The organism is Streptomyces sp. NPDC058373, from assembly GCF_042723275.1.
GTDB lineage: Bacteria > Actinomycetota > Actinomycetes > Streptomycetales > Streptomycetaceae > Streptomyces.
This window is the reverse complement of the sequence record NZ_JBHXJE010000054.1, coordinates 1-41,113: the sequence shown is the minus strand read 5'-3', so window position 1 is coordinate 41,113 and position 41,113 is coordinate 1. Positions and strand designations below refer to the sequence as shown.

General features: G+C 74.5%; 41 protein-coding genes and 1 pseudogene. 26 read left to right on the top strand and 16 right to left on the bottom strand.

What is annotated here, in order from left to right; all coding sequences use genetic code 11:
• Positions 1 to 186 precede the first annotated feature (186 nt).
• On the bottom strand, positions 187 to 309 hold the full coding sequence (locus ACFWMZ_RS24695) for a hypothetical protein (RefSeq protein WP_383177353.1): 123 nt from the start codon (positions 307 to 309) through the stop codon (positions 187 to 189).
• Between ACFWMZ_RS24695 and ACFWMZ_RS24690 the strand changes: the two genes are divergently transcribed.
• The gene (locus ACFWMZ_RS24690) at positions 296 to 445 is read left to right on the top strand and encodes a hypothetical protein (RefSeq protein WP_383177350.1); all 150 of its coding nucleotides are present in this window, start codon (positions 296 to 298) and stop codon (positions 443 to 445) included. The two genes, ACFWMZ_RS24695 and ACFWMZ_RS24690, sit on opposite strands and share 14 nt — an antisense overlap.
• Positions 446 to 568: 123 nt before the next feature.
• Here the strand turns inward: ACFWMZ_RS24690 and ybaK are convergent, their stop codons facing one another.
• From ybaK to ACFWMZ_RS24670, 4 genes are all read right to left on the bottom strand, one after another.
• Positions 569 to 1,075, bottom strand: coding sequence for a Cys-tRNA(Pro) deacylase (ybaK, locus tag ACFWMZ_RS24685; RefSeq protein WP_383177347.1), 507 nt, complete (start codon positions 1,073 to 1,075; stop codon positions 569 to 571).
• A 20-nt stretch (positions 1,076 to 1,095) separates the two neighbouring features.
• Positions 1,096 to 1,851, bottom strand: coding sequence for an LON peptidase substrate-binding domain-containing protein (locus ACFWMZ_RS24680; protein ID WP_383204130.1), 756 nt, complete (start codon positions 1,849 to 1,851; stop codon positions 1,096 to 1,098).
• Positions 1,852 to 1,862: 11 nt separating this feature from the next.
• Entirely contained in the window at positions 1,863 to 2,900 is a 1,038-nt protein-coding gene (locus tag ACFWMZ_RS24675; RefSeq protein WP_383204127.1) for a hypothetical protein, read from the bottom strand.
• Positions 2,901 to 3,098: 198 nt separating this feature from the next.
• Complete coding sequence (locus tag ACFWMZ_RS24670) at positions 3,099 to 4,670, bottom strand: oxidoreductase (RefSeq protein ID WP_383177338.1); 1,572 nt, start codon at positions 4,668 to 4,670, stop codon at positions 3,099 to 3,101.
• Between the two features lie 229 nt (positions 4,671 to 4,899).
• Between ACFWMZ_RS24670 and hisD the strand changes: the two genes are divergently transcribed.
• The 9 genes and pseudogenes from hisD to ACFWMZ_RS24625 all read left to right on the top strand — a co-directional run.
• Positions 4,900 to 6,222 (top strand): histidinol dehydrogenase, encoded by a 1,323-nt coding sequence (gene hisD / locus ACFWMZ_RS24665; RefSeq protein ID WP_383204124.1) that lies wholly within the window; start codon positions 4,900 to 4,902, stop codon positions 6,220 to 6,222.
• A complete protein-coding gene (locus ACFWMZ_RS24660) occupies positions 6,219 to 7,406 on the top strand; it encodes a histidinol-phosphate transaminase (RefSeq protein ID WP_383204121.1) in 1,188 nt (395 codons plus the stop codon). The genes hisD and ACFWMZ_RS24660 overlap by 4 nt, the downstream gene beginning before the upstream one ends.
• The gene (gene hisB, locus ACFWMZ_RS24655) at positions 7,403 to 7,996 is read left to right on the top strand and encodes an imidazoleglycerol-phosphate dehydratase HisB (RefSeq protein WP_383177329.1); all 594 of its coding nucleotides are present in this window, start codon (positions 7,403 to 7,405) and stop codon (positions 7,994 to 7,996) included. Before ACFWMZ_RS24660 ends, hisB begins: the two co-directional genes overlap by 4 nt.
• Positions 7,997 to 7,998: 2 nt before the next feature.
• Positions 7,999 to 8,163, top strand: a complete 165-nt coding sequence (locus ACFWMZ_RS24650; RefSeq protein ID WP_008414072.1) for a hypothetical protein — start codon at positions 7,999 to 8,001, stop codon at positions 8,161 to 8,163.
• Positions 8,164 to 8,167: 4 nt separating this feature from the next.
• Positions 8,168 to 8,806 (top strand): imidazole glycerol phosphate synthase subunit HisH, encoded by a 639-nt coding sequence (gene hisH, locus ACFWMZ_RS24645; RefSeq protein ID WP_383177326.1) that lies wholly within the window; start codon positions 8,168 to 8,170, stop codon positions 8,804 to 8,806.
• Positions 8,807 to 8,808: 2 nt separating this feature from the next.
• A complete protein-coding gene (gene priA, locus ACFWMZ_RS24640; RefSeq protein ID WP_023419902.1) occupies positions 8,809 to 9,534 on the top strand; it encodes a bifunctional 1-(5-phosphoribosyl)-5-((5-phosphoribosylamino)methylideneamino)imidazole-4-carboxamide isomerase/phosphoribosylanthranilate isomerase PriA in 726 nt (241 codons plus the stop codon).
• On the top strand, positions 9,531 to 9,779 hold the full coding sequence (locus tag ACFWMZ_RS24635; RefSeq protein WP_383177323.1) for a hypothetical protein: 249 nt from the start codon (positions 9,531 to 9,533) through the stop codon (positions 9,777 to 9,779). The genes priA and ACFWMZ_RS24635 overlap by 4 nt, the downstream gene beginning before the upstream one ends.
• Entirely contained in the window at positions 9,776 to 10,531 is a 756-nt protein-coding gene (hisF, locus tag ACFWMZ_RS24630) for an imidazole glycerol phosphate synthase subunit HisF (RefSeq protein WP_383177320.1), read from the top strand. Before ACFWMZ_RS24635 ends, hisF begins: the two co-directional genes overlap by 4 nt.
• 73 nt (positions 10,532 to 10,604) lie before the next feature.
• Positions 10,605 to 10,661: pseudogene (locus ACFWMZ_RS24625) on the top strand (hypothetical protein); the annotation flags it as partial.
• Positions 10,662 to 10,816: 155 nt separating this feature from the next.
• Here ACFWMZ_RS24625 and ACFWMZ_RS24620 read toward each other — a convergent pair.
• Both ACFWMZ_RS24620 and ACFWMZ_RS24615 read right to left on the bottom strand, forming a co-directional pair.
• A complete protein-coding gene (locus tag ACFWMZ_RS24620; protein ID WP_383177317.1) occupies positions 10,817 to 11,749 on the bottom strand; it encodes a ketopantoate reductase family protein in 933 nt (310 codons plus the stop codon).
• A gap of 141 nt (positions 11,750 to 11,890) precedes the next feature.
• A complete protein-coding gene (locus ACFWMZ_RS24615) occupies positions 11,891 to 12,526 on the bottom strand; it encodes a TIGR03085 family metal-binding protein (RefSeq protein ID WP_383177314.1) in 636 nt (211 codons plus the stop codon).
• Between the two features lie 82 nt (positions 12,527 to 12,608).
• On the opposite strand from ACFWMZ_RS24615, the gene hisI reads away from it, so the two are divergent.
• Positions 12,609 to 12,971, top strand: a complete 363-nt coding sequence (gene hisI, locus ACFWMZ_RS24610) for a phosphoribosyl-AMP cyclohydrolase (protein ID WP_383177311.1) — start codon at positions 12,609 to 12,611, stop codon at positions 12,969 to 12,971.
• A gap of 12 nt (positions 12,972 to 12,983) precedes the next feature.
• Here the strand turns inward: hisI and ACFWMZ_RS24605 are convergent, their stop codons facing one another.
• Positions 12,984 to 13,544, bottom strand: coding sequence for a hypothetical protein (locus ACFWMZ_RS24605; RefSeq protein WP_383177308.1), 561 nt, complete (start codon positions 13,542 to 13,544; stop codon positions 12,984 to 12,986).
• Between the two features lie 91 nt (positions 13,545 to 13,635).
• On the opposite strand from ACFWMZ_RS24605, the gene ACFWMZ_RS24600 reads away from it, so the two are divergent.
• From ACFWMZ_RS24600 to lgt, 10 genes are all read left to right on the top strand, one after another.
• Positions 13,636 to 15,126: an anthranilate synthase component I gene (locus tag ACFWMZ_RS24600; RefSeq protein WP_383177305.1), complete on the top strand. Its 1,491-nt coding sequence runs from the start codon at positions 13,636 to 13,638 to the stop codon at positions 15,124 to 15,126.
• A gap of 69 nt (positions 15,127 to 15,195) precedes the next feature.
• Complete coding sequence (locus ACFWMZ_RS24595) at positions 15,196 to 15,849, top strand: TIGR02234 family membrane protein (RefSeq protein ID WP_383177302.1); 654 nt, start codon at positions 15,196 to 15,198, stop codon at positions 15,847 to 15,849.
• A gap of 128 nt (positions 15,850 to 15,977) precedes the next feature.
• Positions 15,978 to 16,214: an HGxxPAAW family protein gene (locus ACFWMZ_RS24590; protein ID WP_383177300.1), complete on the top strand. Its 237-nt coding sequence runs from the start codon at positions 15,978 to 15,980 to the stop codon at positions 16,212 to 16,214.
• Between the two features lie 130 nt (positions 16,215 to 16,344).
• Entirely contained in the window at positions 16,345 to 16,800 is a 456-nt protein-coding gene (locus tag ACFWMZ_RS24585) for a DUF2752 domain-containing protein (protein ID WP_383204118.1), read from the top strand.
• Between the two features lie 226 nt (positions 16,801 to 17,026).
• Complete coding sequence (gene trpC / locus ACFWMZ_RS24580) at positions 17,027 to 17,836, top strand: indole-3-glycerol phosphate synthase TrpC (protein WP_383177294.1); 810 nt, start codon at positions 17,027 to 17,029, stop codon at positions 17,834 to 17,836.
• Between the two features lie 64 nt (positions 17,837 to 17,900).
• Positions 17,901 to 18,020 (top strand): tryptophan biosynthesis modulator TrpM, encoded by a 120-nt coding sequence (gene trpM / locus ACFWMZ_RS24575; protein WP_383177453.1) that lies wholly within the window; start codon positions 17,901 to 17,903, stop codon positions 18,018 to 18,020.
• A gap of 114 nt (positions 18,021 to 18,134) precedes the next feature.
• Positions 18,135 to 19,397, top strand: a complete 1,263-nt coding sequence (trpB, locus tag ACFWMZ_RS24570) for a tryptophan synthase subunit beta (RefSeq protein WP_383204115.1) — start codon at positions 18,135 to 18,137, stop codon at positions 19,395 to 19,397.
• Complete coding sequence (gene trpA, locus ACFWMZ_RS24565; protein ID WP_383177288.1) at positions 19,394 to 20,209, top strand: tryptophan synthase subunit alpha; 816 nt, start codon at positions 19,394 to 19,396, stop codon at positions 20,207 to 20,209. The genes trpB and trpA overlap by 4 nt, the downstream gene beginning before the upstream one ends.
• A 125-nt stretch (positions 20,210 to 20,334) precedes the next feature.
• A complete protein-coding gene (locus ACFWMZ_RS24560) occupies positions 20,335 to 21,111 on the top strand; it encodes a DsbA family protein (RefSeq protein ID WP_383204112.1) in 777 nt (258 codons plus the stop codon).
• Positions 21,112 to 21,231: 120 nt separating this feature from the next.
• Entirely contained in the window at positions 21,232 to 22,182 is a 951-nt protein-coding gene (lgt, locus tag ACFWMZ_RS24555; protein ID WP_383177283.1) for a prolipoprotein diacylglyceryl transferase, read from the top strand.
• 96 nt (positions 22,183 to 22,278) lie between these two features.
• Here the strand turns inward: lgt and ACFWMZ_RS24550 are convergent, their stop codons facing one another.
• From ACFWMZ_RS24550 to ACFWMZ_RS24520, 7 genes are read right to left on the bottom strand one after another with little or no spacing between them, the layout of a single operon-like run.
• A complete protein-coding gene (locus ACFWMZ_RS24550; RefSeq protein ID WP_383177280.1) occupies positions 22,279 to 23,148 on the bottom strand; it encodes an HpcH/HpaI aldolase/citrate lyase family protein in 870 nt (289 codons plus the stop codon).
• Positions 23,145 to 24,380: a CaiB/BaiF CoA transferase family protein gene (locus tag ACFWMZ_RS24545; RefSeq protein WP_383177277.1), complete on the bottom strand. Its 1,236-nt coding sequence runs from the start codon at positions 24,378 to 24,380 to the stop codon at positions 23,145 to 23,147. The genes ACFWMZ_RS24550 and ACFWMZ_RS24545 overlap by 4 nt, the downstream gene beginning before the upstream one ends.
• Positions 24,377 to 25,279: a PfkB family carbohydrate kinase gene (locus ACFWMZ_RS24540; RefSeq protein ID WP_383177273.1), complete on the bottom strand. Its 903-nt coding sequence runs from the start codon at positions 25,277 to 25,279 to the stop codon at positions 24,377 to 24,379. The genes ACFWMZ_RS24545 and ACFWMZ_RS24540 overlap by 4 nt, the downstream gene beginning before the upstream one ends.
• Entirely contained in the window at positions 25,276 to 26,652 is a 1,377-nt protein-coding gene (locus ACFWMZ_RS24535; protein WP_383177270.1) for an ADP-ribosylglycohydrolase family protein, read from the bottom strand. Before ACFWMZ_RS24535 ends, ACFWMZ_RS24540 begins: the two co-directional genes overlap by 4 nt.
• The gene (locus ACFWMZ_RS24530; RefSeq protein WP_383177267.1) at positions 26,649 to 27,821 is read right to left on the bottom strand and encodes an ADP-ribosylglycohydrolase family protein; all 1,173 of its coding nucleotides are present in this window, start codon (positions 27,819 to 27,821) and stop codon (positions 26,649 to 26,651) included. Before ACFWMZ_RS24530 ends, ACFWMZ_RS24535 begins: the two co-directional genes overlap by 4 nt.
• A 7-nt stretch (positions 27,822 to 27,828) precedes the next feature.
• Positions 27,829 to 29,022 (bottom strand): ADP-ribosylglycohydrolase family protein, encoded by a 1,194-nt coding sequence (locus ACFWMZ_RS24525; protein WP_383177265.1) that lies wholly within the window; start codon positions 29,020 to 29,022, stop codon positions 27,829 to 27,831.
• Entirely contained in the window at positions 29,019 to 30,191 is a 1,173-nt protein-coding gene (locus tag ACFWMZ_RS24520) for an ADP-ribosylglycohydrolase family protein (protein ID WP_383177262.1), read from the bottom strand. The genes ACFWMZ_RS24525 and ACFWMZ_RS24520 overlap by 4 nt, the downstream gene beginning before the upstream one ends.
• A 310-nt stretch (positions 30,192 to 30,501) precedes the next feature.
• On the opposite strand from ACFWMZ_RS24520, the gene ACFWMZ_RS24515 reads away from it, so the two are divergent.
• From ACFWMZ_RS24515 to ACFWMZ_RS24505, 3 genes are all read left to right on the top strand, one after another.
• Positions 30,502 to 31,233, top strand: coding sequence for a VIT1/CCC1 transporter family protein (locus tag ACFWMZ_RS24515; protein WP_383177259.1), 732 nt, complete (start codon positions 30,502 to 30,504; stop codon positions 31,231 to 31,233).
• Positions 31,234 to 31,524: 291 nt separating this feature from the next.
• The gene (gene gltB, locus ACFWMZ_RS24510) at positions 31,525 to 36,135 is read left to right on the top strand and encodes a glutamate synthase large subunit (protein WP_383177256.1); all 4,611 of its coding nucleotides are present in this window, start codon (positions 31,525 to 31,527) and stop codon (positions 36,133 to 36,135) included.
• Positions 36,128 to 37,588: a glutamate synthase subunit beta gene (locus ACFWMZ_RS24505; protein ID WP_383177254.1), complete on the top strand. Its 1,461-nt coding sequence runs from the start codon at positions 36,128 to 36,130 to the stop codon at positions 37,586 to 37,588. Before gltB ends, ACFWMZ_RS24505 begins: the two co-directional genes overlap by 8 nt.
• A 179-nt stretch (positions 37,589 to 37,767) precedes the next feature.
• Here the strand turns inward: ACFWMZ_RS24505 and ACFWMZ_RS24500 are convergent, their stop codons facing one another.
• Positions 37,768 to 38,697 carry a chitosanase gene (locus ACFWMZ_RS24500; RefSeq protein ID WP_383177251.1) on the bottom strand — a complete coding sequence of 310 codons (930 nt, stop codon included), beginning with the start codon at positions 38,695 to 38,697 and terminating at the stop codon, positions 37,768 to 37,770.
• A gap of 351 nt (positions 38,698 to 39,048) precedes the next feature.
• On the opposite strand from ACFWMZ_RS24500, the gene ACFWMZ_RS24495 reads away from it, so the two are divergent.
• Both ACFWMZ_RS24495 and ACFWMZ_RS24490 read left to right on the top strand, forming a co-directional pair.
• Positions 39,049 to 39,252 (top strand): cold-shock protein, encoded by a 204-nt coding sequence (locus tag ACFWMZ_RS24495; protein ID WP_003947520.1) that lies wholly within the window; start codon positions 39,049 to 39,051, stop codon positions 39,250 to 39,252.
• A gap of 94 nt (positions 39,253 to 39,346) precedes the next feature.
• Positions 39,347 to 41,113 (top strand): DEAD/DEAH box helicase (locus ACFWMZ_RS24490; protein ID WP_383204109.1); only part of this gene is annotated, 1,767 nt, incomplete at its 3' end.

Genomic DNA, 41,113 nt, shown 5'->3' with positions numbered 1-41,113 from the left:
CCTCCACACCTACAACCACCACCGCTGCCACACCGCACTCGACGGGCACCCACCCATCAGCCGCGTCAACAACGCTGCGGGTCAATACACCTAGGGCGGGCGGCCTCCCCTACGTGTGGAGAGGCGTGTGGGAGGGGACTGAGCGCGAGAGCGGACCCCACGGCAGCCAGTTGCGCGAGGCCCCCTTCAACGGCGAGGCACGGTCCCGGCGTCCTCCGTCCGCGGTGCTCTCTCGCGGGCTCCGCGCCAGGTGCTCCTCTCGTGCACGACGTGTCCGAGAGTGTGACCCAACTCGGTGAGCGCGTACACGACCCGTGGCGGCACCTCCGGGTACACCGTCCGGGGCCAGGGCAACGACCACCATCCGCCCCGCACCGCGTGGAATCGTCAGAAGAAGCCGCGCTTCAACGCCCAGCGGCGCAAGAGCCCCGACTCGGCAAAGTGATCGGCCCCATGGGGGCGGGAGCCTCCGGCGGCACCGGTCCTGACACCCCGCCTCCGCGGCGGCGTGCCTGGGCCGGCGATGAGCCGGCACCCGCAGCTGTTCACGCCCGGGGAAGGCGCTGCCTCAGGAAGAAGCCCCCCTGGCGATCGCCGCCGTGACCGCCCCCGTCAGCCCCACCAGCACCTCGGGCGCCAACTCGACCTCCAGCCCCCGCCTCCCCGCCGACACGCAGATCGTCGGGTGGTCGACCGCCGACGCGTCCAGGACCGTGGGCAGCCGCTTCCGCTGGCCCAGCGGGGAGATGCCCCCGCGGACGTACCCGGTGGTGCGTTCGGCGGCGGCCGGGTCGGCCATGGCGGCCTTCTTGCCTCCGGCGGCGGTGGCCAGGGCCTTCAGGTCGAGGGTGCCGGAGACGGGGACCACGGCGACGGTGAGGTGGCCGTCGACCTCGGCGACCAGGGTCTTGAAGACGCGGTCGGGCGAGACGCCCATGGCCTCGGCGGCCTCCTCGCCGTACGAGGGGTGCGCGGGGTCGTGCTCGTAGGCGTGGGTGGTGAACGGGGCGCCGGCGGCGGCCAGGGCGACGGTGGCGGGGGTGCCGCCGGCCTGCTTCTTCTGCTTCTTGGCCATGGGTGCCGGGCTCCGGGCGGTCAGTTGAGGCTGGTGGGCGAGCGGGTCAGCTCCGCGGCCGGCAGCGAGGGGAGGTGCCGTATCACCGCGGTCTCGCGGCGCAGCAGCGCCAGTTCGTCGCGGAGGCGGGAGGCGGTGTCGGGGGCCTGGAGCAGGCGCTGGCGGGTGGGGACGTCGAGGACGGTGGCGGCGGCGACCAGGTAGGAGACGACGGAGGGCTCGTCGGGCAGGTCGGCGTTGGCGGTCAGGGTGAGTTCGCGGGCCCCGGCCAGGCGCTTCTGGTACGAGCGGAAGGCGCGCAGGACGCCTTCGGCCAGCGCCCCCGCCTCGTCCCCCGGGTCCTCGGGCAGCGGTTCGGCCTCGGCGGTGAGGTAGGGGCCCGAGGTGTCGATGGAGTGGAGGCGGACGCGGGTCGTGCCGGTGGCGAGGACCTCGTAGCCGCTGTCCTCGCGTTCGCGGATGGTGGCGGCGTCGGCGATGCAGCCGACGGCGTGGAGGGAGCGCGCCGGGTCGTCGCCGAAGCCCGTCATGGGCCCGGCCTCGGAGCCTCCGGCGTCGTCGGGCATGCCCGGCTCGCTCGGCGCCACCTCGTGGCCGTCGCGGATGGCGACGACGATGAACTGGCAGGGCTCGTCGGCCTCGGGATCCTCCGGGAGGGAGTCCAGGAGGTCGCGCATCATGGCGCGGTAGCGCGCCTCGAAGACATTGAGGGGCAGCACGAGCCCCGGGAAGAGGACCGTGTTCAACGGGAAGAGCGGCAGCCGGACGGTGGTCACGACCGGCAAGCCTAATGGTCCCCGGGCTTCCCGCGCCTCCGCGTCCCCCGCAGCGGCAGTGTCGCGGCCACTTCGATGCGTACCCCGTCGCGTGCCTGGAGGAACTGGCCGAGCGGATCGTCGCTGATCCGGTCCCAGGGGAAGGAGGTGGCGCGGGTGCCGATGAGTCTCGCCTGCTCCAGTGCGTCGGCCCAGCGTTCGAGGCGGATCAGCACGTAGAAGAGGACGTTGCGGATCTCGGCGGGCCAGGGGTCGCCCGCCGGGTACTCGGCGGAGAGGGCGATCGCGGTGTCCGCCGCCGTGTCCAGCCGCTCCCGCAGAACCGGGCCGCCCCGCCCGGGCGCGTCGGGCCCCTGGTGGAGGGCGCCGAAGGCGGCCCGGACCGGCAGGGCCCGCACCAGGGAGCCGGGCAGCGCGTCCTCGGCGGCGCGCTCGGCGAAGGCGAACGACTCGCGGTGCGAGCCGAACCAGGCGGCCGACAGGTACTGGAGCGCCGCCACGTGGCAGCCGTAGTGGTACGAGGAGCGGCGCACCGCCTGCTCCCAGCGCGCCTCGAACTCGGTGTGCGGGGCGCCGGTGCCCCGGGCGTGGTCGAGGGCGATCCGCCAGGGGACCGGGTCGGCGGGCTCGGCGCGGGCGGCGGCGGCGATGAGCGGGGTGACGTCGTGGAGGAGTTCGGCGCGGGCGGGTGACTCCCAGCCGCGGCGGACGGCGAGTTCGGCGCGGACCAGCGCCACGTCCGGGTCGTGGGGCGCCGCGTACTGCCAGGCGTCGAACCACTCGGGCCGGTTGCGGGCGAAGGCGGCGAGCCGCTGGACCTGCCGGTCGCGGGTCTCCCAGGCGGCGGCCTCGCGACTGGCGGCGAGGGCGGCGGCGACCGGGCGGTGGTCCCCGAGTCCGGCGGCGGCCAGCGCGGGGGCGAGCCGGTCGTCGGGCAGGTCGAGGTAGACCTCCTCGTCGGGAGGCAGCCCGGTGGCGAGGCGGGGCGTGTGGGTCACCATCCGGGCCGTCCGGATCAGGGCTTGGAGCAGGGCCATCGTGCCGACCATTGAAAACCGCAGGTGAAGCCTGGACCAGAGGGGCCGGGTGACGCTTTCGTATCGGTCGATCGGTTGCCTGGAAAAAGGTCAAGAGAAGGCAAAGAAGGGGGGCGCGGGGAGAGTTGAGGCGGGCCGGGGGCGCCCGGCGGTACGGGCGCGCCCCATGGCCCGGACCGGTCGGCGCCGTCCCGCCCGCAGTGGCCGCCGTCAGCCCCGCCGCAGCAACCGCGTCGCCCCCGCCGCCACCGTCGTCGCCAGGATCCACCCGAGCAGGATCAGCAGGGCGCTCACCCACTGCCAGAGGCCGTCCAGGTGCCAGTAGCCGGTCTGGCCCAGGTCGATGACGGGCAGCAGCAGGTCGAGGGTGAAGAGCGAGGAGCTCCACGGCGGATGCTCGTCGGCCTTGATCGGCGCCGGGTCGACCCGGGCGAAGGCCAGCGCGCTGACCGCCCAGAGCACCGCCATCCACAGCGCCGCCCGCCCCGGCCGGTATCCGTACGCCACCGTCCAGTCCTGGGCGTACCCCCAGACCGTCCCGGCCAGCCCCAGCGTCTCGCGGCGCCGCCGCTGCTTGGCGAGGAGCACCTCGCGCGCGTCCGCGTCCTCCCCGCCGGAGCGCAGCACCGCCGCCAGGAGCTCGTACGGCTCCGGGTTGTACTCCGGGGTTGCCGCCTCCACCCAGGTCAGCCGCTCGGCGAGGGTGAAGCGGCCGCGCGGGACCAGGTTGTCGTAGGTGAAGCCGCCCATCGCCAGGCCGCCCGGGCCCGGCCAGCTCAGGGTCTGGTCCATCAGGTTGCCGACGCGGGCGCCCGAGAGCACCACCCGGCCCTGCGCCGGACGCTCGCAGAGGAACCGCAGCTCCGGCGTCTGCACCCGGCGCATCGACAGCTCCTGGTACTCCTCCATCACGAACCGCGCCTGGTCCAGGTCGATGGCGTCGCCGACCCGGCCGTCGTCCAGCCGCACCCCGCCCCGGCACTCGAAGCGCTGCACCCGCGTGCCGCGCGCCGGGGTGGTGCCACTGGTCAGCGCCGGGTTCCCCACGCCCGCCGGGGTCAGGTAGAGGGTGCGGCCCACGGTGAGCTGCGGGGCGTTGAGCGCGCGGCGGCCGTACGGGTTGGCGAGGCGACTGCCGCGCAGGCTCAGCGACACCCCGATCTGCGCGCCGCGCAGACTCACCTCGCCGTGCGCCTCCATCATCTCGGCCTGGAAGTCCTGGCCGACGGAGAGGCCGTCGCCCAGCAGCGAGGTGCCGCGCCGGTCGCGGTGGACCACCGCCTGGTTGAGCAGCAGGTCGGTACCGATCTGCGCGTCGGTCAGCCGCACCCCCCGGTGCACCCGGCAGCGCGGCAGGTGCAGATCGCCCTCGGTGCTGACGCGGGCCGCCTCCAGGCGGGGGAGCGAGCAGTCCACCAGCCGCAGCGTGGTGAACCGCGCCTCCGGCAGCAGCACCTCCTTCTCGAACCGGCAGCCGATCAGCTCCACGTACGGCTCGACGGTGCCGCCCGCCAGGTCCAGCACGTCGGTGATCTGCACCCCGGCCAGCTTCAGCGAGGAGACCCGGCCGGGCAGCGGGTCGGGGCCGTGCAGCAGCAGCAGGCTGACGACGCGGGCGCGGACGCTGCGCTCCTCGCCCCACGGCAGCCCGCCGTGCGGATCGTCCAGCGCGGCCTCACCGGCCCGCAGGTCGTAGGTGCTGCCGTTGCGGAACGCCTGCCACATGCCGTACTCGGCGGCCGTCAGGCCCTGTGGCGGCTCACCGTCCAGTTCGGTGGACACGCGTCTGCCTCCCCGTGCCGTGCCGCGGACTCCTCGACGGGGGCGGGCCCGCCCCCGAGCGCGGCGCCGACGGGGACGGGGCCCGTGTGCCCAACGGGGCGGGCCCCACCCCGGTGATGCCCGCTGAGTGACGAATTGAACGCTCATCGTCACGGAATGTGTCCGACGCCCCGTATCAAACGCTGATACGGGGCGCCGGTGACGTCAGGCGGTCTGAGAGAATTGCCGTGTGATCTCTCGAATCGACCTGCGCGGCGACGCCCTCCCCGAGGGCCCGGCCCTGCGCGATCTGCTGCCCCGTGCCGACTTCGACGTGACGGCCGCCCTGGAAAAGGTGCGGCCGATCTGCGAGGACGTGCACCATCGCGGCGACGCGGCGCTGATCGAGTACGCCCAGCGGTTCGACCAGGTCGCCCTGGAGCAGGTCCGGGTCCCCGCCGAAGCCCTCGCCGAGGCGCTCGCCGGGCTCACCGACGAGGTCCGCGCCGCCCTGGAGGAGTCGATCCGGCGCGCCCGCGCCGTCCACCGCGAGCAGCGACGCGCCCCGCACACCACCCAGGTCGCCCCCGGCGGCACCGTCACCGAGAAGTGGGTCCCCGTCGACCGCGTGGGCCTGTACGCCCCCGGCGGCCGCTCGGTCTACCCGTCCTCCGTGATCATGAACGCCGTCCCGGCCCAGGAGGCCGGTGTCCCCTCCATCGCGCTCGCCTCACCCGCGCAGGCCGACTTCGGCGGCCTGCCGCACCCCACGATCCTCGCCGCCTGCGCCCTGCTCGGCATCGACGAGGTCTACGCCGCGGGCGGCGCCACCGCCGTCGCGATGTTCGCGTACGGCACCGAGTCCTGCCCCCCGGCCCGCATGGTCACCGGCCCGGGCAACATCTGGGTGGCCGCCGCCAAGCGCTACTTCACCGGCCTCATCGGCATCGACACCGAGGCCGGGCCGACCGAGATCGCCGTCCTCGCCGACGACACCGCCGATCCGGCGCACGTCGCCGCCGACCTCATCAGCCAGGCCGAGCACGACCCGCTGGCCGCCGCCGTCCTCGTCACCGACTCCGACGCCCTCGCGGACGCCGTGGAGAAGGAACTGGCCCACCAGGTCCCCGCGACGCGGCACGTCGAGGACCGCATCGCGCCCGCCCTCGCCGGCCGCCAGTCCGCGCTGGTCCTCGTCGCCGACCTGGAGGACGGCCTGAAGGTCGTCGACGCCTACGGCGCGGAGCACCTGGAGATCCAGACCGCGGACGCCGCCGCCGTAGCCGACCGCGTCCGCAACGCCGGCGCGATCTTCGTCGGCCCGTGGGCTCCGGTCTCCCTCGGCGACTACTGCGCGGGCTCCAACCACGTCCTGCCCACCGGCGGCTGCGCCTGCCACTCCTCGGGCCTGTCCGTGCAGTCCTTCCTGCGCGGCATCCACATCGTGGACTACAGCCGCGACGCGCTCGCCGACGTCGCCCACCACGTCGTCACCCTCGCCGAGGCCGAGGACCTGCCCGCGCACGGCGCGGCGGTGAAGGCCCGGTTCGACTGGAAGGTCCCCCAGCAGTGAGCTCCGCCCTCTCCCTGGACCAGCTCCCCGTCCGCGAGGAGCTGCGCGGCAAGTCGCCCTACGGCGCCCCCCAGCTCGACGTGCCGGTCCGGCTCAACACCAACGAGAACCCGTACCCCCTGCCCGAGCCGCTGGTCCGCCGGATCGCCGAGCGGGTCGCCGAGGCCGCCCGCGACCTCAACCGCTACCCGGACCGCGACGCCGTCGAGCTCCGCACGGAGCTGGCGCGCTACCTCACCCGCACCGGCGGCCACCCGGTCGCCTTCGAGCAGGTCTGGGCCGCCAACGGCTCCAACGAGGTGCTCCAGCAGCTCCTCCAGGCCTTCGGCGGCCCCGGCCGCACGGCGCTCGGCTTCGAGCCCTCGTACTCGATGCACAGCCTCATCGCGCGCGGCACCAACACCGGCTGGGTCTCAGGGCCCCGCCGCGAGGACTTCACCGTCGACGTCGAGGCGGCGCGGCAGGCCATCGCCACCCACCGCCCCGACGTGGTCTTCATCACCTCGCCCAACAACCCGACCGGCACCGCCGTCGACCGCGAGACGGTCCTCGCCCTCCACGAGGCGGCCCAGGCCGTCAAGCCGACCATGGTGGTGGTGGACGAGGCGTACGTGGAGTTCAGCCGCGGCGAGTCACTGCTGCCGCTGCTGGCGGGCCGCCCCCACCTGGTGATCTCCCGCACCATGTCGAAGGCGTTCGGCGCCGCCGGGCTCCGCCTCGGCTACTTCGCCGCCGACCCCGCCGTGGTCGACGCCGTCCAGCTGGTCCGCCTGCCGTACCACCTCTCGGCCGTCACCCAGGCCACCGCCCTGGCCGCGCTGGAGCACACCGACACGCTGCTCGGCTACGTCGACCGCCTGAAGGCGGAACGCGACCGCGTCGTCACCGCACTGCGCGCCCTCGGCCTGGAGGTCACCGACTCCGACGCCAACTTCGTCCAGTTCGGCCGCTTCGAGGACCCCGGCGGCCAGCACGCCGTCTGGCAGCGCCTCCTCGACCACGGGGTCCTGGTCCGCGACAACGGCGTCCCGGGATGGCTACGCGTCAGCACAGGAACCCCCGAAGAGAACACCGCTTTCCTCGAAGCGGTACGCGAGGCAGCAGGGCCGTACCTCGACATGCCTCGCGGTCTGAGCGCCGCCCCCGGCGAAGACCGCCCAAATGAGAAGGAGCAGTTGTCATGAGCCGCGTCGGGCGCGTCGAGCGCACCACCAAGGAGACCTCGGTCCTGGTCGAGATCGACCTCGACGGCACCGGGCAGGTCGACGTCGCCACCGGCGTCGGCTTCTACGACCACATGCTCGACCAGCTCGGCCGCCACGGCCTCTTCGACCTGCGGGTCAAGACCGACGGCGACCTGCACATCGACACCCACCACACCATCGAGGACACTGCCCTGGCCCTGGGCGCCGCCTTCAAGCAGGCGCTCGGCGACAAGGTCGGCATCTACCGCTTCGGCAACTGCACCGTGCCGCTGGACGAGTCCCTCGCCCAGGTCACCGTCGACCTCTCGGGCCGCCCCTACCTGGTGCACACCGAGCCGGAGACCATGGCGCCGATGATCGGCACCTACGACACCACGATGACCCGGCACATCCTGGAGTCGTTCGTGGCGCAGGCGCAGATCGCCCTGCACGTCCACGTCCCCTACGGCCGCAACGCCCACCACATCGTGGAGTGCCAGTTCAAGGCGCTGGCCCGAGCCCTGCGCTACGCCAGCGAGCGCGACCCCCGCGCCGCCGGAATCCTCCCCTCGACGAAGGGTGCCCTGTAACCGTGAACGGTGTCTCCACGGCGCTGATCGTCCTCGGACTGTTCTTCCTCGGCGGCGTCTACTCCTTCTACAAGCAGAAGCTGCCCACCGGCATCCTCGTGGTGCTCGGGATCGGCGCGGCCATGTCCCTCACGGCGGGCGTGCTCCGCCTGGACGTCTGGGGGTGACGTCATGACCACCAAGAACGTCGTCGTCTTCGACTACGGCTTCGGTAACATCCGCTCCGCCGAGCGGGCCCTCGCCCGGGCCGGCGCCGAGGTCGAGATCACGCGCGACTACGACCGCGCCATGAACGCCGACGGCCTCCTGGTCCCCGGTGTCGGCGCGTTCGCCGCCTGCATGACCGGGCTCCAGGAGGCGCGCGGCGACTGGATCGTCGGCCGCCGCCTCTCCGGCGGCCGTCCCGTCATGGGCATCTGCGTCGGCATGCAGATCCTCTTCGCCCGCGGCATCGAGCACGGCATCGAGACCGAGGGCCTGGACGAGTGGCCCGGCACGGTCGGCCCGCTCAAGGCCGAGGTCGTCCCCCACATGGGGTGGAACACCGTGCAGGCCTCGGCCGGTTCGCGCCTCTTCCAGGGTGTCGATCCCGAGGAGCGGTTCTACTTCGTCCACTCCTACGCGGTCCACGACTGGAGCCTGGAAGTCACCAACCCGGTGATCCGCGCCCCCCACGTGAGCTGGTCCACCTACGGCGAGCCCTTCGTCGCCGCCGTGGAGAACGGCGCCCTGTGGGCCACCCAGTTCCACCCCGAGAAGTCCGGCGACGCCGGAGCCCAGCTCCTCACCAACTGGATCGAGACCCTCTGATCATGGCCAAGCAGCTCGAACTCCTCCCCGCCGTCGACGTCCGCGACGGACAGGCCGTCCGCCTGGTCCACGGCGAGTCCGGTACGGAGACCTCCTACGGTTCGCCGCTGGAGGCCGCCCTCGCCTGGCAGCGCTCCGGCGCCGAGTGGCTGCACCTCGTCGACCTCGACGCCGCCTTCGGCACCGGCGACAACCGGCAGCTCATCGCCGAGGTCGCCGGCGCCATGGACATCAAGGTGGAACTCTCCGGCGGCATCCGCGACGACGACACCCTCGCCGCCGCCCTCGCCACCGGCTGCACCCGCGTCAACCTCGGCACGGCCGCCCTGGAGACCCCCGAATGGGTCGCCAAGGTCATCGCCGAGCACGGCGACCGCATCGCCGTCGGCCTCGACGTGCGCGGCACCACCCTGCGCGGCCGCGGCTGGACCCGCGACGGCGGCGACCTCTACGAGACCCTCGCCCGCCTCGACTCCGAGGGGTGCGCGCGCTACGTCGTCACCGACATCGCCAAGGACGGCACCCTCCAGGGCCCCAACCTGGAGCTGCTGAAGAACGTCTGCGCCGCCACCGACCGGCCCGTCGTCGCCTCCGGCGGGGTCTCCTCCCTGGACGACCTGCGCGCGCTCGCCTCCCTGGTGGACGAGGGCGTCGAGGGCGCCATCGTCGGCAAGGCCCTCTACGCCAAGGCGTTCACCCTCGAAGAGGCCCTGAAGGCCGTGGCATGACCACCGCGGAAGGCGGTCGGGAGCGGATACGCCGGGTCATCTCCTCCGGCGGTCCGTACGAGCAGACCCGTACCGCCTTCCGCACGGCGCCCGACGCCCGGGACACCGAGGCGGCCGGGCGTGCCCGCCACGAACTGTTCGACGCGGCCCGACCCGCCGCGTCCGTGATCACCGTCTCCGGCTTCACCGACCCCCGGCTGGTCGTGGAGGTCGAGGCCGAGGCGTACCGAGGAGCTGCCCGATGACCCTCGCGGTCCGAGTCATCCCCTGCCTGGACGTGGACAGCGGCCGCGTCGTCAAGGGCGTCAACTTCCAGAACCTGCGCGACGCGGGCGACCCCGTCGAGATGGCCAAGGTCTACGACGCCGAAGGCGCCGACGAGCTGACCTTCCTCGACATCACCGCCTCCTCCGGCAACCGGGAGACCACCTACGACGTGGTCCGCCGCACCGCCGAGCAGGTCTTCATCCCGCTCACCGTCGGCGGCGGCGTCCGCACCGCCGACGACGTGGACAGGCTGCTGCGTGCCGGAGCCGACAAGGTCGGCGTCAACACCGCCGCCATCGCCCGCCCCGACCTGATCCGCGAGATCGCCGAGCGCTTCGGCCGTCAGGTCCTCGTCCTCTCCGTCGACGCCCGCCGGGCCCCCGACGGCGGCTTCGAGGTCACCACCCACGGCGGCCGCCGCGGCACCGGCATCGATGCCGTGGAATGGGCCCACCAGGCCGCCGAACTCGGCGCAGGCGAGATCCTGCTCAACTCCATGGACGCCGACGGCACCAAGGACGGCTACGACCTGGAGATGATCACCCAGGTCCGCCGCCACGTCACCGTCCCCGTCATCGCCTCCGGCGGCGCCGGCCGCGTCACCGACTTCGCCCCCGCCGTCGAAGCCGGAGCCGACGCCGTCCTCGCCGCCTCGGTCTTCCACTTCGGGGAACTCCGCATCGGGGACGTGAAGGGAGCCCTGCGGGCGGCAGGCCGCCCCGTAAGGTAGTCCGCCCCTGACCGGGGGGGACTCGACGCGTACTCCGCCCCGTCACCAGCGGCGGGGGCACGGGCGCCGCCTGGTGGAGGCGTACCTCGCCGTGCTGCGGGGCCGCGGGGTGGCCGGGGTCCGCCTGGGCGTGGTCACCGCCAACACCCCGGCCCGCGCCTTCTACGACCGTCTCGGCTTCCACGAGATCCCGGTGGCCGACCCCGGGGCCGCTCACCTACTTGGGGCTGCGGCTCTCCTGAGCCCGGCCCGCTCCCGGCCGGGGGCGGGCCGGGCCCGAGCGGGTCAGGAACCGCCGTGGGTCCGCGCCACCGTGGTCACCAGGGAGGTCAGCGCCGGGACCTGCGTGCCCGCGCGGTCCGCCTGGCGGAGCAGGGCGCGGCCGATGGCCTCGATCTCCACCGGGCGGCCCGCGGCGGCGTCGCGCTGCATGGAGGAGCGCATGCCCTCCGGGGCGTTGTCGAACTTGGCCAGCAGGGCCGACGCCTCGGTCGGCGCCCCGACGGTCGCCGCGACCCGCGCCACTTCCGCGACGACGGCGGTCAGTTCCTCGCGGTGCTCGGTGCGCACGGTGCCCACCGGGGCGGCGTGGCGGGTGGTCAGCAGGGCGAAGGGGGCGAGGAAGGCCAGCTTGTCCCAGAGCAGGGCCGTCTCGTCCTCGTGGACCAGGCCGCGCATGCCCGCGTCCTCCAGGAGCGCGCCGAGCGCGGCGAGACGGGCGGCCGGGGCGGTGGCGCCGGCCAGCTCGATCCGGCAGAACGGGGTGGTGTGCTCGATGACGCCGGGCGCGGTCCGTGTCGACTCCGCCCAGATGACGGCGGGCACGACCTGCCCGGCCGGGTAGGTCTCCCGCAACAGGGCGACGTGCTCGAAGCCGTTGAGCAGCGGCAGCACCAGGCCCGTGCCGAGCGCCGCGGCCGGTACCCGCTGGAGGGCCTCGGCGAGCCCCGTCTCCTTGGTGGCGATCACGCACAGGTCGACCGGCTCGGTCAGCTCCGTGACCGCCTCGACCTCCACCGTGCCGTCACCGAACTGGCCGCTGCGCAGCGCGAGGCCCTGCTCGTTCAGGGTCTTGGCGGTCTGCTCGCCCGCCACGCAGATCACCCGGTGCCCGCGGCGGGCCAGCAGCGAGGCCACCAGGCCGCCGATGCCGCCGGGGCCGAGGACCGCCACGGTCCAGGGCGCGGGGTTCTGTCCCGTCGTCGCTCGTGTGTCCATGGGAGCAGGGTGCCAGAGGCCCCGGACCGCACGGCACCGGGCGGGCGACAAGGGGGCGGCCCGCCGGGTGGCTTGCGGGTAGGGCCACCCGTACGGCCCGGCTCCTGCTTCCGCGCCCCCGCCGCGGCGGGGGCGGACGGATCAGAAGCCGAGTTCCTTGGTGGCGGTGGCCTTGGCCACCGCTTCTTCCTCGCCGTCCAGGGCGACCTCGGCGTGGGGCTGACGGCCCATCGCGAAGAGGGTCAGCTCGCCGGGCTCCCCGGTGACCGTGACCACCGGCGTCCCCCGGTGCGCGACCGCCGTCCGCCCGTCCGGGCGGCGCAGCACCAGGCCGACCGGCGCCTTGCGGCCCAGGCCCCGGGCCATCTTCTCCAGCCGGGACCACAGGACGTCGGAGAAGACCGGGTCCAGCTCGCGGCCGGTCCACTCCGGCTGCGCCCGGCGGACGTCCTCGGCGTGCACGTAGAACTCGACGGTGTTGGCCGCCTCGTCGATCTGCTTCAGGCCGAAGGGGGAGAAGCGCGGCGGGCCGGTGCGGATGAGCTGGACCAGTTCGTCGTACGGCTTGGCGGTGAACTCGGCCTGCACTCGCTCCAGGCGGGCGGCCAGCGGCTTGACGAGCATGCCGCCCGCCGCGTCGGGGCGGCGCTCGCGGAGCACCACGTGAGCGGCGAGATCCCTGGTCAGCCACCCTTCGCAGAGCGTCGGGGCCTCAGGGCCCGCGGACTCCAACAGATCGGCCAGGAGCAGGCGTTCACGCTTCGCATGAGTCGACATGGGCCCAGCCTACGGCCGCCCCCACGCCCTGACCACGGCCGCCGCGCCCGCACACCCCTACGGGCCCGGCACAATGGGAGCCATGAGCAGCAGCACGCCCGGCCCCTCGGCCGGACTCGACCCGTCCGTCGCCTCCCGCCTCAAGCGGACCGCCGACGGCCTGGTCCCCGCGATCGCCCAGCAGCACGACACCGGGGAGGTGCTGATGATGGGGTGGATGGACGACGAGGCCCTGCACCGCACCCTCACCACCGGCCGCTGCACCTACTGGTCCCGCAGCCGGGGCGAGTACTGGGTCAAGGGCGACACCTCGGGCCACGTCCAGCACGTCAAGTCCGTCGCGCTGGACTGCGACGGGGACACCCTGCTGGTCAAGGTCGACCAGGTCGGCGCCGCCTGCCACACCGGGGCCCGGACCTGCTTCGACGAGGACGTCCTGCTCTGAGGCGCCGCCGGGTCAGCGCGAGAGGTAGCGGAGGGTGATCGTCTCGCCGTCGCGGAAGACGATGTCGTCGGCGTCACCCGCCCACGGCCGTCCGTCGACCCAGGCCAGCGGCGCCCCGAAGCGGGTGTCCTCGCGGGGGGTGCCCCACTCGGTGAGGAGCTGGCCGAGGGTGAAGTCGCGCCACTCGGCCGACTCCACGTGGATGGTGCCGGTCTCGTCGTGGGTGTGCAGCGGGCTGTAGCGCGGGCTGGGGCCGGAGCGGTCGATGCCGATGTCGGCGGGGACGGTCACCTGCTCGCCGTCGGCGAACACCTCCAGCGTGGTGTGGATGTGCATGGCGAGCTGCTCGGTGTCGAGCATCGTCAGACCGGCCTTCTCGACCTGCGCCGCCGTGTTCCCGGCCGCCGGCCACTCCACCCCGCCGGCGACGGCGGCGGCGGGACCGGCCGCCAGCAGCAGCGCCAGCGAGGCCGCGCAGAGCGTGCGGCGCAGCACTGGCAGCGCCCGGCGGGCGCGGAACGGAGCCGGGGCGGAGGAGGCACGGAAGGGAGCGGGGGAGTGCTGAGCAGTCATGGCTCATGTTCTAGCGGCCCGCGGCCTCCGCGAGCGTCCACGACACGGAACTCTCCGTGACCGCGTACCGCTTGCCTCTATCCTTCCGCGCATGGATCTCGACACGTTCCGCAAGCTGGCCCAGGACCGCCGGGTCATCCCCGTCAGCCGCAAGCTCCTGGTGGACGGCGACACCCCCGTCGGCCTCTACCGCAAGCTCGCCGCCGAACGCCCCGGCACCTTCCTCCTGGAGTCCGCCGAGAACGGCCGCAGCTGGTCCCGGTACTCCTTCGTCGGCGTCCGTAGCGCCGCCACCCTCACCGAGCGCGACGGCCGGGCCCACTGGCTCGGCACCCCGCCCACCGGCGTCCCCACCGACGGCGACCCGCTGGCCGCGCTCCGCGCCGCCGTCGAGACCCTGCACACCCCCTCCGACCTCGCCGCGGACCTGCCGCCCTTCACCGGCGGCATGGTCGGCTATCTCGGCTACGACGTCGTACGCCGCCTGGAGAAGGTCGGTGACGGCGGCCGCGACGACCTGCGGGTGCCGGAGCTGACCATGCTCCTCACCTCCGACCTCGCCGTCCTCGACCACTGGGACGGCTCGGTCCTGCTGATCGCCAACGCCATCAACCACAACGACCTCGACACCGGCGTGGACGAGGCGTACGCCGACGCCGTCGCCCGGCTCGACGCGATGGAGGCCGACCTCGCCCGCCCCGTCGCCGCCCCGCCGCTGGCGCTGCCCGCCTCCGAACTCCCCGACTTCACCGGCGAGTGGGGCGGCGGGGCGTACCGGGCGGCCGTCGAGGACATCAAGGAGCGCATCCGCGCCGGTGAGGCCTTCCAGGTCGTCCCCTCGCAGCGGTTCGAGACGCCCTGCACCGCCTCCGCCCTCGACGTGTACCGGGTGCTGCGCGCCACCAACCCCTCGCCGTACATGTACCTCTTCCGCCTCGACGGCTTCGACATCGTCGGCTCCAGCCCGGAGGCGCTGGTCAAGGTCGAGGACGGCCGCGCCATGGTCCACCCCATCGCCGGGACCCGGCCGCGCGGCGCCACCCCCCAGGCCGACCAGGCGCTCGCCGAGGAACTCCTCGCCGACCCCAAGGAGCGCGCCGAGCACCTGATGCTGGTCGACCTCGGCCGCAACGACCTCGGCCGGGTCTGCTCGCCCGGCAGCGTCGAGGTGGTCGACTTCATGTCCGTCGAGAAGTACTCCCACGTCATGCACATCGTCTCGACCGTCACCGGGGAGGTCGCGCCCGGCCGCACCGCCTTCGACGTGCTCACCGCCTGCTTCCCGGCGGGCACCCTCTCCGGCGCGCCCAAGCCCCGCGCGCTCCAGATCATCGACGAGCTGGAGCCGACCCGGCGCGGCCTGTACGGCGGCTGCGTGGGCTACCTCGACTTCGCCGGCAACTCCGACACCGCCATCGCCATCCGCACCGCCCTGCTCCGCGACGGCACCGCCCACGTGCAGGCCGGAGCCGGCGTCGTCGCCGACTCCGACCCGGTCGCCGAGGACACCGAGTGCCGCAACAAGGCGGCCGCCGTCCTGCGCGCGGTGCACACCGCCAACCGCCTCGGGACGACCGCCTGAGCACCCCCGGGCCGCACCCGCACGCCCCCGCCCGGTGGAGCGGCGGCCCGCGTGAGGGATAGTGGAGGGGTGACTTCAGCCGTACCCCAGCCCCGAACCGAAGCCGCACCGCCCGGCGAGCCCGCCGGGCGCCGCGGTGCCCGGCGCAGCCTCGCCCTGGCGCTGCTGCTCGGCGCCGTCGGCGCTGCGGTCTCCCTGCTCGCCACCCGCCAGACCTGGGCGCGCGGGAGCGTCGCGGTGGCCGGCGGCGACTTCCCGCTCACCGCCACCGGCAGCGACGTCACCGGCGTACCCGCCGCCCTGGCCGTCGTCGGTCTCGCCGCGCTCGTCGCCGTCTTCGCGGTCCGCCGCTCCGGCCGCTACCTGGTCTCCGGCCTCCTCGCCCTCAGCGGCGCCGGCACCGTCGCCGCCGCCCTCCTCGGCGTCGGCGACGGCGGCGCCCTGGACGAGAAGGCCGCCGAGACCAGCGGCGACGCCGCCGCCACCGTCACCGGCCTCACCCACACCGGATGGCCCTACGCGACCGTGCTCGGCGGCGCCCTGCTGCTCGCCGCCGGGCTGCTCGCCCTCTGGTTCGGCCGCCGCTGGCCCGCCATGTCCGGCCGGTACGAACGCGACGGCACCCCCCGCCCCCGCAAGGCGGCCCCCGCCGTCGACCCCGACCGGCCCGAGGACCTGTGGAAGGCCCTGGACCGCGGCGAGGACCCGACCCGGGAGAGTTGACCGGGCCGCGCCGGACCCCGAGCGCGCCCCATCCCCCGCCGTACGGAACAATGAGCGCGGACACCGCGCCGTCACGACGCGGCGCCGGGACCACCCCGTAACCCTTTACAGCAACCGAGGAGCAAGACATGTCGGGCAGCAGCCACGGCCACACTCTGGCCGCATGGACCGGCGTCATCATCTCCTTCATCGGCTTCTGCGTGGCCGGTGTCTTCATGGTGATGGCCAACACCGTCGGCTTCTGGGTCGGAATGGTCATCACCGTGGCCGGTGCCGCCGTCGGCGGCATCATGCACCTGCTCGGTCTCGGCCAGAAGCGGATGAGCAAGGCCGCCGTCGAGCAGAAGACCGCCAACGCCGCCTGACCGGCTTGCCGCACCCGACGCGGGGCCCCGCCGGTACGTCCGGCCGGGGCCCCGCGTGCGTTCCGGGCATTCGGCCCACCCGGGCGCGGCACGGTGGGCGCCCGGGCGCGCCCCGGGCCACAATGCCCGCGTGAGCGCTCCCGCCGACCCGACAGTCCCACCGCCCACCGCCGACGCCCCGAAGCCCCCCGGCCCCGCCCGCAGGCTCGCCGTGCCCGCCGGCGTGCTGGCCGCCGTCGTCGCGGGCTTCGCCTACGTGGGCACCGTCGACCCCAACGAGCCCGGCCACTACCCGGCCTGCCCGCTGCTGACGTACGCCGGGATCTGGTGCCCCGGCTGCGGCGGGCTGCGCAGCGCGCACGCCGTCTGGCACGGGGAGCTGGCCACGGCGCTGACGGCCAACGCCCTCGCCGTCGCCGGGTACGCGCTGTTCGCCGTCTGCTGGCTCGTGTGGGCGGTGCGGGCGGCCCGCGGACGCCCCTTCCGGCTCGCGCTGGGGCCGGTCCACGCCTGGGCCGTGGGGGCGGCCCTCGTCTGCTTCGGCGTGGCCCGAAACATGCCCCAAGGGGCTTGGCTGCACCCCTGACCCACTTTGGCGCACCACCGCTGAGCTGCGGCGGAACCCGCCGGCCCGGGCGCACGCGGTGTCCATGGGGTGGGACCGCGGCCGACCGGATGCGCCCCTACCGGCCCCCGGCCGTTACCATCGCAGGTGCCTCCTCCTCCGCGGCGTCATGACCGGACGCGTCCGGATCGGGGCGGGGGGTCACCGAGACCACCAGCACTACCGTCCGGGAAAGGGGGCCGCTCGCGTGAGTGTGCTCGACGAGATCATCGACGGAGTCCGTGCCGACCTCGCGGAGCGGCAGGCGCGCGTCAGCCTCGACGAGCTCAAGGAGCGCGCCGCGGCCGCCCCCCAGGCCCGCGACGGTTTCGCCGCCCTGCACGGCGACGGCGTCAGCGTCATCTGCGAGGTCAAGCGCTCCAGCCCGTCGAAGGGCGCGCTGGCCGCCATCGCCGACCCGGCCGCCCTCGCCGCCGACTACGAGGCGGGTGGCGCCTCCGTCATCTCCGTCCTCACCGAGCAGCGCCGCTTCGGCGGCTCGCTCGCCGACCTGGAGGCGGTCCGCGCCAAGGTCGACATCCCCGTCCTGCGCAAGGACTTCATCGTCACCGCCTACCAGCTCTGGGAGGCCCGGGCCTACGGCGCCGACCTCGCCCTGCTGATCGTCGCCGCCCTCGACCAGCCCGCGCTGGTCTCCCTCATCGAGCGCGCCGAGTCCATCGGGCTCACCCCGCTCGTCGAGGTGCACGACGAGGAGGAGGCCGAGCGCGCCCTGGAGGCCGGGGCCCGCGTCATCGGCGTCAACGCCCGCAACCTCAAGACCCTCAAGGTCGACCGCGACACCTTCGAGCGCGTCGCCCCGGAGATCCCCGCCGACCGGGTGCGGATCGCCGAGTCCGGCGTCCGCGGCCCGCACGACCTCATCGCCTACGCCAACGCCGGCGCCGACGCCGTCCTGGTCGGCGAGTCGCTGGTCACCGGCCGCGACCCGAAGACCGCCGTCGCCGACCTGGTCGCCGCCGGCGCCCACCCGGCGCTGCGGCACGGACGGAGCTGACGCGTCCGTGCCCCTCACCCGACCCCGGCGTGCCACGCCGGCCGCCTGCGGACCGCCGCGCCTGATGCGCGGCTGCCGTCCGCGAGGCTGCCGCGCGCCCGCCCGCCGGGTCCACGGGCGACGGGTGCGGTACGTCATCGGGGACGAACCCGGACAGGTCAACGGCATGCGATGGTGCCGCTGAGCGACAGCTCAGCGACCGCCCCCGCCCGGCCCCGGCGCCCCTTCGCGCGCTCCGGCCCCGGCGGGCGGTCCCACGCATCCCACCGATCCGTCCGCCTCGCTCAGGAGTTCCGTCATGCCCAGCGAGTACTTCCTTCCCGACCCCGAGGGGCTCAGCCCCGACGCCCGGGGCTACTTCGGCCCCTTCGGCGGCAAGTTCATCCCGGAGGCGCTGGTCGCCGCCGTGGACGAGGTCGCCGTCGAGTACGACAAGGCCAAGTCCGACCCGGCGTTCGCCGCCGAGCTGGACGGCCTGCTCGTCCACTACACCGGCCGCCCCAGCCCCCTCACCGAGGTGCGCCGCTTCGCCGAGCACGCCGGGGGCGCCCGGGTCTTCCTCAAGCGGGAGGACCTCAACCACACCGGCTCCCACAAGATCAACAACGTGCTGGGGCAGGCGCTGCTGACCCGGCGCATGGGCAAGACCCGGGTCATCGCCGAGACCGGCGCCGGACAGCACGGCGTCGCCACCGCCACCGCCTGCGCCCTCTTCGGCCTCGACTGCACCATCTACATGGGCGAGATCGACACCGAGCGCCAGGCGCTCAACGTCGCCCGGATGCGGATGCTCGGCGCCGAGGTCGTCGCCGTGAAGTCCGGCAGCCGCACCCTCAAGGACGCCATCAACGAGGCGTTCCGCGACTGGGTCGCCAACGTCGACTCCACCCACTACCTCTTCGGCACCGTCGCCGGACCCCACCCCTTCCCCGCCATGGTCCGCGACTTCCACCGGGTCATCGGCGTCGAGACCCGCCGCCAGGTCCTGGAGCGCGCCGGGCGGCTGCCCGACGCCGCCGTGGCCTGCGTCGGCGGCGGCTCCAACGCCATCGGCCTCTTCCACGCCTTCCTGCCCGACACCGGCGTCCGCCTGATCGGCTGCGAGCCCGCCGGGCACGGCGTGGAGACCGGAGAGCACGCCGCCACCCTCACCGCGGGCGAGCCCGGCATCCTGCACGGCTCCCGCAGCTACGTCCTCCAGGACGAGGAGGGCCAGATCACCGAGCCCTACTCGATCTCCGCCGGGCTGGACTACCCGGGCATCGGCCCCGAGCACGCCCACCTCAAGGACACCGGGCGCGGCGAGTACCGGGCCGTCACCGACGCCGACGCCATGGAGGCGCTGCGGCTGCTCTCCCGCACCGAGGGCCTCATCCCGGCCATCGAGAGCGCCCACGCCCTCGCCGGCGCCCTCGACGTGGGCCGCGAACTCGGCCCCGAGGGCCTGATCGTCGTCAATCTCTCCGGACGTGGGGACAAGGACATGGACACCGCCGCCCGCTACTTCGGGCTGTACGACGTGGACGCCGAGGTCGCGGCCGACGAGGAGGGCACCAAGTGAGCGGGAACATCCAGCTGCTGGACGACACCCTGGCCCGGACCCGCGAGGAGGGCCGCGCCGCCCTCATCGCCTACCTGCCCGCCGGGTTCCCCACCGTCGACGGCTCCATCGCCGCGATCAAGGCCGTCCTCGACGCGGGCGCCGACGTCGTGGAGGTCGGGCTGCCGCACAGCGACCCGGTCCTCGACGGGCCCGTCATCCAGACCGCCGACGACATCGCCCTGCGCGGCGGCCTGAAGATCGCCGACGTGCTCCGCACCGTCCGCGAGGCCCACCAGGCCACCGGCAAGCCCGTCCTCGTCATGACGTACTGGAACCCGGTCGACCGCTACGGCGTCGACCGGTTCACCCAGGAGCTGGCAGAGGCCGGCGGCGCCGGGTGCATCCTGCCCGACCTGCCGGTGCAGGAGGCCGACCTGTGGCGCGAGCACGCCGCCAAGCACGGCCTCGCCACCGTCTTCGTCGTCGCCCCCAGCAGCCGCGACGCCCGCCTCGCGGAGATCACCGCGGCCGGGTCCGGCTTCGTCTACGCCGCCTCGCTGATGGGCGTCACCGGCACCCGCGACTCCGTCGGGGAGCAGGCCCGCGCCCTGGTGGAGCGGACCCGGGCCGCCGGGAACCTCCCGGTCTGCGTCGGCATCGGCGTCTCCAACGCCGTGCAGGCCGCCGAGGTCGCCGAGTTCGCCGACGGCGTCATCGTCGGCTCCGCCTTCGTCAAGCGGATGCTCGACGCGCCCGACGCGGAGTCCGGCGTCGACTCCGTACGCGAGCTCGCCGCCGAGCTCGCCGAAGGCGTCCGCCGCACCGGCTGACCCGGGAGCACCCGGGTCGCACCGGGCGCAACGGCGTTCGCACGCCCGGCACCTCCCCTCACCCGTACGGGTGGACCTCGACCCGGACAGGCGCATACGCGCCGGTCCGGGTCGTTTGTCCGGGCGTGAGTGAGACGAACCGTGAGGGAAAGCGCGCCGCCCGCGAGCGGCTGAAGGCCGAGCGCGCCAAAGAAGAGTCGCGGAACAAGCGCCGCCGGGGCCTGGTGGTCGGCGGCTCGGTGGTGGGGGTGCTCGCTCTGGCCGCCGCCGTCGGCGTCATCGCGGCGAACGCGGGCGAGACCGAGCAGAAGGCGGGCCCCGTCGTCGCCCCCAAGGGCGCCACCGGCGAGGACGGCCTCGCCATCCCCGTCGGCGACGCCTCCGCCAAGTCCACCCTGGTCATCTGGGAGGACTTTCGCTGCCCGGCCTGCGCCAACTTCGAGAACGCCTACCGCTCGACCATCCACGAGCTGACCGAGAAGGGCCTGCTGAAGGTCGAGTACCACCTCGCCACCCTCATCGACGGCAACATGCGCGGCGAGGGCTCCCACCGCGCCGCCAACGCCGCCGTCTGCGCCCAGGACGCCGGAAAGTTCCCCGAGTACCACGACGTGCTCTTCGCCAACCAGCCGCTGGAGACCGAGGACGCCTTCGCCAGCGACGACCATCTGCTGGACCTGGCGGAGAAGGTCGACGGACTGGTCACCCCCGCCTTCACCTCCTGCGTGAAGGACGGCGGGCACGACGCCTGGGTCACCGAGTCCCACAAGGCCTTCCAGAAGGGCGACTTCCCCGGCACCCCCACCGTGCTGCTCAACGGCAAGAGCGTCTTCGGCGACCAGAAGAACCCGCTCACCCCCGAGAAGCTCAAGCAGCTCGTGGAGGAGAAGGCCGGAGCCTGACCCGGGCCCGGACCAGCCGGCCCCCGGCGCCGCACGGGGGAACGGCCGGGCCCGTTATGGAGCCGTTGCCCGGCCGGGGACCCCGTCCCCGCGCCGGGCACGGTAGCGTCGGGTCTTGCCATGGACCTTGCCTATATCCCCAGCCCCTCGCACGGTGTGCTCTACCTCGGCCCCGTACCGCTGCGCGGCTACGCGTTCTGCATCATCATCGGCGTCTTCGTGGCCGTCTGGTACGGCAACCGGAGGTGGATCGCGCGCGGCGGCCGCTCCGGCACCGTCGCCGACATCGCCGTGTGGGCGGTGCCCTTCGGCCTCGTCGGCGGCCGGCTCTACCACGTCGTCACCGACTACCAGCTGTACTTCGGTGAGGGCCGCGACTGGGTGGACGCCTTCAAGATCTGGGAGGGCGGCCTCGGCATCTGGGGCGCCATCGCGCTCGGCGCCGTCGGCGCCTGGATCGGCTGCCGCCGCCGCGGCATCCCGCTCCCGGCCTACGCCGACGCCCTCGCCCCCGGCATCGCCCTCGCCCAGGCCATCGGCCGCTGGGGCAACTGGTTCAACCAGGAGCTCTACGGCCGCGCCACCGACCTGCCCTGGGCGGTGAAGATCACCAGCGTCGACGGCGGCCGGGTCCCCGGCACCTATCACCCGACCTTCCTCTACGAGTCGCTGTGGTGCATCGGCGTCGCCCTGCTCGTCGTCTGGGCCGACCGCCGCTTCAAGCTCGGCCACGGCCGCGCCTTCGCCCTGTACGTCGCCTCCTACTGCGCCGGGCGCGCCTGGATCGAGTACATGCGCGTCGACGAGGCCCACCACATCCTCGGCCTGCGGCTCAACGTCTGGACGGCGATCATCGTCTTCGTCCTGGCCGTCACCTACATCGTCGTCTCCGCCCGGCTGCGCCCCGGCCGCGAGGAGGTCGTGGAGCCGGCCGCCGAGGACGAGACCACCGGCTCCGGCGACGAGGAGTCCACCGACACCACCGGCGACGAGCCCGCCGGCACCGCGACCGCCGGAGCGGGCAGCGGCAAGAACCTCCGCAAGAGCCCGGGCAAGACCGGCAAGGACTGACCCCGGCCCGACCTGCCGAAGGCCGCCGCCTCCCCACCGGGACGCGGCGGCCTTCACCGTCGTACGGGGCCACGCGGACGGTACGTCCCCGGGCGCTCAGCCCAGCCGCGCCCCCAGCGCCAGCGTCCGCCGGGCCGCGGCGACCACCGCCGCGTCCACGAACCGCCCGTCGGGCAGGGCCTGCGCCCCGGCCTCGGCGGCGGCCGCGGCGATGATCTCCTCGGCCGCCGCGACCTCCGCGGGCAGCGGCAGATAAGCCCGCTCGATCACCGGCAGCTGCCGCGGATGGATCGCCGCCCGCCCCAGGAACCCCAGCGCCCGGCCCCGCGCGCAGGACACCGCGAGCCCCGCCTCGTCCCGTACGTCCGGGTGGACCGACTGCACCGGAGCGTCGAGCCCCGCCGCCCGGCACGCCACCACCACCCGGCCCCGCGCCCAGTCCAGCCCCGCCTCCTCGCGCATCCCCAGGTCCGCCCGCAGGTCGGCCTCGCCCAGCGCCAGCCCCCGCACCGCCGGGTGGGCCCGGGCCACGGCGTAGGCGTGCTCGACGCCGAGCGCCGACTCCAGCAGCGCCCACAGCGGCGGCACCCGGTGCCCGCCGCCCGGCCCGTCGGCCTGCCGGGGCAGCGCCGCCAGCTCCGCGCACCCCACCACCTCCCGCGCCGAGGCCACCTTCGGCAGCCTGAGCCCGGCCAGCCCCGGCAGCCCGGCGACGGCCCGCACGTCCGCCGCGCCCCAGGCGCCGGGCAGCGGGTTGACGCGGACGTGGACCGGTACCGGCTGCGGCTGCGAGAGCAGCTCGGCGGTGGCCCGGCGGGCATACTCCTTGCGGCCCGGGGCGACCGCGTCCTCCAGATCGACGATGACCACGTCCGCGCCCGAGGTGAGCGCCTTCGCCACCCGCTCCGGCCGGTCCCCGGGCGTGTAGAGCCAGGTCAGCCACGGCCCGGCGGGTCCGCCGCTCATACCGCGCCCGCCGCCCGCAGCGCCGCCACCTCGGCGGGGGCGAACCCGGCCTCGGCGAGCACCGCGTCGGTGTCGGCGCCGTGCGCCCGGCCGGTCCAGCGGATCGCGCCGGGGGTGCCGGTCAGCCGGAACAGGACGTTCTGCATCCGCAGCGGCCCCAGGTCCGGGTCGTCCACCTCCGCGAGCGTGCCCAGCGCCGCGTACTGCGGGTCGGTCATCACCTCCCGCACGTCCTGCACCGGCGCCGCGGCCGCCTCCGCCTTGTCGAAGGCGGCCAGCACGTCGGCGCGGGTGTGCCGGGCGATCCAGGAACCGACCGCCTCGTCCAGCTCGTCCGCGTGCGCCGCCCGGCCCGCGCCGTCGGCGAACCACGCCTCCTCGGCCAGCTCGCCCCGCCCCACCAGTGCCATCACCCGCTCCGCGACGGACTGGGCCGAGGTGGAGACGGCGACCCAGGCGCCGTCGGCGGTGCGGTAGGTGTTGCGGGGCGCGTTGTTGACCGAGCGGTTGCCGGTGCGCGGCTGGACATGGCCGAGCTGGTCGTACCAGAGGGGGTGCGGGCCGAGCGCGGTGAGGATCGGCTCGATGAGGGCGAGATCCACCACCTGGCCCTCGCCGGTCCGGTCGCGTCCGGCGAGCGCCGCCATCACCGCGTAGGCCCCCGCGATGCCCGCGATCGAGTCGGCGAGGCCGAACGGCGGGAGCGTCGGCGGGCCGTCCGGCTCCCCGGTGATCGCCGCGAAGCCGCTCATCGCCTCCGCCAGCGTCCCGAACCCCGGCCGGTGCGCGTACGGCCCGAACTGGCCGAAGGCCGTCACCCGGGCCAGCACCAGCCGCGGGTTGACCGCGCTCAGCTCCGGCCAGCCCAGGCCCCAGCGCTCCAGGGTGCCCGGCCGGAAGTTCTCCACCACGACGTCCGCGTCGGCGACCAGCCGCAGCAGGGCGCTCCGGCCGCCGCCGGTCGACAGGTCCAGGGTGAGGGTGCGCTTGTTGCGGCCGAGCAGCTTCCACCACAGGCCGTGGCCGTCCTTGGCCGGGCCGTGGCCCCGGGACGGATCCGGGCGGCGCGGATGCTCCACCTTCACCACCTCCGCCCCGAAGTCGCCGAGCAGGGTGGCCGCCAGCGGACCGGCGAAGAGCGTCGCCAGGTCCAGCACCCGCAGCCCGGTCAGCGGTCCGTCCGCCGTGCTCCGCCCGCCCTGCACCGCGCCGGTGCGCGGGGCCGCCGTCACGAGGCCACCGCCGGGCAGGCCGCGTCGATCTCGGCCCGGTACGGCGCCGAGGCGGCCCCGCCGGGCCGGCTCACCGCCAGCGCGGCCGCCGCCGACGCCCACTCCAGCGCCCGCGCCATCGGCCTGCCCTCGCAGAGGGCCGCCGCCAGCGCGCCCGTGAAGGTGTCCCCGGCGCCGGCCGCGTCCACCGCCGTCGCCTCCGGCGCCGGGACCACCATCGGCTCCCCGCCGCGCACCGCCCACAGGCACCCCGCCGCCCCCAGCGTCACCACCGCCTCGGGGACCAGCTCCAGCAGCGCCCGCACCGACCGGTACGGCTCGGTACGCCCCGACACCTCCGCCGCCTGGTCCTCGTCGGCCACCAGCAGGTCGGTCGCCGCCAGCAGCTCACCGGGCGGCGGGCCCACCGCGGCCGGGGTCAGTACCGTCGGCACCCCCCGCTCCCGGGCGGTGAGGGCGGCGGCGGTCACGGCGGGCAGCGGGATATCCGCCTGGAGGAGCACCGCGTCACCGGTGCCGATCAGCGCCTCGTCGCCCGGCGTCAGCGCGGTCAGCGAGGCGTTGGCGCCGGGCACCACGACGACCGCGGGGGAGCCCGCGCCGTCCACGGTGATGTGCGCGGTGCCGCTCGGCCCCTCCACCGTCCGCAGCAGCTCCACGTCGACGCCCTCGGCCACCAGCCCGGCCCGCAGCCGCCCGCCGTACGCGTCGCTGCCGACCGCCCCCGCCAGCGACACCGCCGCGCCCGCGCGGACCGCCGCCACCGCCTGGCAGGCGCCCCGGCCGCCCGGCACGACGGGGAGCTCCCGCCCGGGGGCGGACTGCCCGCGCGCGGGCGCCCGGTCGGCCTGGGCGACGAGCTCCATGTGCACACTGCCGAACACCACGATGTGGGTCATACGGTCCTGGCCTCCTGGAGGGTGAGTGCCGCGAGGGTGTCGAAGCCGACGCCGTCGAACCCGGCGACGGCCGTGCTGAGCCGGTTCTTCAGCGGCGCGGTCCACCGCTCGCCCAGCGCGTCCGGATGCCCGGCCAGCAGCCCGGCCACCGAACCGGCGGTGGCGCCGTTGGAGTCGGTGTCCCAGCCGCCCGAGACCGCCCGGGTCACCGCACCGGCGAACGCGCCGCCGGAATGGGTGAGGGCCGCCGCGACCAGCGCCGCGTTCGGCACCACGTGCACCCAGTGGTACGCCCCGTACTCCTCGTGCAGTCTGTCCACGACGGCTTCGAAGTCGGCCTCCACCGAGGCCAGTTCACGGCCCCTGCGGATCGCGCGGGCCAGCCGCGAGTCGGGCGGGACCACGCCGAGGCCCGCGTCCAGGCAGCCGTGCACGTCGGCCCGGCCGCCGGCCGCCTCGGCGATCAGCGCGGCCGCGAACATCGCCCCGTAGACGCCGTTGCCGGTGTGGGTGAGGACCGCGTCCCGGTGCGCCTGCTCGGCCGCCGCCGCCGGATCGCCCGGCCGGGTCCAGCCGTGCGCGTCGGCCCGGATCAGCGCGCCGATCCACTCGCGGAACGGGTTGCGCCGCCGCGCGGTGTCCGGCGGCTCCACCCCCGACAGCAGATTGCGGTACGCGACCCGTTCGGCGGTGAAGGTCCGCCCCGCGGGCAGCTCGTCCAGCCAGAGCCGCGCCAGGTCCTCGGTGGCGAACTCCCGCCCGTGGCGCCGGATCAGGGTCAGCGCCAGGAGCGCGTGGTCCAGGTCGTCGTCGGGCGGCATCCCGTCGATGTTCTCCGCCAGCGAGTTGCCCGCGCTGCGCCGGTTCCACGGATGGGCGCGGGCCAGCTCCGCGGGCAGTCCGCGCGCCGTGAAGTACCCGGCGAGCGGCCAGTTCCCGGTGGCCCGGGCCAGCTCGCGGACGGCGGCCAGCTCCAGCTTCTCCACCGGCTTGCCCAGCAGACACCCGGCCGCCCGCCCGAGCCACGCCGCGTGCAGCCGGTCCCCGAGGCCGGGCGCGACGCGGTCCGGGCCGGGCGCGGCGGGCCAGAGCGGGCAGGCCGCGCGGATCGAGGCGAAGCCGGTCGGCTCGCGGGTCTCGGTCGAGCGGGGCAACGCGTCCAACTGGTCGAGGAGTTCCTCGGCGAGCGCCCGCAGCCGCGGCGAGGCGGGCACCGGCGAGGCGCCGCCGCGCTCCGGCACCTCGGGGCCGCCCGCCGCCAGCCAGCGGGCCCGCGCCTCGGTGGTGTCGCGGCCCTCCTCGTCGCACTGGCGCAGCTCGTGCCCGATCAGGTCCTCCGGCTGGGTCCAGGTGACCCGCAGCGGCCCGCTCACGCGCCCAGCCCCGCGTCCGCGGCCCCGCCGGCCAGCGCGGCGAACGCCTCGGCGTGCGCGCGGTGCCGGACCTGGTCCCGGGCGAAGACCTCCCGGGCCACCTCCGCCAGCCGCAGCGCCGGGCCCTGGAGATCGAGCCTGCTCGCCTCCGCGACCTGCTTGGCCCACTCCCCGGGCACCGACGCGGCGCCGCCGAGCGCGCCCGCCACGGCGCCGCCCATGGTGGCGATCGAGTCGCAGTCCCGCCCGTAGTTGACCGCGCCCAGCACGGTCCGCCGGTAGTCGCCCTCGCCCACCACCAGCATGCCGAGCGCCACCGGCAACTCCTCGATCGCGTGCAGCCGCGAGGGACGGCGGGCGCCGAGCGAGGGCGCCCGGTAGTCGGGCCCGACCGTGTCGAAGGGGGCGACGGCCCGCCGCAGCGGCTCCAGCGCCGTCTCGAAGTCGCGGTGCCCGGCGGCCACTTCGCAGACCGCCTCGATCGCGGCGCGGGTGCCGTCCTTGGCCAGCGCCAGGCAGGCGTCGATCACCGAGGAGACGGTGGCGCCCGGCGCGCAGGCCGCCGCCACCGCCGCCGCGAAGACCCCGGCCGCCTCCCGCCCGTACGAGGACTGGTGCGGCGCCGCCACCTCCAGCGCCTCGGCGTACGCGGCCTCCGGGCGGGCGGCGTTGATCAGGCCGACCGGCGCCATGTACATCGCCGCCCCGCAGTTGACGATGTTCCCCGCGCCCGCCTCACGCGGGTCGACGTGGCCGTAGTGCACCCTCGCCACCAGCCACTTCTCGGCGAGGAAGACCCGCTGGAGCGGCAGCGCCGCCGCCTCCAGCTCCGGGATCCACCGCGGTTCGCCGATCATGCGCGGCACCAGGTGCGCGGCGACCGCGTACGCGTCGAGATGGTCGCGGACCTCCTCGTACACCTCGATCAGCAGACGGGTCATCAAGGTGTCGTCGGTGACGTGCCCGTCGCCCTTGTGGTACGGCGCGATGGGGCGGGCGGTGCGCCAGTCGTCGTACCAGGGGCCGACGAGGCCGCGGACCCGTCCGCCGTGCCGCTGGCTGATCTGCTCGGGCGTCCAGCCTTCGACGGGCCCGCCCAGCGCGTCGCCGACGGCCGCGCCGACGAGGCTGCCCGTGATCCGGTCGTCCAGGGTCGATGTGAGCGTCATGCCCGAATCATCCCCCCGGGGTGTCCCCGTCCCGTGGTACGAGCCGCCCGGCGAGTTCCACCAGATCCGTACCGGCCAGCCACGGCAGCGCGCACCCCGACAGCGTCCGGCACGCCTGCCGCCAGCTCTCCGGTACGGCGGCCGGGCCGGCCAGCGCCCCGGTCAGCGCGCCGGTCAGTGCCGGGGCCGAGTCGGCCACCCGGGAGAGGCAGGCCGCCGCCGGGACCGCGCCCGCCGGGGACCCCTCGGCCGCCACCGCCAGCGCGAGCGCCACCGGCACCGTCTCGGCCGCGGCGATGCCGTAGCTGTAGACGTGGTCGACGATGCGGTGTTCCAGCAGCGGCACCAGGCCGAACGCGCCGCCGGACTCCCGCGCCCCTTCGGCGAGCCGCAGCGCCTGCCGGGCGTTGCGGCCGATCTCGGTGGCGGCGGGCAGCTGGGCGAGGGCGAGGCGGGCGCACTCCCCGGGTCCGGCTCCGGCGAGGGCGCCCGCCAGCGCCGCCGCCATCGCCCGCGCCCCGTGCACGCCGTCGCCGTCCTGGGTGTAGCGGGCGTCGAACTCGGCGAGGTCGGCGGCGGCCGCGGGATCACCCGGCCGGGCCAGCGCCAGCACGCAGGCGCGTACGCAGGCGGCGTCGTCGAAGTAGTGCGGGTTGTCGTGGCCGGTGGCGGGCGGGCCGAGCCCCGCCGCGAGGTTGCCCAGTCCCGCGCGGACCGAGATGCGGGCCCGCAGCGGCAGCACCGCCGACTCGACCTCGGGGGCGTCGGCGGACGCCTCGGCCACCTCGTCGGCGAGACGGCGCCAGGCGGCGTCGACGGCGGCCCGCACCCCGCCGGGCACCCCGGCCCCGGCGAGCAGGTTGAGCGCGGTGAAGGCGGCCCACTCGGCGTCGTCGGAGGGACCGAGCCGCAGCGGCTCGGGCGGTTGGTTGAGGGCGATCGGCACCGGCAGGGTGGTGGTGGCGTTCTCCTCGGCGAAGGTGTCCAGCTCCCGGGTGAGCCGCCGGGTCCACCGCGGCATCCGGGCCGCCCGGTGCCGGGCCGCGGGCCAGCCGGCCGCGTCCCCGGCCGCGAGGCCCAGCAGCATTGCCTCGGCGCGGGCGGCCAGGTCCGGGGCGGTGTGGAGCGGGGGCGGCAGGGGGCCGGTGGCCGTCGCCCCGGCCTCGCCGGTCCCGGCGGCGGGCCCCTCCAGCGGGCTCACGGGCGGGCTCCGGCCGGGTCGCGGCCTGCGGGGGCGGAGGCGCCCGCCGTCGGGCGGGTCCCGGCCCGTGCCGGTGGTCCGTTCGCGCCGAGCCGCCGCAGGGCCCGGTCGGCGCGCCCGGCCGGGGTGAGGACGTCGTCGGGCAGATCGGCGCAGCGGCCGACGGGGGAGTGGCGGACGGATTCCTCCGGGTCGGGGGTGAGCAGGTCGGCGACGTCCAGGACGTGCAGGCCCGCCATGGACGGCAGGCAGGAGCCGCGCACCGGCCCGATCCGGGTGGCCCACTCGGCTGGCACCGCCGCCGCCCCGCCCATCGCCCCGGCCAGCGCGCCCGCGACGGCGGCGGTGGTGTCGGCGTCGCGGCCCATGTTGACGGCGGTCAGCACGGCGGCCGGGAAGACCCCGCGGGCGGCGGCGAGCGCCCCGAAGGCGAGGCCGACCGCCTCGGGGGCGAGGTCGGTCCACGGGTAGCCGCCGACGACGACGGCCGAGCGGACCGCCCGCTCGCCCCGGTCGGCCGCGGCCACCGCCCGCCGGAGCGACCGGGCGGTCCAGGAGTCGGCGGGGACGACCGCGAGGGCGGCGGCCACCACGGCGTCGGTGCCCGCCCCGCCCATCGCCGCGGCGACCCCGGCCGCGACGGCCTGCCCGCCGTAGATGCCCTCGCCGTCGTGGCTGACGGTGCCGTCGACGGCGACCAGCCGGGCCGCCTCCTCGGGGCGGCCCGCCGCGAAGACGCCGAAGGGGGCCGCGCGCATCGCCAGTCCGTCGCTCCAGGCGTGCCGGTGCTGGGCGGTGATCGGGGCGGTCAGGCCGCGCCGCAGGTTCTCCAGGGTGCCGCGCTCGCTGAACCCGGCGCCCCGGAACGGCCCCTCGTCCAGGTCGGCGATCCACCGGTGCCAGGCCGCCTCGACGCGGGCCGTGGTCAGCGCCGACCCGTACCGGGCGAGGAGCAGCCCGGAGAAGATCGCGTACTCGGTGTCGTCGGTCCCGGCCGGGTGCTCGGCGACGTAGCCGGTGACGCGGCCCCAGCGGCGGCGGATCTCGGAGGGCTTGAGGTTCTCGGCGGGGGCGCCGAGCGCGTCGCCGACGGCGAGGCCGAGCAGGGCGCCCCGGCCGCGTTCGCGCAGGGCGGCGGGTGGCGGGAGGGTCGGGCGGGTCGGCGCCATCGCGGGCCTCTCTCGGACGGGCCGCGCGGACCGGGGGACCCGGCCGGCGGGGATCGCGGGCTTCGTGGCCTGTCAGGCGATGTGTGCCACGCGGGCGGCACCGGTGGAGCGCCAGGGGGCGTTTTGTCACTCCTTCGACACCCTCCCGGGGGTGCGTACGGCCGGTGACCGCCGGCTCGCCGAGGGTGCGAAACCGCAGGTAAGTACGGCCTTCCTTGCTGGCAGGCGCCGGATTTCGGGCGTACTTTCGCACACGTGGGGGCCGGGCCGCGCAGGCGGTGCCCGGCCGACGAGAGAGGGGCTCACGGCCGTGGCGTTCATCGACGACGAGGCGGCGCTCCACGGGGCGCACCGCGACAACCACACCCACCGCGACGTCAACGGCGGCTGGCTGCGTCCCGCGGTGTTCGGCGCGATGGACGGCCTGGTCTCCAACCTCGCGCTGATCACCGGCGTGGCCGGCGGCTCGGTGGCGCAGCAGACGATCGTGCTGACCGGCCTCGCGGGGCTGGCCGCGGGCGCGTTCTCGATGGCCGCGGGGGAGTACACCTCGGTCGCCTCCCAGCGGGAGCTGGTCCAGGCGGAGGTCGCCGTGGAGCGCCGCGAGCTGCGCAGGCACCCTCGCGACGAGGAGGCGGAACTGGCCGAGCTGTACGTCTCGCGCGGGGTCGAGCCGGAGCTCGCCCGCGAGGTGGCGCGGCAGCTGTCGGCCGACCCGGAGCAGGCCCTGCAGATCCACGCCCGCGAGGAGCTGGGCGTCGACCCGGGGGACCTGCCCTCGCCGACGGTGGCCGCCGTCTCGTCGTTCGGGGCGTTCGCACTCGGCGCGCTGCTGCCGGTGCTGCCCTTCCTGCTCGGCACCCACGCGCTGTGGCCCTCGGTGGTGGTGGCGCTGGCCGGGCTCTTCGGCTGCGGGGCGCTGGTGGCCCGGGTGACGGCGCGCAGCTGGTGGTTCAGCGGAGTGCGCCAGTTGGCTCTCGGTGCTGCCGCCGCCGGTGTGACATACCTCCTTGGCAGCCTCTTCGGGGCGAGCCTAGGGTGATGGCTATACGAGGGCTCGCATAAAGTTTCGTTACTCGGCGGTTTCAATCGTTTGACGACGGGGCATGAGCCGTACGCGCCGCGGGCAACGAAGCCCATCGCGTCCGGACCGAGGCCGTCCCAACGCCGCGAAGGTCCCTCCCACGACACCCGCACCCCGGTGTCCGCATGCTGGAACGTGTTATCCGTTTACCGAGATGCGCTCCATCATGTAACTTGCTGGAAATTTCGCAGAGGGCCAACGTCGTCCCTCGGCACCTTGCATATGCCACTGACGACGACGGGAGAGCCGATGCGTACGCCGCGCCAGCCGTCCCAGGCTTCCGTGAACTCGGCCACCACCGAGTCCGCCTGGTCCCACATGGACGCTCGCCCTGCCCAGCAGGGCCTCTACGACCCGCGCAACGAGCACGACGCCTGCGGCGTCGGCTTCGTGGCCACCCTCACGGGCGAGCCGCACCACACGCTGGTCGACCAGGCACTCACCGTTCTGCGGAACCTGGAACACCGCGGCGCCACCGGCTCCGAGCCCGACTCCGGCGACGGCGCCGGCATCCTCACCCAGGTTCCCGACGCCTTCCTCCGCGAGACCGCCGGATTCGGCCTCCCCGAGGCCGGCGCCTACGCCGTCGGCATCGCCTTCCTCCCCGAGGAGGGCACCGACGAGGCCGCCGCCCGTATCGACACCCTCGCCGCCGAGGAGGGCCTCACCGTCCTCGGCTGGCGCGAGGTCCCCGTCGCCCCCGCCCTGCTCGGCGCCACCGCCCGCGCCACGATGCCCGCCTTCCGGCAGCTCTTCGTCACCGCCGAGGACACCACCGGCATCGCCCTGGACCGGCTCGCCTTCGTGCTGCGCAAGCGCGCCGAGCGCGAGGCCGGCGTCTACTTCCCCTCCCTGTCCTCGCGGACCATCGTCTACAAGGGCATGCTCACCACCGGCCAGCTGGAGCCGTTCTTCCCCGACCTCTCCGATCGCCGCTTCGCCAGCGCGATCGCCCTGGTCCACTCCCGCTTCTCCACCAACACCTTCCCGAGCTGGCCGCTCGCCCACCCGTACCGCTTCGTCGCCCACAACGGCGAGATCAACACGGTCAAGGGCAACCGCAACTGGATGCGCGCCCGCGAGTCCCAGCTCGTCTCCGACCTCTTCGGCGGCAGCGAGAAGGAGCTCTCCCGCGTCTTCCCGGTCTGCACCCCGGACGCCTCCGACTCCGCCTCCTTCGACGAGGTCCTGGAGCTGCTCCACCTCGGTGGCCGCTCGCTGCCGCACAGCGTGCTGATGATGATCCCGGAGGCCTGGGAGAACCACGCCTCCATGGACGCCTCCCGGCGGGCGTTCTACCAGTACCACGCGGCCATGATGGAGCCCTGGGACGGCCCGGCCTGCGTCACCTTCACCGACGGCACCCAGGTCGGCGCGGTCCTCGACCGCAACGGCCTGCGCCCTGGCCGCTACTGGGTCACCGACGACGGCCTCGTCGTCCTCGGCTCCGAGGTCGGCGTCCTCGACATCGACCCCGCCAAGGTCGTCCGCAAGGGCCGCCTCCAGCCGGGCCGCATGTTCCTCGTCGACACCGCCGAGCACCGCATCATCGAGGACGACGAGATCAAGGGCACGCTCGCCACCGAGCAGCCCTACCAGGAGTGGGTCGAGACCGGCACCATCGAGCTGCACGACCTGCCCGAGCGCGAGCACATCGTCCACACCCACGCCTCGGTCACCCGCCGCCAGCAGACCTTCGGCTACACCGAGGAAGAGCTGCGCGTCATCCTCGCCCCGATGGCCAAGGCCGGCGCCGAGCCGATCGGCTCGATGGGCACCGACACGCCCATCGCCGCGCTCTCCAAGCGCCCGCGGCTCCTCTTCGACTACTTCACCCAGCTGTTCGCGCAGGTCACCAACCCGCCGCTGGACGCCATCCGCGAAGAGCTCGTCACCTCGCTGTACTCGACGCTCGGCCCGCAGGGCAACCTCCTGGAGCCGACCGCGGCCTCCTGCCGCGCCGTCACCCTGCCCTTCCCGGTCATCGACAACGACGAGCTGGCCAAGCTCGTCCACATCAACGCCGACGGCGACATGCCCGGCATGAAGGCCGTCACCCTCTCCGGGCTCTACCGCGTCTCCGGCGGCGGCGAGGCCCTCGCCGAGCGCATCGAGGAGATCCGCGCCGAGGCCGACGCCGCCATAGAGGCCGGCGCCCGTCTGATCGTCCTCTCCGACCGGCACTCCGACGCCGAGCACGCGCCGATCCCCTCACTGCTGCTCACCTCCGCCATCCACCACCACCTCATCGGCACCAAGCAGCGCACCCAGGTCGGGCTGCTCGTCGAGGCGGGGGACGTCCGCGAGGTCCACCACGTCGCCCTGCTCATCGGCTACGGCGCCGCCGCGGTCAACCCCTACCTCGCCATGGAGTCCGTCGAGGACCTCGTCCGCGCCGGAACCTTCCTGCCCGGCATCGAGTCCGAGACCGCCATCCGCAACCTCATCCACGCCCTCGGCAAGGGCGTGCTGAAGGTCATGTCGAAGATGGGCATCTCCACCGTCGCCTCCTACCGCGGCGCCCAGGTCTTCGAAGCGGTCGGCCTGAAGGACGACTTCGTCCGCACCTACTTCTCCGGCACCACATCCAAGATCGGCGGCGTCGGCATCGACGTCGTCGCCCGCGAGGTCGCCGCCCGCCACGCCAAGGCGTACCCCGCCTCCGGCGTCGCCCGCGCCCACCGCGCGCTGGAGATCGGCGGCGAGTACCAGTGGCGCCGCGAGGGCGAACCGCACCTCTTCGACCCGGACACCGTCTTCCGCCTCCAGCACGCCACCCGCAACCGGCGCTACGACATCTTCAAGCAGTACACGGAGCGGGTGAACGAGCAGTCCGAGCGGCTCATGACGCTCCGCGGCCTCTTCGGCATCACCGGCGGCCGCCCCTCGATCCCCGTCGAGGAGGTCGAGCCGGTCTCCGAGATCGTCAAGCGGTTCTCCACCGGCGCCATGTCGTACGGCTCCATCTCCCAGGAGGCGCACGAGACCCTCGCCATCGCCATGAACCAGCTGGGCGGCAAGTCCAACACCGGTGAGGGCGGCGAGGACGCCGAGCGGCTCTACGACCCGGCCCGGCGCTCCGCCATCAAGCAGGTCGCCTCCGGCCGCTTCGGCGTCACCAGCGAGTACCTGGTCAACGCCGACGACATCCAGATCAAGATGGCCCAGGGCGCCAAGCCCGGCGAAGGCGGCCAGCTCCCCGGCCACAAGGTCTACCCGTGGGTCGCCAAGACCCGGCACTCCACGCCCGGCGTCGGCCTCATCTCGCCGCCCCCGCACCACGACATCTACTCCATCGAGGACCTCGCCCAGCTCATCCACGACCTGAAGAACGCCAACCCGCAGGCCCGCATCCACGTGAAGCTGGTCTCCGAGGTCGGCGTCGGCACCGTCGCCGCCGGTGTCTCCAAGGCCCACGCCGACGTCGTCCTGGTCTCCGGCCACGACGGCGGCACCGGCGCCTCCCCGCTGACCTCCCTCAAGCACGCGGGCGGCCCCTGGGAGCTCGGGCTCGCCGAGACCCAGCAGACGCTCCTCCTCAACGGCCTGCGCGACCGCATCGTCGTGCAGACCGACGGCCAGCTCAAGACCGGCCGCGACGTGATCGTCGCCGCCCTCCTCGGCGCCGAGGAGTTCGGCTTCGCCACCGCGCCGCTCGTCGTCTCCGGCTGCGTCATGATGCGCGTCTGCCACCTCGACACCTGCCCGGTCGGCATCGCCACCCAGAACCCGGTGCTGCGCGAACGGTTCTCCGGCAAGGCCGAGTTCATCGTCAACTTCTTCGAGTTCATCGCCGAAGAGGTCCGCGAACTCCTCGCCGAGCTGGGCTTCCGCTCCATCGAGGAGGCCGTCGGCCACGCCGAACTCCTCGACACCGAGCGGGCCGTCGCCCACTGGAAGGCCGAGGGCCTCGACCTGGAACCGCTCTTCCACGTCCCCGACCTGCCCGACGGCGCCGTCCGCCACCAGATCACCACCCAGGACCACGGCCTGGAGAAGGCCCTCGACAACGAGCTGATCAAGCTCGCCGCCGACGCCCTGGCCGCGCACACCCCCGAGGACGCCCAGCCGGTCCGCGCAAGGGTCGCCATCCGCAACATCAACCGCACCGTCGGCACGATGCTGGGCCACGAGGTGACGAAGAAGTTCGGCGGCGCGGGCCTGCCCGACGACACCATCGACATCACCTTCACCGGCTCCGCCGGCCAGTCCTTCGGCGCCTTCGTCCCGCGCGGCGTCACCCTGCGCCTGGAGGGCGACGCCAACGACTACGTCGGCAAGGGCCTCTCCGGCGGCCGCCTCGTGGTCCGCCCCGACCGCGCCGCCGACCACCTGGCCGAGTACTCGACCATCGCGGGCAACACCATCGGCTACGGCGCCACCGGCGGCGAGATCTTCCTGCGCGGCCGGACCGGCGAACGCTTCTGCGTCCGCAACTCCGGCGCCACCGTCGTCTCCGAGGGCGTCGGCGACCACGGCTGCGAGTACATGACCGGCGGTCACGCCGTGGTCCTCGGCGAGACCGGCCGCAACTTCGCGGCCGGCATGTCCGGCGGCGTCGCCTACGTCATCGACCTCGACACCGACCGGGTCAACGCGGGCAACGCCGCGGCCGTCGAGGCGCTCGACGACACCGACCTCCGGTGGCTGCACGACGTGGTGCGCCGCCACCAGGAGGAGACCGGCTCCACCGTCGCCGAGAAGCTCCTCGCCGAGTGGGACACCGCCCGGACCCGCTTCAGCAAGATCATCCCGACCACGTACAAGGCAGTGCTCGCCGCCAAGGACGCCGCCGAGCTGGCCGGTCTGACCGAGACCGAGACCACCGAGAAGATGATGGAGGCGGCGACCCATGGCTGACCCGAAGGGCTTTCTCACCACCGGCCGCGAGGTCGCGCAGTCCCGCCCCGTCGAGGAGCGGGTCCGCGACTGGAACGAGGTCTACGTCCCCGGCTCCCTGCTGCCGATCATCTCCAAGCAGGCGTCCCGGTGCATGGACTGCGGCATCCCCTTCTGCCACAACGGCTGCCCGCTCGGAAACCTCATCCCCGAGTGGAACGACTACGCCTACCGCGAGGACTGGCAGGCCGCCAGTGAGCGGCTGCACGCGACCAACAACTTCCCGGAGTTCACCGGCCGCCTCTGCCCCGCCCCCTGCGAGTCGGCGTGCGTGCTCGGCATCAACCAGCCGCCCGTCACCATCAAGAACGTCGAAGTCTCGATCATCGACAAGGCCTGGGAGACCGGCAACGTCGCCCCCCAGGCCCCCGAGCGGCTCTCCGGCAAGACCGTGGCCGTGATCGGCTCGGGCCCGGCCGGACTCGCCGCCGCCCAGCAGCTCACCCGCGCCGGGCACACCGTCGCCGTCTACGAGCGCGCCGACCGCATCGGCGGCCTCCTGCGGTACGGCATCCCCGAGTTCAAGATGGAGAAGCGGCACATCAACCGCCGCATAGAGCAGATGCGCGCGGAGGGCACCAAGTTCCGCACCGGCGTGGAGATCGGCCGCGACATGCCCGCCGACGCCCTGCGCCGCCGCTACGACGCCGTGGTCATCGCCGCCGGCGCCACCACCGCCCGCGACCTGCCCGTCCCCGGCCGTGAGCTGAACGGCATCCACCAGGCGATGGAGTACCTGCCGCTCTCCAACAAGGTGCAGGAGGGCGACTTCGTCACCCCGCCGATCACCGCCGAGGGCAAGCACGTCGTCGTCATCGGCGGCGGCGACACCGGCGCCGACTGCGTGGGCACCGCCCACCGCCAGGGCGCCGCCTCCGTCACCCAGCTGGAGATCATGCCCCGCCCCGGCGAGGAGCGGAACGCCGGCCAGCCCTGGCCGACCTTCCCCATGCTCTACAAGGTCACCTCCGCCCACGAGGAGGGCGGCGAGCGGGTCTACTCCGTCTCCACCACCCACTTCGAGGGCGACGAGGACGGCAACGTCCAGTGGCTCCACCTCACCGAGGTCGAGTTCAAGGACGGCAAGCTGGAGCAGAAGCCCGGCACCGAGCGGAAGATCCCGGCCCAGCTGGTCACCCTCGCCATGGGCTTCACCGGCACCGACCAGGACAACGGCCTCGTCTCCCAGTTCGGCCTGGAGCTCGACGCCCGCGGCAACGTCGCCCGCGACGAGCGGTACGAGACCAACGTGCCCGGCGTCTTCGTCGCCGGTGACGCCGGACGCGGCCAGTCGCTCATCGTCTGGGCCATCGCCGAGGGCCGCTCCGCCGCCCGCGGCGTGGACCGCTTCCTCACCGGCGCCAGCACCCTGCACGCCCCCATCCGCCCGACCGACCGCTCCCTGACCGTCTGAGCGGACCGGCCCCCGCCGCCACCCCGGCGGCGCGGGCCGGATAGCCTCCACCAGGCACACCTCAGGGAGTGCCCCAGCTGTTCCGTACAAAGGCGTACGGATCTGAACGCGGCGCCCGCCCGTCCCCGACCGGACACCAGCGGGCGCCGCGGCCTTTCCCGGGTGCGGGCGGGTGGGGCTCACCCCTCGACGCGGAAGCTCTCCCCGTAGATCTCCCAGGTCAGCGGCGTCGACAGGGCCAGGTTGCCGTTCCGCAGGAAGACCCGCTGGGCGGAGTCGATGCGGGAGGTGTCCCGCTGGAAGCGCTTGCCCTCGCGGATCACCGCGCGCCGCGCGTCGAGGAACGCGTCCAGGTACGCCCGCTCGTCACCGCCCGCCGCCTTGGTCTCCGCCTTCTCCAGGGCCGCCGCGCGGATGCCGTAGAAACTGTCGGCGCCCTTGCCGGGGCCGTGCAGCAGCATCGCGTCGTAGTAGATGAACTGTCCCAGCGTGCCCAGGCCGTCGATCTTCGCCATCCGTACCGCCGGTTCGAAGTACCGCTCGTCCCGCTCCCGCTCCTGCGCCTTCCGGAACGCCGGGACCTCCGCCTCCGCCTGCCACGCCTCGGTGAATCCCGGGTCGAGCCCCTCGTGGGAGTCGGAGCCGTCCACCTCGCGCAGCGCGGGCAGGTAGCGGGCCAGGCCGTTGTCCGGGTGGTCCTTCGTGTACCGCTCGACCAGGCCCAGCAGGTCGTGGGTGCCGGTGCAGAAACCGGCGATGCCCGCGGTGTAGCCCCGCCCGTCCTCCAGGTCCTCGATGTAGCCGTAGAGGGTGCGCCACTTGAGCGTCGAGTTGTCGGCGCTCGCCACCAGCTGGAGCGCCATCTCCTTCTTCCCCGGCGCCGCCAGACCGGCCGGCATCCGGGCGATCCGCTCCTCCGTCTCCCGGTCGGCCTGGTCGGGGTCGCCGTCGTCGGCGCCCTTCGCGCCGCCCTCACCGCGCGCGGCGGCCGACGCCGAGGAGCCCGACTCGCCGGGGGGCCGGCCCGCGTCGGGGTCCGGGCTGAGGAGGAAGACCGCCGCCGTCGCCAACGGGGCGAGAGCGAGCACCACACAACCAACACGCTTCATTCGCCCAAGCGTACGGACCTCCACCCGCCCCACCGACCGCCCCCGGCGATCTTGACCGATCCGGTACGCGCGTCCGGAGGGGGCCGGGGGCGCCCTCCCAGGGGCGCTCCGCCGCACGTCGGAGCGGTGCGTGGCGCACCCCGCGGGCGGGGGCGACCGTGTTAGGCTGGGAGACGTTGCAGTTGTGGTACCCATGATCTTTATGTGCGCCTGACGAGAACTCGCTCAGGCGCATTATTGTTTCCCGGCCCTCCGGCCTTGCCGGCTCTCCGGTGTGGGGCTCTTTTGTGACACTTCTTCCCGCGGACCCGCGGAAGGAACACCGGCCCCTCAACACCCCAGGGAGTGCATATGGCCACCGGAACCGTGAAGTGGTTCAACGCCGAGAAGGGCTTCGGCTTCATCGAGCAGGACGGCGGCGGCCCCGACGTCTTCGCCCACTACTCCAACATCGCCGGCCGGGGCTTCCGTGAGCTCCTGGAAGGCCAGAAGGTCACCTTCGACGTCACGCAGGGCCAGAAGGGCCTGCAGGCGGAGAACATCGTCGCCGGCTGATTCCAGCCCCGACGCGTACCTCCTGACCGGGGCCCGCACCACGCTCGGTGCGGGCCCCGGTTTGTGCTGTCCCCAGGAAGGCAGAGACCGCCCCATGACTCGATCCGAACGCCCCGACCGCCAGGCAGCGGGGAACCGCGCGGCCCAGGGAAACCGTCAGGCCCGCGCCGCCCAGCGACCCGGCCAGGACTCCGGCGGCAGCCGCCCCGGACGCTCCCGAGGGGGCCGACGGACCGGGCGCCCCACCACCTCCCGCACCCCCGCCGCCCCGCAGGGCGGCGACTTCGCGCTCCCCGAGACGCGCACCCCGGCGCTGCCCGCCGTGGCCGCCTTCGCCGAGCTCGACCTGCCGCAGCCGCTGCTGGCCGCGCTGGCCGCCGAGGGCATGGCCGAGCCGTTCCCCATCCAGGCCGCGACGCTCCCCAACTCCCTCGCCGGACGCGACATCCTCGGCCGGGGCCGCACCGGCTCCGGCAAGACCCTCGCCTTCGGCCTGGCCCTGCTCGCCCGCACCGCCGGGCGCCGCGCCGAGGCCGGGGCGCCGCTCGCCCTGGTTCTCGTGCCCACCCGCGAGCTGGCCCAGCAGGTCACCGACGCCCTCGCGCCGTACGCCAAGGCCCTCGGCCTGCGCATGGCCACCGTCGTCGGCGGGCTCTCCCTCAACAAGCAGGCCAACGCCCTGCGCCGGGGCACCGAGGTCGTCGTCGCCACGCCCGGCCGCCTGAAGGACCTCCTGGACCGCGGCGACTGCCGCCTCGACCAGGTCACCGTCAGCGTCCTGGACGAGGCCGACCAGATGACCGACATGGGCTTCATGCCGCAGGTCACCGCGCTCCTGGACCGGACCGCCCCCGACGGCCAGCGGATGCTCTTCTCCGCCACCCTGGACCGCAACATCGACCGCCTGGTGCGCGGCTACCTCTCCGACCCGGTCGTGCACTCCGTCGACCCCTCGGCGGGCGCCGTCACCACCATGGAGCACCACCTGCTCTACGTCGCCGACGACACCGACAAGAAGGCCGTGGCGCTGCGCATCGCCGCCCGCGACGGCCGCGTCATCCTGTTCGTCGACACCAAGCGCTCCGCCGACCGGTTCGCCAAGCGGCTCCTCGCCAACGGTGTACGCGCCTCCGCGCTGCACGGCGGCCGCTCCCAGCCGCAGCGCAACCGCACCCTGGAGCAGTTCAAGAACGGCCAGGTCACCGCGTTGGTGGCGACCAACGTCGCGGCCCGCGGCATCCACGTGGACGACCTCGACCTGGTCGTCAACGTCGACCCGCCCACCGACCACAAGGACTACCTGCACCGCGGCGGCCGCACCGCCCGCGCGGGGGAGTCCGGCAGCGTCGTCACGCTCGTCCTCCCCGAGGAGAAGCGCGAGATGACCCGCCTCATGTCGGCGGCCCGCATCACTCCGCAGACCGCCCGGGTCAAGTCCAGCGACGAGGAGCTGGCCCGCCTCACCGGCGCCCGCGAGCCCTCCGGCGTGCCCGTCACCGTCGAGATCCCGCAGCAGCCCACCCCGCCCAAGGCCAAGTCCGGCGGCCGCCCCCGGCGAGGCCGCTCCGGCGGTCCCCGCTCGGCCGCGGCCTCCACGGGCCGCGGCACCGGCACGGCCGCCCCTCAGGCCGGCACGACCGGCCGCGGCGCGGGCGCCGGGCGCACCGGCGGCGGTACGGGCCGTACGGGCGGCGGGACCGGTCGCGGCGCCGCCGGGGCGGGCCGCGCCGGCGGCGGCTCCGGCCGCGGCTGCGGGACGTCGCCGGGGGGCGCGGCCGGCAGGGGGGGGCGGGGTGACCGCGGCGCAGGGGGGGGCGTCGGGGCGGCCGGCGTCCGGGTCGCGGGTGCGCGGCGCGACGGC

Excerpts from the sequence above, each read along its gene's own strand:
- ybaK (WP_383177347.1), bottom strand. The coding sequence starts at position 1,075 with ATGGCCAAGAAGCAGAAGAAGCAGGCCGGCGGCACCCCCGCCACCGTC.
- ACFWMZ_RS24675 (WP_383204127.1), bottom strand. The coding sequence starts at position 2,900 with ATGGTCGGCACGATGGCCCTGCTCCAAGCCCTGATCCGGACGGCCCGG.
- hisB (WP_383177329.1), top strand. The coding sequence starts at position 7,403 with ATGAGCCGCGTCGGGCGCGTCGAGCGCACCACCAAGGAGACCTCGGTC.
- hisH (WP_383177326.1), top strand. The coding sequence starts at position 8,168 with ATGACCACCAAGAACGTCGTCGTCTTCGACTACGGCTTCGGTAACATC.
- priA (WP_023419902.1), top strand. The coding sequence starts at position 8,809 with ATGGCCAAGCAGCTCGAACTCCTCCCCGCCGTCGACGTCCGCGACGGA.
- ACFWMZ_RS24635 (WP_383177323.1), top strand. The coding sequence starts at position 9,531 with ATGACCACCGCGGAAGGCGGTCGGGAGCGGATACGCCGGGTCATCTCC.
- hisF (WP_383177320.1), top strand. The coding sequence starts at position 9,776 with ATGACCCTCGCGGTCCGAGTCATCCCCTGCCTGGACGTGGACAGCGGC.
- ACFWMZ_RS24620 (WP_383177317.1), bottom strand. The coding sequence starts at position 11,749 with ATGGACACACGAGCGACGACGGGACAGAACCCCGCGCCCTGGACCGTG.
- ACFWMZ_RS24615 (WP_383177314.1), bottom strand. The coding sequence starts at position 12,526 with ATGTCGACTCATGCGAAGCGTGAACGCCTGCTCCTGGCCGATCTGTTG.
- hisI (WP_383177311.1), top strand. The coding sequence starts at position 12,609 with ATGAGCAGCAGCACGCCCGGCCCCTCGGCCGGACTCGACCCGTCCGTC.
- ACFWMZ_RS24605 (WP_383177308.1), bottom strand. The coding sequence starts at position 13,544 with ATGACTGCTCAGCACTCCCCCGCTCCCTTCCGTGCCTCCTCCGCCCCG.
- ACFWMZ_RS24600 (WP_383177305.1), top strand. The coding sequence starts at position 13,636 with ATGGATCTCGACACGTTCCGCAAGCTGGCCCAGGACCGCCGGGTCATC.
- ACFWMZ_RS24590 (WP_383177300.1), top strand. The coding sequence starts at position 15,978 with ATGTCGGGCAGCAGCCACGGCCACACTCTGGCCGCATGGACCGGCGTC.
- trpM (WP_383177453.1), top strand. The coding sequence starts at position 17,901 with ATGCGCGGCTGCCGTCCGCGAGGCTGCCGCGCGCCCGCCCGCCGGGTC.
- trpB (WP_383204115.1), top strand. The coding sequence starts at position 18,135 with ATGCCCAGCGAGTACTTCCTTCCCGACCCCGAGGGGCTCAGCCCCGAC.
- lgt (WP_383177283.1), top strand. The coding sequence starts at position 21,232 with ATGGACCTTGCCTATATCCCCAGCCCCTCGCACGGTGTGCTCTACCTC.
- ACFWMZ_RS24550 (WP_383177280.1), bottom strand. The coding sequence starts at position 23,148 with ATGAGCGGCGGACCCGCCGGGCCGTGGCTGACCTGGCTCTACACGCCC.
- ACFWMZ_RS24540 (WP_383177273.1), bottom strand. The coding sequence starts at position 25,279 with ATGACCCACATCGTGGTGTTCGGCAGTGTGCACATGGAGCTCGTCGCC.
- ACFWMZ_RS24530 (WP_383177267.1), bottom strand. The coding sequence starts at position 27,821 with ATGACGCTCACATCGACCCTGGACGACCGGATCACGGGCAGCCTCGTC.
- ACFWMZ_RS24520 (WP_383177262.1), bottom strand. The coding sequence starts at position 30,191 with ATGGCGCCGACCCGCCCGACCCTCCCGCCACCCGCCGCCCTGCGCGAA.
- gltB (WP_383177256.1), top strand. The coding sequence starts at position 31,525 with ATGCGTACGCCGCGCCAGCCGTCCCAGGCTTCCGTGAACTCGGCCACC.
- ACFWMZ_RS24505 (WP_383177254.1), top strand. The coding sequence starts at position 36,128 with ATGGCTGACCCGAAGGGCTTTCTCACCACCGGCCGCGAGGTCGCGCAG.
- ACFWMZ_RS24500 (WP_383177251.1), bottom strand. The coding sequence starts at position 38,697 with ATGAAGCGTGTTGGTTGTGTGGTGCTCGCTCTCGCCCCGTTGGCGACG.
- ACFWMZ_RS24495 (WP_003947520.1), top strand. The coding sequence starts at position 39,049 with ATGGCCACCGGAACCGTGAAGTGGTTCAACGCCGAGAAGGGCTTCGGC.